This is a genomic window from Enhygromyxa salina (assembly GCF_000737335.2).
GTDB classification, from domain to species: domain Bacteria; phylum Myxococcota_A; class Polyangia; order Nannocystales; family Nannocystaceae; genus Plesiocystis; species Plesiocystis salina_C.
On the sequence record NZ_JMCC02000029.1, the window covers coordinates 115343 to 172308 of the forward strand.

The 56966-nt window shown below is 67.1% G+C and carries 52 protein-coding genes and 1 tRNA gene (2 of these 53 running past the window's edge); 31 read left to right on the plus strand and 22 right to left on the minus strand.

The window, feature by feature from the left end; genetic code table 11:
* Positions 1–397 carry the start of a proline--tRNA ligase gene (gene proS / locus DB30_RS12555; protein ID WP_146658623.1) on the minus strand. 1175 nt of this gene lie to the left of the window's left edge, so only the first 397 of its 1572 coding nucleotides appear in the window; the start codon lies at positions 395–397; its stop codon lies off the left edge, out of view.
* Between the two features lie 80 nt (positions 398–477).
* Here proS and DB30_RS12560 point away from each other — a divergent pair, with 80 nt between their 5' ends.
* A complete protein-coding gene (locus DB30_RS12560; protein WP_146658624.1) occupies positions 478–1197 on the plus strand; it encodes an endonuclease III domain-containing protein in 720 nt (239 codons plus the stop codon).
* Between the two features lie 422 nt (positions 1198–1619).
* A complete protein-coding gene (locus DB30_RS12565) occupies positions 1620–2357 on the plus strand; it encodes a site-2 protease family protein (protein WP_052548655.1) in 738 nt (245 codons plus the stop codon).
* A 48-nt stretch (positions 2358–2405) separates the two neighbouring features.
* On the opposite strand, the gene bufA2 is transcribed toward DB30_RS12565, so the two are convergent.
* A complete protein-coding gene (bufA2, locus tag DB30_RS12570; RefSeq protein WP_052548656.1) occupies positions 2406–2726 on the minus strand; it encodes a BufA2 family periplasmic bufferin-type metallophore in 321 nt (106 codons plus the stop codon).
* A gap of 221 nt (positions 2727–2947) precedes the next feature.
* On the opposite strand from bufA2, the gene bufB reads away from it, so the two are divergent.
* From bufB to DB30_RS12590, 4 genes are all read left to right on the plus strand, one after another.
* Positions 2948–4714 (plus strand): MNIO family bufferin maturase, encoded by a 1767-nt coding sequence (gene bufB, locus DB30_RS12575; protein WP_146658625.1) that lies wholly within the window; start codon positions 2948–2950, stop codon positions 4712–4714.
* Positions 4715–4767: 53 nt separating this feature from the next.
* Positions 4768–6045, plus strand: coding sequence for a DUF4215 domain-containing protein (locus DB30_RS12580; protein ID WP_146658626.1), 1278 nt, complete (start codon positions 4768–4770; stop codon positions 6043–6045).
* The gene (locus tag DB30_RS12585; protein WP_153258304.1) at positions 6042–6212 is read left to right on the plus strand and encodes a hypothetical protein; all 171 of its coding nucleotides are present in this window, start codon (positions 6042–6044) and stop codon (positions 6210–6212) included. The genes DB30_RS12580 and DB30_RS12585 overlap by 4 nt, the downstream gene beginning before the upstream one ends.
* Before the next feature lie 126 nt (positions 6213–6338).
* On the plus strand, positions 6339–8048 hold the full coding sequence (locus DB30_RS12590) for a hypothetical protein (protein ID WP_146658627.1): 1710 nt from the start codon (positions 6339–6341) through the stop codon (positions 8046–8048).
* A gap of 9 nt (positions 8049–8057) precedes the next feature.
* Here DB30_RS12590 and DB30_RS12595 read toward each other — a convergent pair whose 3' ends face one another.
* Positions 8058–8453, minus strand: a complete 396-nt coding sequence (locus DB30_RS12595; RefSeq protein WP_052548659.1) for a DoxX family protein — start codon at positions 8451–8453, stop codon at positions 8058–8060.
* 106 nt (positions 8454–8559) lie between these two features.
* Between DB30_RS12595 and DB30_RS12600 the strand changes: the two genes are divergently transcribed.
* The 4 genes from DB30_RS12600 (at position 8560) to DB30_RS12615 (ending at position 11137) form a co-directional block, all read left to right on the plus strand.
* The gene (locus tag DB30_RS12600) at positions 8560–9108 is read left to right on the plus strand and encodes a Uma2 family endonuclease (protein ID WP_052548660.1); all 549 of its coding nucleotides are present in this window, start codon (positions 8560–8562) and stop codon (positions 9106–9108) included.
* Positions 9109–9388: 280 nt separating this feature from the next.
* Complete coding sequence (locus DB30_RS12605) at positions 9389–9646, plus strand: addiction module protein (protein ID WP_052548661.1); 258 nt, start codon at positions 9389–9391, stop codon at positions 9644–9646.
* Between the two features lie 2 nt (positions 9647–9648).
* Positions 9649–9948: a type II toxin-antitoxin system RelE/ParE family toxin gene (locus DB30_RS12610; RefSeq protein WP_052548662.1), complete on the plus strand. Its 300-nt coding sequence runs from the start codon at positions 9649–9651 to the stop codon at positions 9946–9948.
* A gap of 835 nt (positions 9949–10783) precedes the next feature.
* Entirely contained in the window at positions 10784–11137 is a 354-nt protein-coding gene (locus DB30_RS12615) for a tyrosine-type recombinase/integrase (protein ID WP_146658628.1), read from the plus strand.
* 3 nt (positions 11138–11140) lie between these two features.
* Here the strand turns inward: DB30_RS12615 and DB30_RS12620 are convergent.
* Positions 11141–11213, minus strand: a tRNA-Asn gene (locus tag DB30_RS12620).
* 270 nt (positions 11214–11483) lie between these two features.
* On the opposite strand from DB30_RS12620, the gene DB30_RS12625 reads away from it, so the two are divergent.
* Complete coding sequence (locus DB30_RS12625; protein ID WP_052548665.1) at positions 11484–13046, plus strand: vWA domain-containing protein; 1563 nt, start codon at positions 11484–11486, stop codon at positions 13044–13046.
* Positions 13047–13105: 59 nt separating this feature from the next.
* Here DB30_RS12625 and DB30_RS12630 read toward each other — a convergent pair whose 3' ends face one another.
* From DB30_RS12630 to DB30_RS12650, 5 genes are all read right to left on the minus strand, one after another.
* Positions 13106–13438, minus strand: coding sequence for a hypothetical protein (locus DB30_RS12630; protein WP_052548666.1), 333 nt, complete (start codon positions 13436–13438; stop codon positions 13106–13108).
* Between the two features lie 44 nt (positions 13439–13482).
* Positions 13483–14502, minus strand: a complete 1020-nt coding sequence (locus tag DB30_RS12635; RefSeq protein ID WP_052548667.1) for a zinc-binding dehydrogenase — start codon at positions 14500–14502, stop codon at positions 13483–13485.
* A gap of 11 nt (positions 14503–14513) precedes the next feature.
* Entirely contained in the window at positions 14514–14957 is a 444-nt protein-coding gene (locus DB30_RS12640) for a hypothetical protein (RefSeq protein ID WP_052548668.1), read from the minus strand.
* A gap of 22 nt (positions 14958–14979) precedes the next feature.
* Positions 14980–15357: an RDD family protein gene (locus DB30_RS12645; RefSeq protein WP_146658629.1), complete on the minus strand. Its 378-nt coding sequence runs from the start codon at positions 15355–15357 to the stop codon at positions 14980–14982.
* 194 nt (positions 15358–15551) lie between these two features.
* Positions 15552–15983, minus strand: a complete 432-nt coding sequence (locus DB30_RS12650; protein ID WP_052548670.1) for a PDZ domain-containing protein — start codon at positions 15981–15983, stop codon at positions 15552–15554.
* A gap of 192 nt (positions 15984–16175) precedes the next feature.
* On the opposite strand from DB30_RS12650, the gene DB30_RS12655 reads away from it, so the two are divergent.
* The 5 genes from DB30_RS12655 to DB30_RS12675 all read left to right on the plus strand — a co-directional run bounded on the left by DB30_RS12655 (position 16176) and on the right by DB30_RS12675 (position 22978).
* Positions 16176–17147 (plus strand): SGNH/GDSL hydrolase family protein, encoded by a 972-nt coding sequence (locus DB30_RS12655; protein WP_052548671.1) that lies wholly within the window; start codon positions 16176–16178, stop codon positions 17145–17147.
* A gap of 3 nt (positions 17148–17150) precedes the next feature.
* Complete coding sequence (locus DB30_RS12660) at positions 17151–18644, plus strand: penicillin-insensitive murein endopeptidase (protein ID WP_052548672.1); 1494 nt, start codon at positions 17151–17153, stop codon at positions 18642–18644.
* A 458-nt stretch (positions 18645–19102) separates the two neighbouring features.
* Entirely contained in the window at positions 19103–20287 is a 1185-nt protein-coding gene (locus DB30_RS12665; RefSeq protein WP_052548673.1) for an acyl-CoA dehydrogenase family protein, read from the plus strand.
* A gap of 11 nt (positions 20288–20298) precedes the next feature.
* A complete protein-coding gene (locus DB30_RS12670; RefSeq protein ID WP_052548674.1) occupies positions 20299–21138 on the plus strand; it encodes a metallophosphoesterase in 840 nt (279 codons plus the stop codon).
* Positions 21139–21244: 106 nt separating this feature from the next.
* A complete protein-coding gene (locus DB30_RS12675; protein WP_240480221.1) occupies positions 21245–22978 on the plus strand; it encodes a DUF2330 domain-containing protein in 1734 nt (577 codons plus the stop codon).
* Here the strand turns inward: DB30_RS12675 and sppA are convergent.
* A complete protein-coding gene (gene sppA, locus DB30_RS12680; protein WP_052548676.1) occupies positions 22975–24963 on the minus strand; it encodes a signal peptide peptidase SppA in 1989 nt (662 codons plus the stop codon). The genes DB30_RS12675 and sppA overlap by 4 nt on opposite strands.
* A gap of 122 nt (positions 24964–25085) precedes the next feature.
* On the opposite strand from sppA, the gene DB30_RS12685 reads away from it, so the two are divergent.
* Positions 25086–25625 carry a hypothetical protein gene (locus tag DB30_RS12685; protein ID WP_240480222.1) on the plus strand — a complete coding sequence of 180 codons (540 nt, stop codon included), beginning with the start codon at positions 25086–25088 and terminating at the stop codon, positions 25623–25625.
* A 94-nt stretch (positions 25626–25719) separates the two neighbouring features.
* Here the strand turns inward: DB30_RS12685 and DB30_RS12690 are convergent, their stop codons facing one another.
* Positions 25720–26973, minus strand: a complete 1254-nt coding sequence (locus tag DB30_RS12690; RefSeq protein WP_146658632.1) for a LeuA family protein — start codon at positions 26971–26973, stop codon at positions 25720–25722.
* 12 nt (positions 26974–26985) lie between these two features.
* Entirely contained in the window at positions 26986–28023 is a 1038-nt protein-coding gene (locus tag DB30_RS12695; protein WP_052548678.1) for a tetratricopeptide repeat protein, read from the minus strand.
* A 199-nt stretch (positions 28024–28222) separates the two neighbouring features.
* On the opposite strand from DB30_RS12695, the gene DB30_RS12700 reads away from it, so the two are divergent.
* The 6 genes from DB30_RS12700 to DB30_RS12730 all read left to right on the plus strand — a co-directional run bounded on the left by DB30_RS12700 (position 28223) and on the right by DB30_RS12730 (position 34887).
* A complete protein-coding gene (locus DB30_RS12700) occupies positions 28223–28756 on the plus strand; it encodes a PNPOx family protein (protein WP_052548679.1) in 534 nt (177 codons plus the stop codon).
* The gene (locus DB30_RS12705; RefSeq protein WP_052548680.1) at positions 28753–30171 is read left to right on the plus strand and encodes a dicarboxylate/amino acid:cation symporter; all 1419 of its coding nucleotides are present in this window, start codon (positions 28753–28755) and stop codon (positions 30169–30171) included. Before DB30_RS12700 ends, DB30_RS12705 begins: the two co-directional genes overlap by 4 nt.
* A gap of 108 nt (positions 30172–30279) precedes the next feature.
* Positions 30280–32145, plus strand: a complete 1866-nt coding sequence (locus tag DB30_RS12710; protein ID WP_052548681.1) for a 2-oxoacid:acceptor oxidoreductase subunit alpha — start codon at positions 30280–30282, stop codon at positions 32143–32145.
* On the plus strand, positions 32142–33170 hold the full coding sequence (locus DB30_RS12715) for a 2-oxoacid:ferredoxin oxidoreductase subunit beta (protein ID WP_052548682.1): 1029 nt from the start codon (positions 32142–32144) through the stop codon (positions 33168–33170). Before DB30_RS12710 ends, DB30_RS12715 begins: the two co-directional genes overlap by 4 nt.
* A 148-nt stretch (positions 33171–33318) precedes the next feature.
* A complete protein-coding gene (locus DB30_RS41385) occupies positions 33319–34122 on the plus strand; it encodes a hypothetical protein (RefSeq protein ID WP_153258306.1) in 804 nt (267 codons plus the stop codon).
* A 150-nt stretch (positions 34123–34272) separates the two neighbouring features.
* Complete coding sequence (locus DB30_RS12730; protein ID WP_052548684.1) at positions 34273–34887, plus strand: hypothetical protein; 615 nt, start codon at positions 34273–34275, stop codon at positions 34885–34887.
* Positions 34888–34937: 50 nt separating this feature from the next.
* Here the strand turns inward: DB30_RS12730 and DB30_RS12735 are convergent, their stop codons facing one another.
* Both DB30_RS12735 and DB30_RS12740 read right to left on the minus strand, forming a co-directional pair.
* A complete protein-coding gene (locus tag DB30_RS12735; protein ID WP_052548685.1) occupies positions 34938–35243 on the minus strand; it encodes a hypothetical protein in 306 nt (101 codons plus the stop codon).
* Positions 35240–36550 (minus strand): DUF2332 family protein, encoded by a 1311-nt coding sequence (locus DB30_RS12740; RefSeq protein WP_165703735.1) that lies wholly within the window; start codon positions 36548–36550, stop codon positions 35240–35242. The genes DB30_RS12735 and DB30_RS12740 overlap by 4 nt, the downstream gene beginning before the upstream one ends.
* A gap of 132 nt (positions 36551–36682) precedes the next feature.
* Here DB30_RS12740 and DB30_RS12745 point away from each other — a divergent pair, with 132 nt between their 5' ends.
* The 3 genes from DB30_RS12745 (at position 36683) to DB30_RS12755 (ending at position 39217) form a co-directional block, all read left to right on the plus strand.
* On the plus strand, positions 36683–37855 hold the full coding sequence (locus DB30_RS12745) for an aminotransferase class I/II-fold pyridoxal phosphate-dependent enzyme (protein WP_052548687.1): 1173 nt from the start codon (positions 36683–36685) through the stop codon (positions 37853–37855).
* An 18-nt stretch (positions 37856–37873) separates the two neighbouring features.
* Positions 37874–38197 carry an MGMT family protein gene (locus DB30_RS12750; RefSeq protein WP_052548688.1) on the plus strand — a complete coding sequence of 108 codons (324 nt, stop codon included), beginning with the start codon at positions 37874–37876 and terminating at the stop codon, positions 38195–38197.
* Between the two features lie 171 nt (positions 38198–38368).
* Positions 38369–39217 (plus strand): hypothetical protein, encoded by an 849-nt coding sequence (locus DB30_RS12755; protein WP_052548689.1) that lies wholly within the window; start codon positions 38369–38371, stop codon positions 39215–39217.
* A gap of 93 nt (positions 39218–39310) precedes the next feature.
* Here the strand turns inward: DB30_RS12755 and DB30_RS12760 are convergent, their stop codons facing one another.
* Entirely contained in the window at positions 39311–40864 is a 1554-nt protein-coding gene (locus tag DB30_RS12760; RefSeq protein ID WP_052548690.1) for a YifB family Mg chelatase-like AAA ATPase, read from the minus strand.
* Between the two features lie 213 nt (positions 40865–41077).
* On the opposite strand from DB30_RS12760, the gene DB30_RS12765 reads away from it, so the two are divergent.
* Positions 41078–42628 carry a hypothetical protein gene (locus tag DB30_RS12765; protein ID WP_052548691.1) on the plus strand — a complete coding sequence of 517 codons (1551 nt, stop codon included), beginning with the start codon at positions 41078–41080 and terminating at the stop codon, positions 42626–42628.
* 33 nt (positions 42629–42661) lie between these two features.
* Here the strand turns inward: DB30_RS12765 and DB30_RS12770 are convergent, their stop codons facing one another.
* Positions 42662–43630, minus strand: a complete 969-nt coding sequence (locus DB30_RS12770; RefSeq protein WP_146658637.1) for a LysR family transcriptional regulator — start codon at positions 43628–43630, stop codon at positions 42662–42664.
* Between the two features lie 209 nt (positions 43631–43839).
* On the opposite strand from DB30_RS12770, the gene DB30_RS12775 reads away from it, so the two are divergent.
* The gene (locus DB30_RS12775; RefSeq protein WP_052548692.1) at positions 43840–44811 is read left to right on the plus strand and encodes an NAD-dependent epimerase/dehydratase family protein; all 972 of its coding nucleotides are present in this window, start codon (positions 43840–43842) and stop codon (positions 44809–44811) included.
* A 32-nt stretch (positions 44812–44843) separates the two neighbouring features.
* Here the strand turns inward: DB30_RS12775 and DB30_RS12780 are convergent, their stop codons facing one another.
* Genes DB30_RS12780 through DB30_RS12790 form a run of 3 tightly spaced genes read right to left on the minus strand, consistent with a single transcriptional unit; the run spans position 44844 to position 48661 of the window.
* Positions 44844–46595: a serine/threonine protein kinase gene (locus DB30_RS12780; RefSeq protein WP_146658638.1), complete on the minus strand. Its 1752-nt coding sequence runs from the start codon at positions 46593–46595 to the stop codon at positions 44844–44846.
* An 18-nt stretch (positions 46596–46613) separates the two neighbouring features.
* Positions 46614–47639 (minus strand): hypothetical protein, encoded by a 1026-nt coding sequence (locus DB30_RS12785; protein WP_052548694.1) that lies wholly within the window; start codon positions 47637–47639, stop codon positions 46614–46616.
* 5 nt (positions 47640–47644) lie between these two features.
* Positions 47645–48661, minus strand: coding sequence for a calcium-binding protein (locus tag DB30_RS12790; protein WP_052548695.1), 1017 nt, complete (start codon positions 48659–48661; stop codon positions 47645–47647).
* A gap of 636 nt (positions 48662–49297) precedes the next feature.
* Here DB30_RS12790 and DB30_RS12795 point away from each other — a divergent pair.
* On the plus strand, positions 49298–52750 hold the full coding sequence (locus DB30_RS12795; protein WP_052548696.1) for an AgmX/PglI C-terminal domain-containing protein: 3453 nt from the start codon (positions 49298–49300) through the stop codon (positions 52748–52750).
* Between the two features lie 24 nt (positions 52751–52774).
* On the plus strand, positions 52775–52942 hold the full coding sequence (locus DB30_RS12800; protein ID WP_153258308.1) for a hypothetical protein: 168 nt from the start codon (positions 52775–52777) through the stop codon (positions 52940–52942).
* Position 52943: 1 nt separating this feature from the next.
* On the opposite strand, the gene DB30_RS12805 is transcribed toward DB30_RS12800, so the two are convergent.
* Together DB30_RS12805 and DB30_RS12810 are read right to left on the minus strand one after the other, a co-directional pair.
* The gene (locus DB30_RS12805; protein WP_146658640.1) at positions 52944–55418 is read right to left on the minus strand and encodes a serine hydrolase domain-containing protein; all 2475 of its coding nucleotides are present in this window, start codon (positions 55416–55418) and stop codon (positions 52944–52946) included.
* A 35-nt stretch (positions 55419–55453) separates the two neighbouring features.
* Positions 55454–56077: a hypothetical protein gene (locus tag DB30_RS12810; RefSeq protein ID WP_052548698.1), complete on the minus strand. Its 624-nt coding sequence runs from the start codon at positions 56075–56077 to the stop codon at positions 55454–55456.
* A gap of 54 nt (positions 56078–56131) precedes the next feature.
* Here DB30_RS12810 and DB30_RS12815 point away from each other — a divergent pair, with 54 nt between their 5' ends.
* A complete protein-coding gene (locus DB30_RS12815) occupies positions 56132–56308 on the plus strand; it encodes a hypothetical protein (protein ID WP_153258310.1) in 177 nt (58 codons plus the stop codon).
* A gap of 46 nt (positions 56309–56354) precedes the next feature.
* On the opposite strand, the gene DB30_RS12820 is transcribed toward DB30_RS12815, so the two are convergent.
* Positions 56355–56966, minus strand: the 3' portion of a protein-coding gene (locus DB30_RS12820; RefSeq protein WP_052548699.1) for a tetratricopeptide repeat protein. 441 nt of this gene lie beyond the right edge of the window; the window shows 612 of its 1053 coding nt (coding positions 442–1053); its start codon lies off the right edge, out of view; it ends in the stop codon at positions 56355–56357.

Below are 56966 nucleotides of genomic sequence, written 5' to 3' on the forward strand. Positions count from 1 at the left end.
CGTAGGGCTCTTCGAGCTCGGCGCCGCCGGCCTGGGTCACGACCGCGAGCTCCGGGGCGAAGCCTTCGACGTGCTCGGCCTCCTTCGTGATGAAGGACATCGGGACCAGCAGCGGGAAGTAGGCGTTCTTGTGGCCGGTGTCCTTGAAGCGCCCGTCGAGATCGCGCTGGATCTTCTCCCACACCGCGTAGCCGTGGGGCTTGATGACCATGCAGCCCTTGACGACCTTGGCGGGCTCGGCCAGCTCGCCGAAGCGGATCACGTCTTGGTACCACTGCGGGTAGTCGTCGGCGCGGGTGGCGATCGCCAGCTCGTGCTGCTTGCCTTGCTTCTGGCCTTGCTTCTGGCCTTGCTTTTGGCCCCGCTTTTGGCCCTGTTTGTCGCCGGCTTGGGACATGGGCGCAGTGTCGCTGATTACCAGCGGGGCGCAAGGGCACACCCTGGGCCGGGGCGGTCGTGGTGTGTAGGCTGCAACCCGTGACCCGCGCCGAGAAGGCTCAGAAGATCCTCGCGATTTTGGACGAGCTCTACCCCGACCCGCCGATCCCCCTGCGCCACCAGGATCCCTTCACGCTGCTGATCGCCGTGCTGCTCTCGGCCCAGACCACCGACGCCCGGGTCAACGAGGTCACGCCCGCCCTGTTCAACGACGGCCCGACCCCCGCGACGATGGCCGCGCTGAGCACCGCGACGATCCTCCGCCACATCCGCACCCTGGGTCTGGCGCCGACCAAAGCCAAGCGGGTCAAGGCGCTGGCCCAGCAGCTCGTCGACGAGTTCGATGGTGAGGTCCCGCGCGACTTCGCGGGGCTCGAGTCGCTGCCGGGCGTCGGCCACAAGACCGCGGGCGTGGTCATGGCCCAGGCTTTTGGCGAGCCCGCGTTTCCGGTTGACACACACATCCACCGGCTCGCGGCGCGCTGGGGTCTGTCCACTGGCAAGACCGTCGAGCTGACCGAGCGCGACCTCAAGAAGGTGTTTCCAAAGTCACGCTGGGGCGACGCGCACCTGAAGATCATCTACTTCGCGCGCGAGCACTGTCCGGCGCAGTACCACGAGCTCGAGGGCTGTCCGATCTGCGGCTGGGCGGCGAGCAAGAAGCGGACCCTGGCCGAGCGCCGAGCCAACAATCTGGCCCGGCAAGAGGCCAGCGTGCGGCTAAAAGCGGCCCGCAAGCCAGTCATTACCCCAACTTAAACTTCGCCGACCTCGCCGACCTCGCCGACCTCGCCGACCCCGCCGACCCCGCCGGCTGCAGTCGGCGAAGCAACTGTACACGTCCGGCGAAGCAACTGTACACGTCCGCCGAAGCCACCCGAGCCCCCTTCTAGAGCGCCGATCAGTTTGGAGTCGCGTCGTCAGGTGCGTCTGGGGCCGTTCCTGCCTAGGAGGGAGGCCGAAGCTGTATCCGGCATACTGCGAGTGCCGACCGACAACGGCAGGAGCGGCCCCAGATGTGCCTGGCGTCGTGAATTCAAACTGATCGGCGCTCTAGGGGGCCACACATGCGGATGCGAACAAGCGGCCCCGAGGAGCGAAGCGACCAGACGCGTCAGCGGCTGCAGTCGGCGAAGGGCCAATATCTCTGTGGGGGTCATGACCAGTGCTAGGCTGCGTTTGTGTTCCTCACCGAGCCCCAGTCCACCAAGTTCGACGTGCACTTCTCGGTCGGCAACATCCCCGTCCGCGTGCACCCCATGTTCTGGCTGATCTCGATCGTGTTCGGCGCCTATGGCGTGCGCAACGCTGGGATCAACATCTTCGTGGGCATGGCGCTGTGGACTGCAGCGGTGTTCATCTCCATCCTCATCCACGAGCTTGGCCACGCGCTCACGGCCAAGGCCTACGGCTGGCCGCCGCGGATCGTGCTGCACAGCATGGGCGGCCTGGCGATCTTCAGCCCCGGCAGCCAGAGCCGCAAACAGCGGATCCTCATCGACTTCATGGGCCCGGGCGCCGGCTTCATCTTTGGCGGTCTGATCTTCGTGGGTGTGTTGCTCAGTGGCCACAGCGCGGACTTGCTTCCGGGCATCGGGCCCAGGATCGGCAGCGGCCCGCCGCTCTCGGGCGGCGGTCGGCTCGAGCTGTTCGTATTGTTTCTGCTCTACGTGAACATCTTCTGGGGGCTGCTCAACTTGGTGCCCGTGCAGCCGCTCGACGGCGGTCACATCGCCAAGGCGATCATCGAAAAATTTCGCCCGCGCGACTCCTGGGCGGTCGCGCTCAAGCTTGGGATCGGCACCGCGGCGGTGCTGGCCGTGACGGCGCTCCTCGTCACCGGCGAGATCTTCATTGGGATCATGTTCGGCCTGCTCGGCTACCAGAACTTTCAGATGTTGCAGCAGGTCCAGCGGTAGCGCACCGGCCCACGCAGTACGCAGCACGCAGCAGGGGGGCTCCCGAGCTCAGAGGGTCCCCAGGACCTCGCCGCTCTTTTCTTCGCAGTCGCTGCGGCTGACCTTGATCCAGCCCTTGCCTTCGCACGCGTTCTCGCCTGCGCAAGCGTGCTCGATTCCAAGGTCCGGCTTGTTGACTGCGCAGGCGCTCTCGCCCGTGCAGCTGTTGATCCCGAAGCACTTGACCTGCTCGTCGGCGGTCACGGCGGGACCTGGGGTGGCGGTTGGCTCAGAGGTGACCTCCGTCGTTGTCTTCTTGCATCCGCCCAAGAACAGGGCGGCGGCGGACAGGGCGAAGGCGGACATGAATTGCTTGCTGTTCTTGGTCATGCGTGGGTCCCGGCGTGGGTCGAGCTTGGCGGGTCAGCGCCCGCGAGGTCAAACGCCAACGACCGGGCCGTCCAAGCGTTACCAAGCGCCATCTTCGGCGCCCGTGCGGGCGGCTGGCCCGACGGACGTCGCCGCCACGACCAAGTTTGCGGGCCTTCGGGCGGCCCAGATGACTCGACACGCTCGCTCGGACACGCGTACACTCATCGTTCGTTTGCGCGATGACGAGCCCGAAGCACGGCACCGACCGGCCCTACATCGGGCATGGGGTCGGCCTGAGGACCCGGCACTACGCGCGCGCGCTCGACGGTGACCTCGACGTCGATTGGGTCGAGGTCGTCAGCGAGAACTTCTTCGGTGCCGGCGGGCGGCCAGCGCGGGTGCTCGAGCGGGTGCGCGAGGCCATGCCCGTCGTGTTGCATGGGGTATCGCTGGGCATCGGCTCGATCGACGCGCCCGATCGCGAGTACCTCGATCGTCTGCGAACCCTGATCGATCAGGTCGAGCCGGCGTGGGTCTCGGATCACTTGTGCTGGTCCACCCACGCGGGCCTGCACAGCCACGCGTTGCTGCCCTTGCCGCTCACGCAGGCCAGCCTGGCTGCGGTCGCAGATCGGGTCGCGCGGGCGCAAGATATTTTGGGTCGCCAGCTGCTGCTCGAGAACACCTCGAGCTACGTCACCCACTGCGGCGACGAGCTGCGCGAGTGGGAGTTCTTGTCGGAGCTGTGCGCCCGCACGGACTGCCTGTTGCTGCTGGATCTCAACAACGTGCTGGTCAGCTGCACCAACCATGGCTGGGATCCGCAGCAGTACCTGAGCGGGATCCCAGGCGAGCGCGTGTGGCAATTTCACCTCGCCAACCACAGCGATCGCGGCCACTACAAATTCGACTCGCACCTCGGCGCGGTGCCGGACGAAGTGTGGGCGCTCTATCGTGACGCGCTCGGCCGGTTTGGGCCCGTGTCTTCGCTGGTGGAGTGGGACGAGGACACGCCAGAGTGGTCCGCGTTGCGGACCGAGCAGCGGCGGGCCGCCGAGATCGCGCAAGCCGTGCTGGATCGCTTGCCTGAACCCGCCAAGCCCCAGCCCCGGCCCGCGCAGATCAACCTGCGCGCCCAGGCCCAAGCCAGCGACACCAAAGCCCTGGCCGCCGCCCAAGCGCTGCTGTGGAAGGTGATCTGCTTCCCGACCGGGGCCGCGGACATGCTCGAGTCCAGCCCAGCCAGCGTCCGCGAGGCCGTGGCCCAGACCTTCGCCGAGACCCCGAACTTCAGCCGGGTCGAGCGCCTGGAGGTCTACGCCAACGACTACTACTGGCGGCTCGCGGGCGTGCTCGAGCAGCACTTTCCCACGGTGGCGTGGATGCTGGGCCACGTTCAATTTCACAACCTCGTGACCGACTACGTGCTCGTCAGCCCCTCGCGCGAGCCGGATCTGCGCCGCTACTCGCGAGATTTCCCCAGCTTCATCAGCCAGCACGAGGCCGGCGTGAAGTCGCCCGAGCTGATCGAGGTCGCGTGGATCGAGCTCGATCGCGCGCAGGTCCTGTGCGTCGCGGACGAGCAGGTGCTCACGCCAGCCGACTTGGCAACGATCCCGCTAGACGCGTGGCCGCAGCTGCGCTTCGTCGCCGGCAAGACCGTGCGCCTGCGAGCGACCACCCGGCCATTCTCTCCCATGTTCACGATGTGCCGCGAGGGCCAGTCGCTCGAACTCGCGCGCAGGCACCACCCGTCCAGCCTGGGTCACACGTTGATCTGGCGGCGGGATCTGACCGTGTGCCACCGCGACCTCGAAGCCAGCGAAGCGGCGGCCTTGCAGGCGCTGCTCGAGGGCAAGTGCTTCCTCGAGATCTGCGCTGCGGCCTCGGGAGCCGAGCTTGGGGCCGATGAGGACGCAGAGGCCGGCGACGCCGCGAGCCCCGAGCAGGTCGCCCGCTGGCTGCAGCATTGGGTCGAGGTCGGGCTGATCGCGGCGGTCTCGTAGGCGAGCTTCGCGGGCCGCAGTCACTGACTTCGCCGTGGTAGCATCCTGTGCCAATGCAACCTCTTCTTCGGACTTCTGTAGTCGCTTGCGTGTTCGCTGGCCTGGGCGTGTGGGGTTGTGGCGGGGACGACGGGCGCACCCTCAACCCGTTCCTCAGCGGCGAGAGCGACGGTGATGGTGACGCCGAGACCAGCAGCGGCGACGGAGACGGCGACGGCGACGGCGACGGAGACGGCGACGGCGACGGAGACAACGCCAGCTGTGGCGACGGCGTGGTCCAGCCTGGCGAGCAGTGTGATCTGGGCCCGCAAAATTCCGAGCAGGGCCAGTGCACGCCGAACTGCTTCATCGCCTCGTGCGGTGATGGCTACGTGTACGAGGGCTTCGAAGAGTGCGACGACGGCAACCCCGACAACACCGACGACTGCGTGCAGGACTGCGTCGCCGCCAGCTGTGGCGATGGGTTCGTGCAGACCGGTGTCGAGGAGTGTGACGACGGCAACGACATCGACGACGACGGGTGCAACAGCCAGTGCTTGCCCGGCACCTGCGGCGACGGGGTGGTCCAGGACGGCGAGCAGTGCGATGACGCCAACGGCGACACAACCGACATGTGCCCGGCGTGCCAGCTCGCGTATTGCGGCGACGGCTACACGCAAGCTGGGGTCGAGGCGTGCGACGACGGCAACGAAGACGACACCGACGCGTGCCTGCCAGGCATCTGTGAGCCCAACGTGTGCGGCGACGGCTTCGTCCACGCGGGCGTCGAGGAGTGTGACGACGGCAACGACGACGACACCGACGCCTGCCCTACGAGCTGCGCCCCAGCCACCTGCGGCGACGGCTTCGTGCAGGCCAACGTAGAAGAGTGTGACGACGGCAACGACGTCGATGACGACGGCTGCGCCAATGATTGCACCGCCAACAATTGCCTGCAGGACTGGCTCGTTGGCGATCTCGCTTGCAACCCGGTCCACGGCCCCTGCCAGGACTCCGAGCCGGGCTACCACTGGAAGGGCTTGTACATGCAAAACAACGTGCAGTACGCCTGCTGGTGGCACACCAAGAACCAAGGCTGGAACACCACCACCAACACAAATTTCTGGGCGCTGGCAGACCACTTTTTGCTCGACACGGGGGTCGGGACCTCGAAGTGGTGCTACTCGTTCGCCTCGGATCCCTGCCAGTCCGGCGCCTGCGCGCAGGGGCCCAACCCCGCCAGCTACTTCTTGCAAGCCAACGTGGGCGCGTGGGGCTGGTGCGGCGGCAACCCGTTCGAGAGCGGTGGTTTCGTGTGCATTCCGGCGCCCATGGGCGTGCCCTGCGAGTGAGCGCGCTGCGGACCAAGCTCGAACGCGTCGCGCTCGTGGCCGGGATCGGCATGGGCGTCACGCTGCTTGGCGTAGGGATCTGGCTGGTCACTTGGATCTTCCCGATCGGCACGGGCGCGGCAGCGAGCCGAGCTTGCGCAGGCGGTGCTCCAACCGGGCGGGCTTGAAGTCCTGAGCTTGGCGAGTTCGGCACGTGGCGCTGGAAGCTCCAGACTGCGCGTCTGGCCAGGGTCTCGAGTCACGCCGCGAACCTGCGATCCCCCAACCGACCCAGCGTGATACCCTGACCGGACATGGCGCGGCGAACGGCACCTCAGCGACGTGTGGTCGTGGGCGGCGAAGGTGGCGCCCGGCGGATGATCATGGCTCCGTCCGTGACCCCCGTCAGCGAGCTCTCGCTCGACGACCGCCCCCTCGCGATCGAGCGCAGCGCCGACGCGCGCTACCTGATCGTCACGCTGCCCTACGAGCTGTGGATCATCGACGCGAAGACTCTCGCCGAGCAGCGCACGATCCCGCTGAGCATGGCCTGGCCTTCCGTGGTCGAAGGCTGGGAGGGCGCGCTGTGGATCGGCGGGCAGCACTTGTTTCGTGGGAGCGTTGGCTCGACCGCGGTGACCAAAGCCGGCACCAAGCTCGGCGGCTACGTCGACCACGTGACCCTGATCCGCGACGACCTGCTGTGTGGCGTCGGGAGCCAGGGTGAATTGTTGTGGGACATCGATCGCGACGCGCCCGTTCACAAGCGCAAGTCCCCGGGTCCGGCCGCGATCGCCGTGGTCGCCAGCGCGGACGGCCGCGCGGTGTTCAGCGACGGCAGCCCCACCGCGTGGGTGATCGATCCAGCCCACCCCGCTGGCTACGCGCAGCTGCGGCTCAGCGCGACCAGCCCGGTGCCCGTCGCGGCCGAGGGGATAGTGCGCCTCGCTCGCACCGACGGCACGCGTGGCGGTCGGGTGTTGCTCGCGGCCCGCGATGGCGCGGTCGCGTGGACCGGCCGAGATCTCCGCTTGGCCGGCGAGCGTCTCCCAGCCGGCAAGCGCGACATGACCCCGCTGGCGATCGCGGGTGACGAGCGGTGGGTCTACGTGCTTCGCGGTCGTGGGACCTTGCAGCGGTTCTTGATCGCCCAGCCCAATCAGGCGCGCGCGGGCGGCTCGGGCGGCTCCAAGCACAAGGGCAAGAAGCGTCGTCAGCAACACCAGCCGCTGCCCGGTCAGCAGGCCGGCGAGCTCGAGCCGCCGCCGCTGCCCGAGGCCCAAGAGGTTCGGCTCGACAAGCTCGCCGAGTGCATGACCCTGCTCGTCGACGACGACAAGCGCACGCTCGTGCTTGGCGGCCCCAAGGCCGACGCCCGGCTTGGTCGCCTGTGGACCGTTGACCCAGACGCGCTCGACTGGAAAGAGCTGCAGCTGGGCGAGCGGATCCTCGAGCCGCTGCCACCCCCCCCAGATCCGGACGCCGAGCCCCCGCCGCCGCAGCGGCCTAGCTTCATCGCAACCAAGAACAAGCTGAGCGGACCCAAGATCTCGGCTGTGTCCGTCGACGACATCGTCGGCAAGGTTGGTGACGCTGGGGTCGAGTACTGGCTGACCCACGGCAGCGGCACCGTGCTGGATCGGCCAACGCAGCGGCGCAGCGTCGCCGACACCTTGCCGGGCGACGCTGCCTTGCTGCCAGCCATGGTCCGCTTCAACGAGGGGACCGCTCGGCCTGCCTTGCTGATCTGGCCCGGCGTCGTCGAGGACTACGACGGCGCCCCGCCGGAGCCGCAGCTGCTGGTCTGGGGCGACGATCCGCGGGCCTGGATGCCCCTCGAGACCCCGCAGCTGCGCGCCCAAAAGTGGGCACGCACCGACGTGTTCCCGATCCAAGTCGCGCTCGCGGGTGTGCCCGAAGGGCTGCCCGGGAAGCGACAGACGCTCGATCCAAAGTGGAATGATCCGCAGCACTTCGAGGCCATGGCCAAGGAGTGCAAGAAGCTGCTGAAGATCTTGTGGTAGCGCGGCGGGTCAGGTCGTCGCGGGCATGTCTGGGAGCTTGCGGTTGGCTGGGCGCAGAAACCACGACGCAAAGGTCACCGCGAGAAACACCAACGGCGCCACGATCTCGCTGGCCTCGTTCGACATGATGTGCACGTAGGCCGCCCCGATGAAGTCGATCACCAAGCCGGCGTAGGCCCACTCCTTGAGCCGCGCGAATTTGGGGGCCAAGATCGCCGCCGCGGCCAGTAGCTTGGCGATGCCCAACAGCGGCGGCAAGTAGAGCGGAATACCCAGGCGCTCCATCGACTCGACCAGATCGGGTGGACCGACCAAGTCCATGATGCCGCTTCCGATCAGCGCCGCGCCAAGCAAGCCGGTTGTCGCCCAATAGCCGATCTTGCGTCCCTTGGAGTCTTCGGTCATGGGAAAGTCTCGCAGATGCGTGCAGGGGTGACCAGTCTGAGCCGATCTCGTCGCCGCGGCCTCCGCGAGCGAGCGGCGAACCGCACTGGATGTATGATCCGAGGGCATGGGCGAGCCAGCGACCTACGCTGAGTACCTCGCGCTCGAGGCTGACAGCGAGGTGCGCCTCGAGTTTGTCGACGGGTCTGTCTACGCCATGGCGGGCGGGACGCCAGAGCACGCTCGTCTGGCGATGGCGATCGGGGCAGAGCTACGCGTGGTGCTCCGCGCCAAGGGCTGCGCCGTATACAGCAGCGACCTCAAGCTACGCATCGACGCGACCAACCGCAGCACCTACGCGGACGTCGCGGTAGTCTGCGGCGACGAGCGTCACGCGGACATCGATCCCAATGCCGTGACGAACCCGACGATCATCGTCGAGGTGCTCTCGCCTTCAACGGAGGCTGCCGATCGCGGCGAAGAGTGGCGCCACTACCAGCGTCTGCCTTCGCTGCGAGAGTACGTGTTGATCTCTCAGGACGAGCCCTACGTCGAGGTCTTCCGGCGCGACGAGTGGATCTTGCGGACCAGTGTCGCCGGCGGGGTGCTCGAGCTGCCCTCGCACGGGGTCTCGATCGCCGTCGATGCGATCTACGCAGACCCACGCGCAGTCTGAGCGGTGGACAGCATCGACTCAGGCTGCTGACCGCGGGCCCCGCTCTCCCCTTGGACGGGAAGTCGCGCTCGGCGAGCTCTCCCTTTGGGTGTGGAATTGACGGATGGACTCGAACCTGACTGCGAGGTCTGCGCCAGCATCAACAAAGTCTCGTACTTGATCGCGTAGACCCTCGCAAGCGCCCGATCTCGGGCACTTGTGTTTGCCCGAGATCGGGGCCGTTCGACAGAGTTGGGGGCAGGATAGGGGCAGGGATCCGCGGTCGCGCTACACTGCCCGCGTGAGCGACGAAGCCAGCCGAATCCTCGACGCGGCCATGAAGCTGCCCGAGCCCGAGCGCGCGGTGATCGCCGCGATCCTGGCCGACAGCATCGGCGATGGGTTTTCGCCCGAGGAGATCACAGCGGCCTGGATCGCGGAGGCGAAGCGGCGTGCTGAGGCGATCGACCGGGGCGAGCTGGAGTTGGTCGACTCTGAAGACATGATGGCGCGGCTGCGTGCGCGGGCCCGTCGCGTGCACGAGCGTCGAGCTGGTTGACTATGCGTGTGCGCTACTCGCTCGCCGCGGAGGCGGAGCTCGCAGACGCCGTCGACTGGTACGCGTCGCGCGAGGACGGTGAGCGATTGGTCGATCGCTTCTTGCGCGAGGTGGCACGGGTCGAGAGCTTGGCGGGGGAAGGTCCGCGGGCGTGGCCGGAGGTCGAGCCCGGCGTGCGTCGGGTCGTGCTGGACCGGTTCCCGTTCTCGCTGATCTACCGGATCGCGGTCGACGAGCTACAGGTATTGGCCGTGGCCCATCACAGCCGTCGACCGGGGTATTGGCGCGATCGGCTGGGGTGACCCGACTCGCGAGAAACCAAACACGACAGGAGCGCACTGGACACGAATTAGTCGCACACAACCGATGTCGAGACTGGCATGGCCCACCGCCGCAAGTATCGGTGCCGAGTTGGGTAGGGGGGGTATGAACAATTCAACCAAGCCCAGCCATTGGGAGATTAGCGAGAGTAGCGAATGCCGTCCGCCAGCCGGGCAAGCGGCGAACCCTAGTCGTTGCCGAATTGGGAAGCGGTAGCGACGGTGGGGTATGGGCCAGGGATATCCCCGGGTGGAGCTACAGGCTTTCGGTCGACATTTGTGTTTGCCTGCAAATCACCGTGTCCGAGCTGAATATCGGAAGCACGCTCAAGATCTTCGGCCATGATGCGGTCGACCTGAAGCCGAACATGTGTTTGCTGTTCTACAGTGGTGCATGAATCGTGAGGCGAACGCGCGCCATGGCTGCTATCCGTTCGCCCAAGCTCCAACCCAACGAGCCCACCGAGTCGACCAGGCCGCGCCGCTGGGTTGCGGGCTTGCTTGGCGGGCATGATGTAGCCAAACGCGACGCTCGGGGACACTCGCGCGCGAGCTCGACTTTCTGGACTCCAAAGGCGGTGAAACATGACGATGACAGATCTCGCCCAATACCCAACGCGTCTGCGGGGAGCTCGAACGCTCCCGCGAGTCTGCTCGCCGGCAAGCCGCGCGAGCTAGCGATCGCGGAGATCGACCGCTGCACCTTCCCCAAGTCAGACATCGCAGAGCGAACCCAGCCGCTCGCCGGCTGCTACGATCGGCGGGTCATGCACGCGATTTCAAAGACAGGGCCACCCGACCGCTGCGGGTGCCGTGGATGTTGACGCGAGTCGTGGATGGCGAACTCACGTACCGTGGCCACAAGTCGTTGTCGTGGGAGGCTTGCACTGTCGAGAACGTCGTGGGCGTGGGCCGACCTGGGGCCTCCAGCCAACTCCACCGCCTGCGGCACAGGTACATCACCCAACTCGCGGCGGCGGGCGTCCCGGCCCGGGCGATCATGGATCTGGCGGGACACGCGTCGTTGACGACCACGCTCCGGTACATGCACCTGATCCTCGGCGCGGCGACCCTCGCCGTCGAAGCGCTCGAACACTTCGATGCAAGTAGGGCCGGGCCGAGCGACCAGATCGCAGAAAGGCCCGCAGAGGATGTCTGCGGGCCTTTCTGAGAACTCCGGCAGCAGGACTCGAACCTGCGACAAGTCGGTTAACAGCCGACTGCTCTACCAACTGAGCTATGCCGGAATGACAGCTCCGTTTGACGCGGAGCAGGGGTCTAGCCGACGTCCGCGCCACCGTCAAGCGTGATCGAGCCCCGCGCTGTTTCCCCCGCCAAGACGCTCTGGAGAGGCACGCGCGCTCCAGTGGGTGGCCTCTTGGGCGCGTCTCCCGGACCGCGCGCCAGATCCGGGCGTCCGCGACCGGCCCGCGGCCGCGCGAGCCGAAAACAGTCCAGCGTCGCTGTAAGCCAGTTTTTCAGGGCTGCGTTCGCCGCCGCACTCACGGACACCCGCCATGCGACGCCTCTCGATTCAGCTCACCTGCCTGCTCACCCTGCTCCCCGCCCTTGGTCTTGGATGTGCTGCCCAGAGCCCCGAAGACCAGGCATTTCCCAGCTCCGCCGAAGAGAAGACCGCGATGGAGCCGTCCTATGACGGTGACTACGCCGCCGCCCCGGGGAGCTACGACTACGCCGATGACATGGCCGCTGGCGAGGCCGAGAGCGCACCCGAGAGCGCGTTGGCGCCCGCCCCCTCGATGGACGCCCCAAGTGGCGGCCCCCGAGCGGCCGAGGCCGCGTCTGGTGGCGACGGCGTTGGGGGCATGGCGATGCGCGACGAAGCGCCGCCCAGCCCCAGCCCAGCGAAGTCCAAGGCGAGCCGCGGCGCCGACAAAAAGGGAGAGGGTGCCAGCATGCGCGAGCGCCCCCCGGAAGAGGCCAAGATCGCCGCCGAGCATGATCGGGACCGCCGCGATCGCAACATCCAGTCCGGCACCCTGACCGCCGGCAGCTTCGACGACAACCTCAACCCGTGGGTGTTCAACACGTTCGTCGACCAGGCCCGCAGTCAGCCGGATCTCTCGCGGCTGGCCTCGGCCTTTGGGACCCAGCGCACGGTCCTGCGCGTGCAAGATGTCCACGGTCGGCCGGTCGGCAACGCCAAGGTCGAGATCGACGGCAAGCACATGATGACCCGCAGTGATGGCCGGGTCGTCTGGGTGCAGGGCTGGGACAGCGGCAGCCAAGGCCAGGGCAAGGCCAAGATCAGCCACGGCAACGCCAACGCGACCGTCAGCATCAACAACCAGATCGAGCAGCTGGTGACCCTGAAGGACACCCAGGGCACGCTGCCCGACCAGCTCGACATCGCGTTGGTGATCGACGCGACGGGCAGCATGGGTGACGAGCTCGAGTTCCTCAAGGTCGAGATTCGTGACATCGCCGCGGCGATCGAGCACCACTTCCCCGGCGTGGATCAGCGCTTCGCCCTGATCGTCTACCGCGACACCGGCGACCAATACACGACCCGCGTGTTCGACTTTACCGGCAACCTCGGGCGCTTCCAGAAGGATCTTGGGGCGCAGTCGGCCAACGGCGGCGGCGACTACCCGGAGGCCATGGACGCCGCCTTGATCGCAGCCGAGAAGCTCTCGTGGCGCAATGGCGACACCGCCCGCGTGACCTTCTTGGTCGCCGACGCGCCGCCCCACGCCGACAAGGTCGACGACACGCTCGACGCAGTTGATGGTCTGCGCAGCATGGGCGTGGCCGTGTACCCGGTCGCCAGCTCGGGCGTCGCCGGTGAGGCCGAGTTCGTGATGCGGGCCGCCGCGTTGCTCACTGGCGCGCAGTACCTGTTCCTGACCGACGACTCCGGCGTCGGCAACCCCCACGCCGAGCCGCACATCCCCTGCTACACGGTCGAGCAGCTCGCGCCGTTGATGGTCCGGGCGGTCCGCTCGGAGCTTGCAGGGCACCGGGTCGAGGCTGAGCCGCAGTTCTCAATCCGCACTGTCGGCGAGGGGCAAAACGGCGTCTGCAGCCAGCAGCGTCGGCCCACCAAAATCGCGAAGTAGCACGGGAAACCTGTAGAGACCGAGCGGGTCGAGCGTTGGCTCGGCCCGCTTCGTCGCTTTTACAGGTCCGGAATCGCCTCGCGGGCCTTCTCGTCCGCGTAGAACTTGCCAAGCGGGTTACTGCCGGCCCAGTCGGCGATCATCTTGTCGCGCGTGGCCTTGTCGATGCCGGTGTCGTCCAGCGACATCTCGAGCGCCATGCTGCCGACCTTCGTGCAGTACTGCGTGCCCGGCTCGGCGCCAACTTCTTCGGTGAGTTTTTTACACTCGTTGAAAACGGTCTCGTACTTCACGAGCACCTTCTCGGCCTTGCTCTCGGGGGAGCAAGCCAAGACAAACATGCTCACGGCGAGCAGCGCGGACGAACGGAGGACGAGCTGGCGGATCTTCATACACCGCTACATACCGCGGTTGCCGCGCCCCCCACAAGCGCCGCTCAGGGGACCAGCAGCACCTTGCCAAAGTTGTTGCGGCCCTGAATGTAGGCGTGCGCCTCGGCGGCCTGCTCGAAGCTGAATTCACGGTCCACGACCGGCGTGAGCGTGTGGTCGCCAACCTTTTCCATGACCTGCTCGAACAGCGAGCTGAGCCGATCGATCTCGTGCCACAGGTGGCCAAGGTTGATCCCAAACACGCCGCGGTTCTTGTCCAGCAGATCAAAGGGCTTGAACTTGGGCGTGTTGAGTACGCCCTTGAGGATGGGCATCAGCCGGCGCTTGTCCGAGGGCGCGAAGCTGGACGCGCCGAACATGAACAGCCGCCCGCAGTGACGCAGGCACCGGTAGCTCTTGGAGAACGACTCACCCCCGACAGCATCGAGCGCGATGTCGACCCCGCGACCTTCGGTGATGCGCATGACCTCGGCCTCGAAGTCGAGGTTGCGGTAGTCGATGCAGTGATCGACCCCGACCTCGCGCAGGCGCTCGTGCTTGCCTGCGCTGGCCGTGCCGATCACCGCGGCGCCGCGATGCTTGCAGACCTGCAGCGCCGCTTGGCCGACACCACCGGCCGCCGCGTGGACCAGCACGGTGTGCCCGGCGTGAACGTTGCCAAGCTCGACCAACATCAACCACGCGGTCAGGTAGTTGACCGGCACCGCCGCGGCTGTGCTCATGGAGATGCCCTCGGGGATCCGAACGGCCTGGGCGCGGGGAATGCAAACCACGTCGGAGTGCCCGCCGAAGCGCGTGAGCGCGACGACCTTGGCGCCGATCTCTAGATCGTTGGCGACCCCCTCGCCGTGCGCGTCGACGACCCCCGACACTTCGTAGCCAACCACGCAGGGGATCGGCGGCATGTCGGGGTACAGCCCCATGCGCGCGCTGATGTCCGCGAAATTGAGACCGCTGGCGGCGACGCGGATTCGGATCTCGCCGGGTCCAGGTTCGGGGTCTGGCGCCTCGCGTAGCTCGAGCACCTCGGGCTTGCCGGCGCGACTGATCCAGATTTGCCTCATCGCGGCGGAGCTTAGTTCAGGAGCGGGCCGCTGTCGTCATCGTCGTCGTCGTCATCGATGCCCGACTCGTGGCTGCCGATGAGCTCCAGCGTGCCACCGCTGTAGTGTGAACCAAAGGTCTGGACCAGCGACGCGACCTGCTCCAGCGCCGAGGTGGCCAGCGTCGCTTCCAACGAGCTCAGCGGATGAATGAAGGCCGCGAACAACAACCCGTTGGAGCTGGCGTAGCGAGCATCCAGCGCGGTGTGAAAGTTGGCCTCGAGCACCGCGTCCTTGGTCTCTTCGTCGATCTTGCTCAGCTCGGTGACTGGCGCGATGAAGCGCATGCGATCGAAGTTGGGATCCGTCAGGCAGGCCATCGGGATGCCAAGATGTGCGAACTGCCAGTGCGTGGCGCTGCGCCGAAAGTCTTCGGTGGTGCGCTCGAGCAGGTCAGCAAGCTCATCGAGGGTCATGACTGTTCACGTTAGCCCGACATCAGCGCTGGACCACGACGCTGCCGGCGATTAAGTCGTGCAGCGTCTGCCGCCTGTCTGTGAACAGCGCCAGCAAGTACCCAAACCCTAGCGCCAAGCTCGAGGCCCAGCGGCCGACCCAGCGAATGCTGGCCTGGGTGAAGCTCAGCTGCCGGCCATCGACACCTTGGACCGCGAGCCCCATCGTGCGCTTGCCCAGCGTGGCCATCCACCCGCTCGACTCTTGGACCGCGAAGTACAACCAGCTGATCACCGACGCGACCACGCCGTGACTGTCGGTACCGAGCACGCCGCTAATGATCGAAGTCACGACGCCGATCAACACCAGGTCGATGAACAGCGCGACGGCTCGTGGTGCCACTCGTCCATAGCCGGTCATGACGCGACTCTACGCTGATCTCGCTCCAAGAAAAAAGCACCCAGCCGGCAATGCCAGCGTGGGTGCCCCTTTTCTAGGTGGCTAGGCGGCTAGGTGGCTTGGAGGGAGTTCGCTGCCCAGGGTGAACCAGTCTACGAGGGTGTTCGCAAGCGGGCGAGAAGCCCTCGCCCGAGCTGAAACAGCGGAGCGCCGACTCAGTAACGGAGTCGGACGACGGCCCGCTCGAGGACGACGGTGTCGTGACCCGAGCACGGGTACACGACCTCGAGCTCGACGGGGGTGCCCTGCTCGCCACGGATCAGGTTGGTCCATTGCCGCATGTGGTCGGGGCTCTCGCCGTCGACGGTCAGCAGCACGGCGCCCGGAAACAGCTTTCCGTCAGCTGGGCTGCCCGGAAACACGCGGGCGACCACGAAATCGCTGCCATCTTGGGTCAACTCCACGCCGATGCCCGAGTAGCTGTAGTAGCTCTGGACGTTGGCGCGCTGCGACATGCTGCACGGATGTTCGGCGACGCGCTGGGCGATCGCGGCGGCGGTGGTCATCGTGCCGGCGACGACAATGGCACCAAGGGTGATGCGACGAGCGATGCGCCAACGGTTGAGGGCAGACGAGTCAGTCTTCATGAGCGGTGGATCCTCCGTACCAGGGGCCCAGTGTTTCACAGACCCTGGCGCGTTGCCAGTGGCGTGTTCGGCGAACGGAATTGGGGAAACCCAAATCGCTTGGAATCCCGCCGATCGACCGTGCGTCGGTGTGCCCCCGAGCGCCGCTCCAGTTATTTCCTCGCCAGATCGAACTCAGCTAGCTTCGCCGCCATGATCCAACCTTCGACCCTTCGCGCGATGGCGCTGTTCACGCTTGGGACCGCGGCGCTGTTCGGCTGTACCGAGCCCTCTGGCACGCCTACGCCCGCGGTCGAACCCCACCCGCCCGCTGCCCAGGTTGCCGACCCAACTCCCAGCGAGGACCCGGCCGTGCTGGCGACGGGCGATCCCGCGGCGGTTGGTGAAGAAGAGGCAGCAGCCGACGCCGTCGCGGTTGGTGACGAGGTCGAAGCTGGCGAAGAAGCCCCAGAAGAACCAGTCGCGTTGCTCGAGCCGCGTCGGGTGCTGATCGTCGGTTCATCACTGGCTGCGACTGGGTTCGGCGCGGTGCTCGAGGACATGCTCGACGCCAACCCGGACATCGTCGCCTACCGCAAGGCCAAGAGCGCCTCGGGGCTGTCGCGTCCAGACTTCTTTGACTGGGATGATCAGGGCAAGCGCCAGGTCGAGTTCCGCAAGCCTGATCTGGTGATCGTGTTCATGGGCGCCAACGATGGCCAGGACATTGCGCCATGGAAGAGCGAGAGCCGCGTGGTGTGGGACACCGACGGCTGGCCGGCGGCCTACCGTGGCCGCGTCGACAATTTCTTGGCAAGCGTCACGACGCCAGTTGAAGGCGAAGACGGCGCACAGGTGCTGTGGCTCAGCCTGCCACGCGTCACCAGCCCTAGCCTGGAGCGCAAGCTGAAGGTGATCCGCGAGATCCACGAGCAGGGCGTCGGCGCGCTCGGTGACGCTGGTCTATACTTGGACACCAACCAATATTTGATCGATGACCAGGGTGCTTTGCTAAAGACCATCAAGGTCAAGGGCAAGCAGCAGGAGCTTCGCAGCGAGGATGGTGTCCACTTCACCATGTCGGGCTGCGAGTACCTGGCCGCCAAGATCTACCCAGACGTGCTCGTTGCGCTCGGGTTGCCAGCCGAGCCCTCCAGCGAACCATCATCCGAACCAAGCGAATGATCAATGCCGAGTGAGCCCGCGCGCGAGATCTCCCAACCCGAGCAGCCCTCCCTGGTCGCTGATGGTCGCCCTCGCTCGCGCTGGCTCGCGCTGACGCTGACCCTGGGTTGGGGCGTCGTCCTGCCGGGTGCAGCGATCGCTTCGCCGCCGGGCGATCGCAGCGGAGCCGCGACCGAGCTTGGGGATCTGCCCTCGCCCGAAGATCTCCCCGATGTGCTGCCGGAGGTCACCCCCGAGTCGAGCCCACCCAAGCGGTCCGCGCCCAAGCAGCCGCCCGTCAACGACCAGCCGGAGCCCGAGTCCAGCGAGGACGAGGACGAGGACGAAGGCGAAGGTGAAGGTGAAGGTGAAGGTGAGCCCGAGTCCATCGCGAGCGAGCCCGAGCCCGAGCCGGCCCAACAGCCCCAGGCCGCGGCCCCCAAGATCAAGAAGCTGAAGAAGCCCAAGTGGATCAAGCACACGATCCTTCCGGGCGAGCGCATCGATGACATCGCCACGCGCTACGACGTGCGCCGAGGCTCGCTGATCCGCTGGAACAAGCTCGACGAGAACAACCCAAAGCTGTTCGCCGGGCGCGACCTCGCGGTCTACACCAAGCACATCCCGCCGCCGCAGCAAAAGCTGATCTACACGGTCAAGCCCGGCGACACCTGGAACAAGATCGCCAGCGCGCACCACGTAGACGCAAATCTGCTGCGCTCGCGCTGGAACTCCAAGGTCCCGCGCAAGTTCAAGGCGGGTCAAGAGCTGGTGATCTGGGTTGATCCGCTGAACAGCCCCGACTTGCTGCGCGAGCCCGACGAGCCCCGAACCAAGGCCAGCGGGGGCACCAGCGCTAGGTCGGCGAGCACGGCCAGCGCCGCCAGCACGGCCTCGGTCTCGGCAGCCAAGCTGCCGCTGGTCAAGATCAAGACCGGCTCGGTCTCGGTCGGCAAGCCCAACCGCGGCAAGATCGTCAACCCGCTCGCGCTGCCCGAGAACAAGGTTCTCTACACCATACGCAAGCCCGACGAGTGCTACGGCAGCAGCCACACGCTGCACAATTTACAGCTGGCGATCGCCAACTTTCGGCGCGCGACTGGGTTCAACGGCGATCTCGTGATTGGGGCGATCAGCAAGCGGGGCGGCGGCCGCCTCAAGCCGCACTCCTCGCACCAGAGCGGCCGCGACGTCGACGTGCGGCTCCCCGTCAAGTCGGCCAGCGGCTCGTCGGACAACATCGACGACGTCGACTGGGACGCGACCTGGTCGCTGATCCAAGCGCTCGTCTCGACCGGTGAGGTCCAGTACATCTTCTTGAGCACGAGCCGGCAAAAGCGGCTCTACAAGGCCGCGAAGCGGGCGGGTGCCAGCAAGGACATGCTCGAGCGGACGATCCAGTATCCCAGCGGCTCGGGGACGAACCATGGGATCGTGCGCAACGCGAGCGGTCACACGGCGCACTTTCACGTCCGCTTCAACTGCGCCGCCAACGAAACCCGCTGCGAATCGTACTGACCTTTACCCCCACATAGGCCTTCGCACTTCGCCGACTGCAGCCGCTGGCGCGTCTGGTCGCTTCGCTCCTCGGGGCTGTTTGTTCGCGGGCGCATGTGTGGCCCCCTGGAAGGGGGCTCGGGTGGCTTCGGCGAACGGCCTTTTTTAGACCCCCACATAGGCCTTCGCACTTCGCCGACTGCAGCCGCTGGCGCGTCGCTCCTCGGGGCTGTTTGGTCGCATCCGTATGTGTGGCCCCCTGGGAGGGGGCTCGGGTGGCTTCGGCGGACGGGTACCTACAGGGCCTCGCCGACTGCAGTTGGTCGCTTCGCTCCCTCGGGGGACGTGTGTTCGCAACGGCATGTGTGGGGCGGCTGGAAGCACCTCGTGTCCGGGGTTGCGCGACGTGCGGAAAGAAATCTGGGGGGTGTTGACTCGCGGAGGCTCTGCTTGGGTTCGGCGTGGTATTCGATCGGCGCATGGACCCGCGCACCTACTTGCTGAGCATCGACCACTTGCTCGACGATGACGAGCGGCTGACCTGGAAGGCCGCTCGCGACTTTTGCCAGTCGCGGGTCATGCCCGTGATCGAGCAACACTACGAAGCTGGCACCTTCCCCAAGGAGCTGATCCCCGAGTTTGCGGAGATGGGGTTTCTGGGGTGCTCGATCGAGGGCTATGGCTGCGCTGGGCTCAACCCGGTCGCGTACGGCACGATCATGATCGAGCTCGAGCGCGTCGACTCGGGGATCCGCTCGTTTTGCTCGGTCCAGACCGCGCTGGCGATGTACCCGATCTCTGCCTACGGGACCGAAGAGCAAAAGCAGCGGTGGTTGCCACGCATGGCCGCGGGTGAGCTGATCGGCTGCTTTGGGCTGACCGAGCCCAACTCTGGCTCGGACCCGGGCTCGATGCGGACCCACGCCAAGCAAGACGGCGAGGGCGGCGACTACATCCTCAATGGTCAAAAAATGTGGATCACCAACAGCCCGATCTCGGACCTGTGTGTGGTCTGGGCCCAGACCTTGGACCACGGCTCGAGCACGCCAGTGATCCGCGGCTTCGTGGTCGAGCGGGACATGGCCGGGCTGAGCACGCCCGAGACCCACGGCAAGCTGAGCCTGCGCGCGTCGATCACCGGCGAGATCGTGCTCGACGAGGTTCGCGTGCCCAAGGACAACATGTTGCCAGGCGTGCGCGGGCTCAAGGGGCCGCTGAGCTGTCTGACCCAGGCGCGCTATGGGATCGGCTGGGGGGCCGTCGGCGCGGCCATGGATGTCTACGAGCGGGCGCGTCAGTACACCCTGGATCGCGTGCAGTTCGGCCGGCCCATCGCGGGCTTTCAGCTGACCCAACAAAAGCTCGTCGAGCTCCACAACGAGATCGGCAAGGGCTTGCTGCTCGCCCATCACTTTGGTCGGCTCAAGCAGGCGGGCCAGCTCGATCCAGCCCAGGTCAGCTACCTCAAGCGCGACAACGTGCGCATGGCTCGTGAGGCGGCCAAGACCGCGCGGACGATGCTTGGTGGCAATGGGATCATGGGCGAGTTCCACATCATGCGGCACCTGTGCAACCTCGAGACGGTGTTCACCTACGAGGGCACCCACGAGATCCACACCCTGGCCATTGGTAGGGCGCTCACGGGCTTGAGCGCGTTCTCCTGAGTCACCCAGGCATGGCAGGTCGGGTTCGGATCTTGCCCGCGCGTGGGCAGCTGCTGATCTCGACGGATCTGCACGGCAACCATGAAGACTTTCGGCGGCTGCGCGCGGTGTTCTTTGCCCTGCGCGAGGCGGCCGAGCGCCCGGATCTCGTGCACTGGGCGTCGCTCGGCGATCTCGTTCACGGGCCCAGCCCGGTCGCGCGCCGACGTGACGCGCTGCGGTTTGGCTACCCCGACCAGAGCCCCGAGCTGGTCGAGGCGATGATCGAGCTGCGCGAGCGCTTCCCCGATAATTTTCACCTGCTGCTTGGCAACCATGACCACGGTCACATCGGCGGGCCGCACACCAGCAAGTTCTACGTCGACGAGGTCGAGATGCTCGAGCGGCGGATGTCGGCCAAGGCGATCGAGCGCATGCACGCGTTGTTTCGCGGGGCGCTGCTGGCCGTCGCCGCGCCGTGTGGTCTGCTGCTGTGTCATGGCTCGCCCGACGAACAGATCCCCTCGCTAGAACAGCTCGACGCGCTCGAACCTTCAGGCGATGACGAGCTGGCCCAGCGATCGATGCTGCGCACGCTGCTGACCAGCTACGGCCAGCCGCGCGAGTCGACAAGCAAGCTGCTTGGGCAGCTCTCGCGGCCACAGTTGCAGCTGCGCGTGGTCGTGCATGGCCACGACGTCGACCTCGACGGCTGGTACACGGAGCACGGCAACCAAGCTTGTCCCGTGCTGTTTGGCGCGCCGCCGGCCAAGCGACGCTACTTGGTGGTGGATCTTGGCGCTCGCTACGACCAAGCGCAGGACCTGCGCGACGGAGCCGAGGTCCGTCATCTGTATCCCGAGTTGGTGTGACACCCGCGTCTTGGTGGCGATACGCTGGGGATAGCTGCAAAAGAACACGCCTCCAGCGAAGATCGTTGGCGTGGCCGCGCCCGGCATGCAGACTACCAAAGCTGTCATGACTTACGCCTCTTCGTCCCTGATCTCCCGTCCGTTCACTCGTCTGTTCGCGCTGGCCTTGCCGCCCATGCTCGCGCTCGCGGCCGGGTCCCCCCAGACCGCCGACGCCTGCGGTGGGACCTTCTGTGATGCCGGCCCGCAGGTGATGCCGGTCGATCAAACCGGCGAGAGCATCATTTTTTGGATCGACGAGAGCGGCAGCGAGCCCTACACGGAAGCGCACATTCAGATCCAATACGAAGGCGACGCCGAGCGCTTCGCGTGGATCATCCCGGTGATGGAAGTGCCCGAGGTGTTGGTTGGCTCGCAGGCGCTGTTCGACAACATGCTGCAGGCGACGGTCCCGACCTTCACGATCAACACCACCTCGATCGGGGACTGCGGGGGGTCGTTTGGGATCGGCTGCGCGTCCGCTGACTTGGCCGGTGGTGACCGCAACGAGGGCTTCAGCTCCGGCGACGGTGGCGACGGCGCCGACACCAACGACGGACCCGAGATCCTCGATCGCGGGTTCGCGGGCGCGTTCGAGTACGTGACGCTGAGCGGTGACACCATCGAGGAGGTCACCGATTGGCTCGACCAGGCCGGCTACGCGCAAGACCCCGACGCGCCGCCGATCCTCGAAGAGTACTTGGAAGAGGGCTTTGTGTTCGTCGCGGTCAAGCTGGCGAGCGGGGCGGGGGTCGATGAGATCCACCCGCTGGCGGTCCGCTATCCCGGCGTCGAGCCCTGCATTCCGATCCGGCTGACGCGGATCGCGGCGGTCGACGACATGGCGATCCGGGCGTTCTTCTTGGGTGACACGCGGGTCGCCCCGCAGAACTGGCCGCACGTGGAGATCAACCACTCGCGCTTTGACTGGGTCAACGGGCCCAGCACCAACTACAACGAGATCGTCAGCCTCGCGATCGACGAGGCCGGCGGCCGCGGGTTCGTCACCGAGTACTCGGGGACCGACGCGATCATCTCGACCTCGGGCGTGTTCGAGGCCAGCTGGAGCGTGACGGCGCTGCAAGACATCGCGGCGGTCGACGTCGTCGATGAGCTGACCTCGCAGAACCTGATGACCTGCGACGGGCTCGAGTGCACCTTCCGGCACCCGCAGGTCGAGGCGCTGCTGAACATCTACCTGCCCGCGCCCGACGGCATCGCGGCCCACACGTACTGGAGCTGCGTGTCGTGCTACGAGGGGTTGATCGATCAGACCGCGTGGGGCACCCAGCCCGGCTTCTCGGCTGATTTCGAGGCGCGGATCTACGGCCCGGCCCAGCACGCGATCGACATGCTCGATAACGCGACCGTGTTGACCCGCCTGTTCACGCTGCTCTCGCCCCACGAGATGATCGAGGATCCGCTGTTTCACGAGGCCAGCGGGCTGCCAACGGTCGACAACAACATCGGCGCGACGCGGGTCAACGACTGCGACGGCGGGCCGTCCTATATCGAGCTGCCCGACGGTCGCACGATCGCGCTCGACGACGGCGGGTCGATGCCTGATCTAGACGGCAACCCGGCGGCGCTGCGGATCGAGCAGGTCCCGATGATGGGCCCGCCGCAGGTCGAGCTCGACAACGCCGGCGACATCGACGGGGCGCTCGCCAACTGGAACGACTCGCAGCTGCGCGGCCCCAGCTCCGGCTGCACGATCCAGCGGCTGGGCTTGCAGGGGATGTTTGGGATGCTGGGGATCTTCGGGATCGCCTGGTTCAACCGCCGAAAGCGGCTTAGCTAGCGGACCGCTTGGGTCCACTCGACCGCCCACACCGTGCTGCCCTGCAGCGCGACGGTGGTCCGCAGCGACGCGCGGACGGCCTCGATCCACGGCCGCCCCTCGGGCCCAACGCTGGCGGCGAGCTCGTCGATGACCATCCCGAGCCCGATCGGGAGCGAGTCGGCCCGCGCCCCCGCTTGCACGGCCACGAGCTGCTCGAAGCTGCCCAGGATGTCCTTGATCGTGGGCTCGCCCGGGTACACCTCGAGGCCGACGTCAGGCTCGACCTTGCCAAGCTTGGTCGCGGCCGCCAGCGCTTGCTCGAGCCCGCCAAGCTCGTCGACGAGGCCCCGCTCCTTGGCAGCGACGCCGGTCCACACGCGACCTTGGGCGATCTCGTGGACGGCGTCGCGATCCATGTTGCGACCGGCAGCGACGCGCTCGACGAACACGTCGTAGGTCTGCTCCATCATCGCGTAGACGATCGTGCGCTCTTCGGGGGTCCACGCCTGCATCGGTGACCACAGCAGCGCGTGCTCGCCCTTGGTCACCGCGAAGCTCTTGATCCCAAAGCTCTCGAGCGCCTTGCCGAGCACCAGCTTGCCCCCCACGACGCCGATCGATCCGGTCACGGTGTCGGTGTCGGCGTAGATCTGGTTGGCCCCCGCGGCGATGTAGTAGCCGCCCGAAGCCGCGACGCCGGCCATGGACACGACGACGGGCTTGCTCGCTTTGAGCCGCTCGACCGCGTGCCAGATCTGCTCGGAGGCCTGCGCGGAGCCGCCGCCAGAGTCGATGCGCAAGACCACGGCGGCGACCTTGTCGTCGGCGGCGAGCCGGTCGAGCACGGGCACGAGCTGACCCGAGGCGATCTCGCTGGTGGCCCCGAGCGCGCCGCCGCCCTTGCCGTCAATGATGTTGCCGACCGCGTAGACCAGCGCGACGTGCGGCTTGCTCGGGCGCTTGGGCCCCGACATCCCCAAGAAGCGCTGCAGCGCGAGCGGGTCCGACCAGGGCTTGTCCTGCAGCGTGACGTTCTTCCACCCGCGCTCGCCGCTGACCCGAGCCAAGAACGGCTCCCACGCCTCGACCTTGTCGATCAGGCCGCCCTCGGCTGCGCTCTCGGAGGTGAACAGAGCTTGGTCGATCCACCCGCGGACCTCCTCTTCGCTGGCGCCCCGACCCTGCGCGATGCCGCTGACCATGGTCACGTAGGCCTGATCCACCAGGGCGCCAAGGGTCTCGAGCATCTCGGGCGAGGGCGCGTCGCGGGTCAACGGCTCGGCCGCCCCCTTGAACGCGCCGACATGCAGGAAGTCCGCTTGGACCTCGAGCTTGTCGAGCAGGCCCTTGAGGTGCACGGGCGTGGCGGCGGGGCCGGGCACCATCAAGGTGCCGACCGGGACCATCGCCAGCTCGTCACAGACCGAGAGCAGGTAGTAGCTGGTGTTGCTGAGCGACTCGGCGTGGCAGTGGAGCTTGCGGGCGCCGTCAGCCTTGAAGTCGACCAAGGCCGCGCGCAGCTCGACGCCGCGGGCCATGTCCATGCTCAGATCCCCAACCCGCAGCACCAGGCCCTCGAGCTTTGGCTCGGCCGCGAGCTCGTCGAGCTTGTCGAGCAGCGCCCTGGTTCGCACGCTGCCACCGCCGCCACCCGCGAACGCCAGCGGATCAAACACCTCCACCTCGCCGACGCTGCCCGAGAGCTTCAGCACCCGCAGGTGCGGTTGATCGGCCGCGTAGTTGGGCGACTGCTTGGGCGGATCGTAGGGCCCTGGCTCGTCGAGCTTCTTGGTGAACATCGCCGCCAAGGGGTTGTTGGCGAGGCCCGAGAGCGGGTTGCTGTCGTCGTCGTCGTCTTTGTCCTGGTCGTCCTTGTCGTCTTTGCCTTTGTCTTTGTCCTCGTCGTTCGAGGAGGACCCGGCGGGCGCGTCTTTCGACGACCCGTCACAGGCGGGCAGGCAAAGCAGACAGGAGGCGGCGAGGACGAGGCTGATCTTGCGCATGGGTGACTCGTGGGCTGCGGGCCGTGCGAGCTTCGCACAAGATTGCGCCACCCAGCGGCGCGCCAGACAAGCGCGAGCGCGACCGATTCCCGCTCGCTGCGTCAGCGCGTATGGTCCGGCGCATGAGCTCCCGCCCGACAACGCGCAGCGGCCTGGCGATCGCCTGGTGGGCCGTGCTGGGGATCAGCGCGCTATTGTTGCAGGCGATCGTGCGCCTGCTGCCGCGCGCGCTCGAGCCGGTGCTCGACGGATCCCTCGATGCCATCAGCGCGCTCGCGTATGTCGCCTCGATCGTCGGCTTTGCGTACACCGAGGGCTACCGCGGGTTCCAGCGCAGCTTCTCGCCCCGCGTGGTCGTGCGATCGTTCGCGCTGGCGCAGCGGCGGGGGTGGCTGGTCGTGATCGCGCCGCTAGTGGCGATGGGTCTGGTCCATGCTTCGCGCCGACGGCTGATCGGGTCGTGGGTGCTGCTGCTGGCGATCGTCGGGCTGATCTCGCTGGTCAGCATGCTCGCGCAGCCGTGGCGTGGGGCCGTTGACGCTGGCGTGGTCGTGGGGCTGAGCTGGGGGCTCGTCGCAACCTTGATCCTGATGATCCGGGGGCTGCGCGGAGACGTCCCCGACGTCGATCCGGCGCTCCCCGATCGAGCGCGCAGCGCTTGATCGGGACCGTCTGCAGCCCGTGCACGGTGCCGCATCGGCACGCAACCCCCCGCAACCAACCAAATCCGTGACTGAGGCCCCCTGTGGGGGGGCATCACGAACCCGCTGCGATCACTTCGCGGATCTGCTCGTCGCTGAGCGTCTGGCCCTGCGACTTCGCAAAGTCGAACACGCGATCGACAAGCTCGTCGTTGGTGTCGAACCCGTGCTCCCGCAGCCAGTAGATCACGTTGGATCGCCCGCTGTAGTGGCCAATCTCGATCTGCTGGCGACGCCCAAACACGCGGGCCGGGACCGACGAGTACACCCGGTCGGCGAGGTCCAGCTCACCCTTGGCTTCGGCCTTGATGATCGCGGCCGCGTGGACGCCGGTCGCCGTGCGAAACGCGTCGCGTCCAACCAGTGGATAGCTGGGGTGGATCGGCACCCCCGTGAAGCTGCTGACCTTCTCCACGTACTCGACCAGGCACGACAGATCGTGGGTCTTGGCGTCGATCAGCCCGAGCAAATAGAGGTTGAGCAGCAGGTGATCCATCGACGTGTTGCCGACCCGCTCGCCGATCCCCAGCGCGCAGCCGTGAACCCGATCCACGCCCCACTCGAGCGCAGACACGGCCAAGGTCAGCGCCAACCCGCGATCGTTGTGCCCGTGCCAGTCGAGCATCACGCGATCTTCCACGTCCATGCCCCGCAGCAAGCTCTTGGTGAACGACAACAGGTTGCGCAGCCCGTCGGGGGTTGCGTGGCCGCAGGTGTCACACAGCACCAGGCGGGTCGCGCCAGCTTCGATCGCGGTTCGGAACAAGCGCTCGAGCGTGTTGGGGTGGGCGCGCGTCGTGTCTTCGGTGACGAACGAGGCGGGCAAGCCGTTGCGGACGATCAGCTCGATCGACTCGCGGGTGTGGCGGACCAGGCGATCGAGATCCCAGCTCTCGGCGAACGCACGGATCGGGCTCGAGCCAATGAAGGCCGTGACCTCGATCGGCACGCCGACCCGCTGCGAGATGTCGATGATCGGCCGAATGTCGGCCTCGACCGTTCGCGCCGCGCAGTTGGGCAAGATGCTCAGCTTCTCGCTGACGATCGTCCGCAGCAGCGACTCCACGTCCTGCTGGGCCCGGCGACCGGCGCCGGGCAGGCCAAGGTTGACCACGTGGAGGCCAAGCCGATCCATCAGGCGGACCAGCTCGGCCTTTTGATCGATGTTGGGATCGCGGACCGAAGGCGACTGCAGACCGTCGCGGATCGTCTCATCGACGAAGCGCGGCGCCCGACGCAGGACCGGCCCGCGGCGATCGAGTTCGTTCCAGTCGTAGACCAGCTTGGTCAGATCCGTCGGGTCGAGCATCTGCGTCACGCCTCACATGCCAGGGATTAATTCGAGGTCGAAGAAGCGATCGAACTCTTCGACCAGGCTCATGGCGATCACATCGATGATCGCGTCGTCGTCTTCGATCAACGCGATGATCGCGTCGCGGAACAGGACCAGCGCGTCGACTTGACCCTCGTCGTCGTCGGTGGCGGGCCGACCCTCGAACGCGAGCGCGGTGCGGGGATCACAGCCGTCGCGGACCCCAGCCTCGCCGACCCAACGCTCGACGCGGATCGCGGCCGCGGCGACCCGGTTGATGACGGGATCGGGCAGGGTGTCGAGCACGTCCTCGAGGTAACGACGCAGATCCTCGGCCTCGTCGGCGGGCACGGGCTCGTCGACCTCGACCTCGTGGGTGGCGAGGTCACGCTCGCGGACCCGCAGCAGGTGCTCGAGGGCGCGGTCGACCTCGCCGGCCTCGCGCAGGATCGAGCCCAGCTGGTAGCGCAGCTCGGTGTCGTCTTCACGGGCGAGCGCTTGCTCGAGCAGCTCGACGCCCTCGGGCCTGCGCTCGAGATCGATGAGCACGGCCGCGCGCAGGCTGACGTAGCCGGGGTCTTCGTGCAGTGAGGCGTGGACACCGTCGAGCACGCTCAGCGCCTCTTCGGCGTCTTCTTGGTGATCCAGCAGGACCTGCGCCCGCAGCAGCCGGGCCTCGCTGTCGGCTTCCGAGGCCAGATCCCCGCGCTCGCTCAGGACCCGCAGCGCATGCTCGGCGTCGTCGATGTCGCCGATCGAGATCAGGATGTCGGAGATGTCGAGGGTGATGCGTGCGGCCTCGCTTGGATCTTCGAGGGCGACGGCGGCCTCGAGCAGACCTTCGGTGTTGCCGAACAGTTCTTCGAGCTCGGTCTCGCTGGCCTCCTCGTCGAGCCAGCCCGTCATGAATTCCAGGTAGCGAAGGCGGGCGTCCTCTTCGGTCGCGCCCGCGTCCACTGCCGCTGCCATCGCCGCTTGCACACCGTCGATGTCCTCGGCTTCGAGGGCGTCGTATGCTCGCGCGAAGATGCTGGCTAGCTTCGTCATCGCCGGAGACTAGCAATTATTGACCCCCACAGAGACCTTGGCACTTCGCCGACTGCAGCCGCTGGCGCGTCTGGTCGCTTCGCTCCTCGGGGCTGGCTGTTCGCACCCGCATGTGTGGCCCCCTAGGAGGGGGCTTTTTGGCAGGCGGCTCTCTCTCTGAAGCTCGCGGGTGTGAGCGCGAACGTGATAAGCAGCCGCGGTGACAAAACCCCCCGAGGTCGATCCCGTGAGCGCGCTCATGCGGGTGCTGGGCGAGCGCTGGGTGCTGACGCTGGCGCTCGCAGATCCAGCGGCTGCGGGCGCGTCGCCCTACGCGGCCCCGCTGTTTTATGCGCTGGCCCAGCCAGACACGATCGGTCGCCATGCGGCGCCGCTGCTCATTTTTGCCAGCGACGCAACCAGCCACCACGGCCAGCTCGCCGGGCGCGGTCCAACAGCCGCAGCTGCCGCCGTGTACCTCGAGACGGACACACCCGGGCAAGTGCGTGGCGCCCAGCTGCGCGGCAGCCTCGTTCGCGAGGATCTGTGGACCCCGACGGGCGCGGCCGGGCTGCGCCAACTCTACGTGGACCGCCACCCGATCGCCGCGCCGATGCTCGCCGCTGGCCGCCATCATCTGTACGCGCTGGTCGTGTCCTGGGCCAAGCTCACCGACAACCGGCTGGGCTTTGGTGTCCACCCGATCGCGCGCTTTGACGTCACCTGCGCCGAAGTGGAACAGTCGCGACCGTGAGCGAGCCGAACCCCAGCCCCCCCGCAGACGCGGACGCGCAACAACCCGGCTGGCAGCTGCACACCAAGATCCTGATCGGCATGGTCATCGGCAGCTTGGCCGCGCTCGTCGCCAAGCAGTGGATGGTCGGGCCGGACGCGGTGATCTCGCTGTTCGTGGATCAGGCGGCGCTGCTCGAGTTTGGCGCGCGGTGGATCGAGCCGGTCGGGCAGCTGTTCATCCGCGCGATCATCTTGACGGTCGTGCCCTTGGTGTTCACCTCGATCGCCACGGGCATGCACTCGCTCGGCAACCCCCGCGACCTCGGCCGGCTGGGGGGCCGCACGATCGCGATCTTCATGGGCACCGCGTTTGTCGGGGCCTGTCTGGCGACGGGGCTGTACTACTTGTTCGAGCCTGGCGCCGCGATCTCGCCCGAGACACGTGATCTGCTCGCCGCGCAATTCTCGGACGAGGCCGCCAGCAAGGTCGCCAGCGCAGACGAGGCGCGCGCGTATTTTTCGGGCTCGGCGCTGCAGATCATGGTGGGCTTGGTGCCCGAGAACATCGTGCTCTCGATGACCAGCAACCGGGATCTACTCAAGGTGATCCTGTTCGCGCTGGCGTTTGGTGTGTCGCTGACGCTGATCCCCCAAGACCGCAGCGCCCCGGTCGCGGCGGTGCTCGAGGGCGTCAACGAGGCGATGATCAAGCTGATCGGCGTGCTGATGAAGCTCGCGCCCGCGGGTGTCGCGGCGCTGGTGTTCATGGTCGTTGCCAAGTTTGGCGTCGACGTGCTCGTCGCGCTCGCGCTCTACACCGGGGTCGTGTTGCTGGCGCTCCTCGCTCACCTGTTGCTGGTGCTCTGGCCGTTGCTGCGCTTCGTCGCCGACTGGAAGCCAATCGCGTTCATGAAGGCGATGCGCGAGGTCTGGGTCACCGCGTTCTCGACCTCGTCCTCGGCGGCGACCTTGCCAACGACGATCCGCGTGGCCGAGGAAGAGCTGAACGTTCCCCGGCCGATCGCCGGGTTTGTGCTGCCGCTTGGCGCGACCATCAACATGGACGGCACGACCATCTACCAGGTCATCGCCGTGCACTTCGTTGCCCAAGTCTGGGGCATCCCGCTCGACGCTTCGGCCTGTCTGACGCTGATCTTGATCGCGATGCTGATGGCGATCGGCGCCGCGGGTGTGCCCGGCGGTGTGATTCCGCTGCTGTATGTGGTGATGGTCACCGTTGGGATCCCAGAGGCTGTGGTAGCAGCAGGGATCGCGTTGATCCTGGGCATGGATCGGATCCTGGACATGTGCCGCAGCGCGATCAACGTGGTCGGCGACTCGACGACGGCGGTGATCGTGGCACATCTCGAACGCAAGCGGCCTGTTGCGGCAGGCGCTGCGACCAGCGCTGCTCCTGAATCTCGTTCACCGTGAGACAACATACTACTGCGACCGTGACATCGATCCGCCGCGCGCCCATACTGACGCAGCTTTTCGCTTGATCTAGCTCGAGTCGGCGCTGGACGAGCCTGCCAAGACCACATGGACACTTTCACCAAGTCCGAAAAACGCGAGACCCTCGAGTCCGTTGTCATCCGCTTTGCCGGCGACTCCGGCGATGGGATGCAGCTGACCGGGAGCCAGTTCACGCACACGACTGCGTTGATGGGCAACGATCTCGCCACGTTCCCCGACTTCCCCGCCGAGATCCGGGCGCCCGCTGGCACCACCTATGGTGTGTCGGGGTTCCAGATCCACTTCGGCTCGCAGGACGTCCGAACCCCGGGCGACGCCCCCGACGTGCTCGTGGCCATGAACCCGGCCGCGCTGATGACCAACCTCGCCGATCTCAAGCCCGGCGGCATGCTGATCGTCAACACCGGCGCGTACACCAAGGGCAACCTCAAGAAGGCCGGCTACGACAACAACCCGCTCGAAGACGGCAGCCTGTCGGCCTACCGGCTGATCGATCTGGACATCCAGGCGATGACGATCGCCGCCGTCGAGCCGTTTGGGCTGGGCACCAAGGACGCGCTGCGCAGCAAGAACCTGTGGACGCTGGGCTTGGTGCTGTGGCTGTTTGGCCGCGAGTACGAGCCAACCGTCGCCTACCTCAATCAAAAGTTCGGCAAGAAGCCCGCGATCGCCCAGGCCAACATCGCCGCGCTCAAGGCGGGTCACGCCTACGGTGAGACCGCCGAGCTGCCCAGCGGGATCGGCCCCTACGAGGTCCCCAAGGCCAAGCTGTCGCCGGGTCTGTACCGCAACATCACGGGCAACGACGCGCTGGCCTGGGGCCTGGTCGCGGCCTCGCAGCTGTCGGATCTCAAGCTGGTGCTGGGCTCGTACCCGATCACGCCAGCGTCGACCGTGCTGCACTCGCTGGCCAACCTCAAGAGCTTCGGGGTCACGACCTTCCAAGCCGAAGACGAGATCGCGGCGGTGTGCGCCGCGGTCGGAGCGAGCTGGGGCGGCGCGCTGGGAGTCACGACCACCTCTGGACCTGGCGTCGCGCTCAAGGCCGAGGCGATCGGGCTCGCGGTCATGCTCGAGCTGCCGCTGATCGTCGTGGACGTGCAGCGCGGCGGGCCGTCGACCGGCCTGCCAACCAAGACCGAGCAGTCGGATCTGCTGCAGGCCGCGTACGGGCGCAACGGCGACTCGCCGCTGTGCGTGATCGCAGCCGCGACCCCGGGCGACTGCTTCTACATGGCGATCGAGGCCGCCCGGATCGCGGTGCAATACATGACCCCGGTCATGCTGCTCACCGACGGCTACCTGGCCAATGGCGCCGAGCCCTGGAAGATCCCCGCGATGGCGGATCTGCCCGAGTTCAAGGCCAAGTTCCCGACCGAGCGCACCGAGGACTTCCATCCCTACATGCGCGAGGCAGACACGCTGGCGCGACCGTGGGCGATCCCCGGCACGCCTGGCTTCGAGCACCGGATCGGCGGGCTCGAGAAGAACTACGACTCGGGCAACATCTCGTACGACCCCGACAACCACCACAAGATGACCAAGACCCGCGCGGCCAAGGTCGCGGGCATCGCCAACTCGGTCCCCGAGCAAGAGGTCGAGGTCGGCGAGGCCACGGGTGATCTGCTGGTCGTGGGCTGGGGCTCGACCTACGGCGCGATCACCATGGCCGTTCGCAAGGCTCGCGCCGAGGGCAAGAGCGTCTCGCAGGTCCACCTGCGCCACATCGTGCCCTTCGCCCGCGGGCTAGAGACGCTGCTGCGCGGGTTCAAGCGGGTCATCGTGCCGGAGATGAACAACGGCATGCTGGTCAAGATGCTGCGCTCCGAGTTCCTCGTCGACGCCATCGGCGTCAACAAGATCGCCGGTCAGCCCTTCAAGGTCGGCGAGATCGAAGACGCGATCGATTCCGCGCTGGAGAACCTGACATGAGCCCGTCCGAACCCGTCAAGAAGCTCACTCGCAAGGACTTCACCTCCGACCAGGACATCCGCTGGTGTCCGGGCTGTGGGGACTACGCGATCCTCGCGACGATGCAGCGCACGCTGCCAACCGTCGGCGCCGACCCAGCCAAGACCGTGTTCTTGTCGGGCATCGGCTGCTCGAGCCGGTTCCCGTACTACATGAACACCTACGGGTTCCACAGCATCCACGGCCGCGCGCCGGCGTTTGCGACCGGGCTCAAGCTGACCAACCCCGAGCTCGACATCTGGGTGATCACCGGCGACGGCGACGGCCTGAGCATCGGCGGCAACCACCTCATGCACATGCTGCGTCGCAACGTCGACGTGCAGATGATCCTGTTCAACAACCGGATCTACGGGCTGACCAAGGGCCAGTACTCACCCACGTCGCTGGTTGGGCTGCGCTCGCCGTCAACGCCCTTGGGCTCAATCGACATGCCCGTGACGCCTGCTCTGCTGGCGCTTGGGGCGGGGGCGCGCTTCGTCGCGCGCTCGGTCGACACGATGGCCAAGCACCTTGGGCCAACCTTCGTGGAGGCCCGCGAATTTCGCGGAACCAGCTTCATCGAGGTCCTGCAGAACTGCCCCGTGTTCCACGATGGTGCCTGGGATCACGTCACGGACAAGGCCCGCGCGGGTTCGACCATGCTCGTGCTCGAGCACGGCAAGCCCATGCTCTTCGGTGACAAGGGCGGCCCGCAGCAAGGTCTGCGGCTCAAGCCCAAGACCCTCGAGCTCGAGGTCGTGACCCTTGGAGAAGACGGGATCACGGAAGACGACGTGCTGATCCACGACGAGACCAACCGCCCGATGGCGTTCCTGCTTGGCGGTCTCGAGCCGCCGAACTTCCCGATCGCGCTTGGCGTGCTGCTGCGTGAGCAGGCGCCTGCCTATGACGCGAGTGTCGTGGCGCAGGTCGAATCTGCCAAGAACAAGGGCATGACGGACGTCGACGCGCTGCTTCGCGCGGGCCACACCTGGACCGTCGAATAGGCTGGCGAGCGCCTTGGCGGCTGGGTTGGCGCCGGGGCCCCGCTGAGACAGAATGAACTCGAACGGCGTCCGTCGAAGCGCCCACGCCGTCCGCGCTATCGTGGACGCCCCCCGCAGCGACTACGCGCACACCCAGGAGACTTTGAACATGAGCCTGACTCGATCCCTGCAATCCCTGAAGCTCGCTGCCCTGTTCGGCGGCATCATCGGCCTCGGCTTCGGCTGCGTCATCAACCTCGAGCCCCTCGAACCATGCGAGAGCGGCTCCAACAACAAGTTAGATAGCAACGGTGAGTGTGAGTGTCGCATCGGCTACGAGTGGTGCGACCCGGCTGACCAGACCAACCTCAACTGCTGCGACGACGACATCGCCGGCACCTCCGGCCCCGGCGACGGCGACGGTGACGATGATCCCACTGGTGATGGCGATCCCGACACCACCGGCGACGGTGACGGCGATCCCGGCGACGGCGACGGCGATGGCGACGGCGACTGTGCCCCCGGCGAGCTCCCGCCCGAGAGCTGCACCGTCGAAGAAGAAGGCTTCTACTGGTGCACCAACAACGAGGCGATGGGCCCCGGCTGCAGCGAGTTCTACATCTGCGAGAACGGCGTGTGGACCGAGAACGCCGCGTTCATGGATGAGAGCTGCGGCTTCGATGGCTTCGACTTCGCGTACGGCTGCGTCGATGATGGCGTCTCGGTGATCTTCGAGTGCGGTGACGGCTCGGGCGCGGCCTGCGACGACGCCGACCCGGCCTACTGCGTCAACGACGACGAGATCGGCTACTGCCTGTGGAACAAAGAGACCTGGGACAGCTGCCAGCTGTTCTGTGAAGAGGTCGGGATCCGCGGCCAGACCTACGAGTACGGTGAGTGCGACGCCTCGATCCCCGATGACGTGGCGTGCTTCTGCTGCGACACCGGCGACGAAGGCTGCCCGCTGCCGTAGGCAAGGCGATTTGAGCACGAGCAAGCGGGGCTCCCTCGCTTCGACAGACGCGGCCGATTCGGTCGCGTCTGTTTTCAATTGGGTGGGAGTGGCAAACTTGGGCCCGTGCTGGGTCTCTCACGTGCGCGGCGACTGGTGAGGTGTTCGCTGGTGGTCGCGTTGATCGGGTGCGGGGGCGAGGGCGAGGCCGCCGAGAGTTCGCGCGAGGGCTGCGGGGATCCAGGCTCGCACAGTGAGCCGATCGGGAAGTACTCGTGCGCCTGCGAGCCGGGCTACGAGTGGTGCGACGAGGCGCGCGACTCGTTCGAGTGCTGCGTGGACGACAGCGCGACGACCGACGAAGGCGGCGCGCCCGAGCCGGACGCGGCGTGCGACGAGGCGCTCGCCGAGTCGCTGTTGTGTGTGCCCGATCCCTCGGGTGACCCTGGCGCGTCGTTGATGTGGGCCTGCAACGGCGAGCGGTGGGTGGAGATCGCCGGGTATGCACGCTTCGCGTGCATGGCCGAGGGGCTCGAGTTTGCCTACGGGTGCACACCGGGGCCGGCGTTCTTGTGCGGCTACGGGCCCGGGAGCCCGTGCGAGAGCGAGGGCTACGCGGGGATCTGCGTGGACGAGGAGATCATCGACACCTGCGTGTGGGGCCGGCGGACGGTCGATCGCTGCGCGCGGCTGTGCGGGGAGCTGCAGGCGTTTGGACCTGGCTTCACCGGTGGCGCGTGCGAAGACCCAGTCGAGGGCGAGCCCGCCCTGTGCGTCTGCTCCTAGCCCAGGCTGTTTTCAGCTCGGGCGAGGGCTTCTCCTGGGCAGCGAGCTGTCTACCCGCGCCAGCGGACCATGTGTTGCTTGGGGTCGCGATGCAGCACCCGCGCGAGCTTGAGCGCTTCTGCGAGCGCCCATGGCCACGGCTCGCTGTCAGGTGCGGCGACGCCTGGGGCTGTTGGTGCCAGGCTCGCGCGGCCGTCCACCCAGGTGAGCTGCCCGGACCACCGCTGCGTGCCCGGCAGGTAGATCGTCACGAGGTAGCGCGGCGCCTGCTCGGGCTCCGACTCGGGCTCGCGGTCGAACACGAAGCGCGCACCCGTGGTGGGGTGCAGATCCTGGCTGGACGAGGGCGCGTTCATCGGCGGTCGCGCAGGTCTCGGAGTTCGCTCAACCCGGGCCCAAACTCGGCGCGGATCAAATGTGGATGGGCCCAGCCAAGCTCGATGCTCTTGTGCTTGGACCCGCTGAACAGCTCGACGACCCACAGACACCAGCCGGGGTGCGGCGCGTCCTTGCCCGCGCGGGCGGGCTCGAACCGGACCCACATCCACGGCAGCTTGTGGCGAAGGCTCCAGCTGCGGGCGAAGCTCCGCATGTCGCGGGCGTAGGCGCGCTGGTCGACGTCGCTGAAGTACGCCGTCACGCAGGTGTTGTAGGCGATCACCGGGACCTCGGGGTGGGTCGGGACCGCCTTGGCCAGGAACTCCGAGACGTCACTCGGGAGCTCGACGGGCAGGATCTTGGCGGGCAGCAGGGTCTTGGCCCCCGTGCTCGCGCCCAGGCTCTGCGCGACCGCCTGCTCGATCGCCCGGCGGTGGATCGCCATGCCTTGGCGCAGAAGATCCAGCCGACGCCGTTGGTTGCCCCAAATGCAGGCTTCGAGGCGACCGTCGAACTCGGCGCCGTCGAGCTCGCCGCGCCGGGTGTCGCCGCCCACGCGGCTGAGCACCTCGGGCCCGCGCAGCTCGGCCGCCGTGAACTCTTCGAGCACGGGCTGCTCGCCGCCGCACACCGTCAAGAACTCATCGTCCTCGGACCGACCGAGGCGCAGCCGCTTGCTCGCGGTCCAGGCCAGGTCGTAGCGGCGCTGCTCGGCATAGAGGTTGAGGCCAGCCGAGCAGCCGAGCTCGACGAGGTGCACGGCCTCGGCGGACAGCAGCACGGCGGGCAGCAGCCACGCGATCCCGCGCGAGGTCTCGTTGGCGACGACCTGCCAGGTGCGCGTGCGCTCGAACAGCTCGGCACCGAGGGCGCTGACCGCGTTCAACAGGCGCTGGGGAAACTCGTCATCGGTTGGCTTGCGTGCGTCTGGGCCTTGGCCCTCGGCGACGGTCGCAAAGTAGGGGCGCAGCTCGGCGACGCGGGGATCATCGCGCAGCACGTACCAGTGCAGCGCCGCGTTGAGCCGCAGGGCCGGCTGCAGGTCGTCGATCCAGCCGGTGTCGACGCCCTCGATGTCGTCCTCTGTCAGCAGGGCGACGAGGCGCTCGCAGATCTCACGCACGGCGTTGGGATCACCGAGTTCACGCCCGCGACCTTCGGGATCGGCGAGCCAGGTGACCGCCTGCTCGAGCAGGGCTGCGGTCACTGGCGAATAACTGCGGACGAAGCCCGCCTGCGCCGCCAAGCTCGACCGATGGCGCTCCCACGCCGGATCCTTGAGCATCCCTCCATCTACCATAGACTTCCCTAGACCCCCACCTACACCTTCGCGCGGTCACCGTTCGGACTCACGCCGCTGTGCGGGCCCTTTCGGGGCGCTTGCGAGGGGGGGCGAGTTCTGAAACCATCGCGCCACGTGAAGGGCCGCTTGCGACCGCTCGACTATCTCGTTTGGGCGCAGAGCGTGCCTGGCGAGGCGCGCTGGGATCTGACCGCCAGCGGGGTCCCCGACGCCTGCGGGCCAGCCTCGCTGCATGGGCGCGAGGGCGCGGCCCCGGGACCCGGCTGGGCGCTGGGGGCCGAGCTGTCCCTGCCCGAGCTCACCCGGCGGGACCGGCGGCCCGACCTGGTCGCGGCCTTCCTCGAGGTCATCGGCGAGCGCTACGGGGTCGACCCGCAGTGCGTGGTTCCAACCCTGGGGGCCAGCCAGGCGATCACCCAGGTGTTGTTCACCCTGGCCCGCCCCGGCGACCACGTGATCGTCGAGCGGCCCACCTTCGAGCCACTGCATGGGGTCCCCGAGACGCTCGGCCTCAACGTGTCCAGGCTCGAGCGCAAGGGCGAGGAGCGGTGGGAGCCGCTCGCGGATCGGCTGGCCCGGCTGCTCACGCCCAAGACCCGCGCCGTGATCCTCTCGAGCCTGCACAACCCGTCGGGGGTCGCGCTCGAGACTTCCACGCTCGTGGCGATCGGCGAGATGGCGGCGCGAGTCGGCGCGCTGGTGCTCGTCGATGAGGTCTATCTGGACTTCGCGTTTGACGCGAGCGGCGAGACCTACCCGTGGCAGCCGGCCTGCGTGGCGATCGAGAACGCTGTGAGCTGGTCATCCGTGACCAAGGCGTTTGGGTTCGCGGCGCTGCGTGCGGGTTGGGTGGTGGCGCGGGATCGGGAGACCGCCCAGGCGTTCCGCAGCGCGAGCCAGTACTTTCACGTGGATCCGCCCTTGGCCTCGCTGGCGCTGGCGACCGAGGTCATGCGCCACGCCGACGAGCTCGCGGCCGTCGCAGCATCGGCGATCGCTCCGGCCCGCGCCGTCATGGATCGCTGGATCGCCAGCGAAGCGCGGGTTGGCTGGGTGCCACCTTCGGCGGGTCAGACCGGCTTGGTCCGGCTCCCGGATCTCACCGCCGACTTGGACTTTGCGCGGCATCTGCGGGATCGCTACGGCACCCAAGTCGTGCCGGGGACCATGTTCGAGGCGCCGGGATCCGTTCGCGTGAGCTTCAACCTCCCGCCCGAGCAGCTCGAGCAGGCGTTGGCGACCGTCTCGGCCGCGCTCGACGACTTTGACGTGCGCGCGGTGTCGTAGGGAGGTCGAAAGTCCAAGGTGCAGCGAACGCCGCCCAGCGACGCGAACTGGCGAGCGATCTGTGCCGCGGTCGCGGCGATCCCAGCGGGCAAGGTCGCCAGCTACGGCCAAGTCGCGTTGCTCGCGGGCTTGCCGGGGCGGGCGCGGCTGGTTGGGCGTGTCCTCTCACACTTGCCGCCAGGCAGCGAAGTACCGTGGCAGCGCGTCGTCAACGCTCGCGGCGAGATCAGCTTGGGCGATCGAGCTGCCGCGCGACAGCGGCGATTGCTCGAAGCCGAAGGCGTTCGCTTCGATGTGCGCGGACGCATCGACCTGCGTCAATTCGGCGTGATCGGTCGATGAGCCCAACACGCGGAATGGGCACCAAGAGCCAAGAACAGGCGCAAAGCGGCGTGAGTCTAGTTCGGACGGGTGATGAGTACCAAACTTTGCAAATCTCTCGACTAGGGCCCCCATCTCGACGTATTCACGGATCACGTCTCTAGCCTTCCGTAACCTTCAGGAGATCTCGCCGTGAAAAACAAGCTGCTTTCCCCCCAAATCTTCACTCTCATCGCCTGCCTTGGGCTCGCGCTCGCACCGATCGGTTGTGCCAAAGACGAGCCAGCCGACGACATGGACGGCGACACCACCGGTGATGGCGATGGCGATCCCGGCGACGGCGACGGCGACGGTGACACGACCACCGGCGACGGCGACGGCGACCCGACCACTGGCGACGGCGACGGCGACGGTGACACGGCCACCGGCGACGGCGACGGCGACCCGATGGGCGACCTGCCCAACGGTGCGCCCTGCACCTCCGGTGCCGAGTGCCTCACGGGCCAGTGCTACATCGTGCCGCTCCTGGGTGGCCAGTGTGGCGAGTGTGACCACGACGACGACTGCCCCGATGGTGGGTGTACGGCCCCCAACCCGTTCGAGAACAACGGCCCGACCTGCAACATGGGCGAGGCCGGCGGTGGCTGTGAGTCCGACGAGGTCTGCGAAGACGGCCTGAGCTGCGGCAACGTGCTCTCGCTGCTCCAAGGACTGATCGAGATCAACACCTGTGGCGTGTGCGCCACGGATGATGACTGCAACGGTCAGATCTGCGCGCCGATCGTGGTCGTCGAGAACTTCGACGGTCAGAACATGTGCATCGACGAGAACTCGCTTCCGCAGGACAGCTTCTGCAACCTCGAGGGCAACGGCGACATGGCCTGCGAGAACGTCTGCTCGGTCATCGACATCATGGGCCTGGCCGAGGTTGGTGCTTGCGGCGAGTGCAACAGCGACGAGGAGTGCAACGGCGGCACCTGCCAATTCGGCGACTTCGACCTCGAGACCGGCACGCTGTCGGGCTCGGTCTGCGTCAACTGAGCGGGCTTCGCTTGGGCGAGTTGTCTCGTCCAGCCGCGAACTAAGGAGGAGGCCGGCAGCTTGCCGGCCTCTTTTTTTGCGCGGCTCAGCGGCTCAATCGTTGTTGAGGGCGTCCGGCAACCGTCGCAGGCGGGCGGCGAGGGCGACCGCCTCCACGTTGATCGGGTCGTCTGGATCTGCCGCCGGATCCAGATCCGCGATCGTACGCGCGACCCGACGCAGCCGGTGGACGGCCCGCATGCTCAGGTTGCGCCGACGCGCGAGCCCCAGCAGCAAGTTGTTCGCGTGGTTTGTCATGGGCAGCAGCCGCTCGATCGCCTTGCCGCTGGCGGGGATCTCGGCGTTGCGGGCCCACGGCTCGGCGGCCAAGCGAGCGCGCTGACGCTCACGGGCGAAGATGATCCGCTCGCGGACGCACGCGCTCGACTCACCAAAGCTGGCGCTTGCGAGCTCGTCGGTGGTCAGCGGCGTCACGGGCACGACGAGATCCATGCGATCGATGAACGGCCCCGACACCCGACCTTGGTAGCGCTGGACGGCGGCCGGGCTGTCGGTGCACACGCGCTCGGGGTGGCCCAGGAACCCGCAGGGGCACGGGTTCATCGCGGCCATCAGCTGAAAGCCAGCGGGGTAGTGCAGCGCGTAGCGAGCCCGGACGATCGTCACCGCCCGATCCTCCAGAGGTTCACGCAGGCCCTCGATGCAGGCGCGGGGAAACTCTGGGAGCTCGTCGAGGAACAGCACGCCGCGGTGGGCCAGGCTGACCTCGCCCGGTCGCGGGGGGCTGCCGCCGCCAAGCAGCCCCGCCGGGCTGACGGTGTGGTGCGGCATGCGAACGGGCGGCTTGGTGATCAGTCCGGTTGGGATCTTGCGACGCGCGACGCCGTGGATCTTCGTGACCTCGAGCGCGTCCTCGTGATCGAGCGGCGGCAGCAAGCTGGAGATCCGTCGCGCGAGCATGGTCTTGCCGACCCCGGGCGGGCCGTGAAGCAGCAAGTTGTGGCCGCCCGCGAGCATGATCTCGAGCGCGCGCCGGGGCAGGGCGAGGCCGCGGATGTCCGCGAGATCCGGGGCGCCCTCGAACGCGCGCGCTGGCTCGATCGGGGCCCGCTCGCCGTTCCAGTGGGCCAGATCCTGCTCGCCGCGCAGCTGGGCGACGAGGCTGGGCAGATCCCGGACCGGGATGATCTCGAGCCCGGGGATCATCGCTGCTTCGCGGGCGCTGCCCTCTGCGACGACCAGGCGACGAAAGCCCTGCTGCCGGGCCGTGTCGGCGACGACCAGGGTCCCCGCCGCTGGGCGCAGGGTCCCGTCGAGCGCCAGCTCGCCCCAGAACATCGCGTTGGCGAGGCTGGCTTGCTCGATCACGCCGTGGCTTGCCAGCAGCGCGCACGCGATCGCTAGATCGCAACCGGGGCTGTCCTTGCGCTGCTCGGCCGGGGCGAGGTTGACGATCTGCTTGCGCGGCGGGACGGGCTGGCCGCAGTGGCTGAGCGCCGCACGAACCCGCTCGCGCGCCTCATTGAGCGCGCCGCTGACCTGGCCGACGATCGTCAGGCATGGCAGGCCAACGTCTACGTCGGCCTCGACCGTGATCACATAACCCTCGACGCCAAGGATCCCTGCGGAGTAGCTGTGAGCGAGCATCGGCTTGGGTGATTGCGATCACCGTGCCGGGGACCTGATCGTCGTGATCACGGGCGCTTGCGTTGATCCCGAATTTCAAACTGGCCCGGGAGCGGGCCAGGTGGCCCGGGAGCGGGCCGGGGTCGTGTCCCGCGTGCGGGCCAGCCAAATCGGGTCGAGGTTGCGTACACTCGCGCCATGGTTGCTTCGCGCTGGCCTTCGATCACCCTTGCCATGACCGCCATCTCCGCCGCGCTCGCGCTCGCTTGCGCGGACAGCTCGGGCGCCGACGGAGCGGGCGAATCGAGCGAGAGCGAAGCCAGCTCGGGGGACGGGGATGGCGACGGAGATGGAGACGGCGACGGCGACGGCGACGGAGACCCCGGCGATGGAGATGGCGACGGAGACACGTGGGGCTACTGGATCCCCGGCAAGATGCTGCCGACCGCGCGCGATCCCAACGCCCGCGGCCTGCTCGATCGTCGCGGGTTGATCCACGCCCACTCGGTCCACTCACACGACGCGTGCGACGACGAACCCAAGGACGACCAGGGCAATTACGACGCCCCGTGTGATCGAGACTTCCGCGAGGGCCTGTGTCGCTCGCGCCACGACTTCGTGTTCCTGACCGATCACACAAGCAGCTTCACCAGCGTCGAGTACCCCGAGACCTTGCTGTACCGGGTTGGGTTTGGCGACGTGCTCGTTGAAGAAGGCGGCGACCCGATCGCCAACTGGGCCGGCTGCGACACGTTTGACTTTGGCAACAGCGGCGACGCGCCGTTTGTGTCGGCGTTGCTGCAAGCGGGCAGCGAGGCGGCGACCATGCCGATCGGTCTGCCCGCCCACGTGGCCGCGACCGAGGCCGAGCGCGGCGCGATGCTTGGTGACAGCTCGCCCGCGGGGATCATGGCGCTGGCCGACGCGGGCGCGGTCACGCTCGTCGCCCACACCGAAGAGTGGAGCGTGCAAGAGCTGACCGAGCTGCCGCTCGACGGGTTCGAGATGTACAACATCCACGCGAACCTGTTCTTGAACATCGTCGCGGTTGGCACCTTGCTCAGCAAGATCGGCCAGCCCGAGGCGATCCCCCATCCCGAGCTGGTGTTGTTGGCGCTGCTCAGCGAAGACCCGGCGTACATCGACACCTGGGCCAGCGTGTTGGCTTCGGGCGAGCGCAAGCTGACCACGATGGGCTCCGACTGCCACCGCAACACGTTTCCGCAGGAGCTCGCGGATGGCCAGCGGATCGACAGCTACGAGCGGATCATGAAGTGGTTCTCGAATCACCTGCTGGTCGAGCCCGATCTCAACGCGAACACGCCCAACGCGTTCGGCCCGGCGCAGCTGCACGAGGCCCTGGACGCGGGTCGGCTGTTTGGTGTGTTCGAGCTGCTGGGTATGCCCGAGGGCTTCGACTATCGCGGCGAACAAAACGGCGACGTGTTCGAGATCGGCGGTGAGCCGTCGCTGGCCGACGGCGCGCTGACACTGCGGGTCGAGGCCCCGACCGTGATCGCCCGCGACCCCGCGACCGAGGTCCCGGAGATCCACCTGCGCCTGCTCAAAGCCGAAGTTGACGGCTGGCAGGAGGTTGGCTTCGTCGCGGGTCCCGAGGGAGCCGTGCCGGCGCTCGAGCTCGACGTGGCCGAGCCCGGGGCGTATCGGGCGGAGGTCCGAATCCTGCCCAAGCACCTGCTCGGGTGGTTGGGGGAAGACTACGAGCAGCTCGCCGAGCAGTCGTTCGTGTGGATCTACGCCAACCCGATCTACGTGCGCGAGTAGTCTGGGCAGTCGTCATGCTCGGGTCGCCGATCGTCAGCGCGGTGGTTTGAAGCCGGCGGCTTCCTCGACCAAGAAGTCCCACACGGCCCGGATCCGCGGCACGCCCCGCAGCGCCTTGTGGCCAACCAACCACAGCGAGCCCGTTGGTAGGGCGGACACCCGCTTGGTCAGCTTTGGACCGAGCGGGAGCTCGTCGAGCTCGATCCAGTCGAGGAACGGTCGGCCGACGATGATCGCCCCGAGCCCGGCCCGCGCGGCTTGGATCTGCGCGTCCATCGAGCTCGTGCGCAGCACGACACGGGTCGGGTCGACGTTGTCCGCGATCCAGCGCGCGTCGGGCAGGCTGGCAAGATCTGGGCCCCAGTTGATCCAATCGATCGCGCTGGTGTCCTCGAGCTTTTGGATCTTGCGGATGAGCTCGGGCGCGGCGGCGATCGTCGACTCCGCTTCGATCAGCCGCAGCGCGATCAGATCCCCCGCGCGAGGTCGGACGCTGCGCAGGGCGATGTCGGCCTCGCGGCGGGTCAGATCCGCGTAGCCAACCGCGGCGTCGAGCTCGACGATGAGCTTGGGATGCCGCGCGCGCAGCCGCGCGATCGCGGGCGCGATGAACCAGTTGGCGATCCCAGGCGGCGCGCTGACCCGCACGAGCCCCTCGGCCTCGGTCTCCCTGCCTTCGACCAGACGCAGCGCGTCGGCGACCGAGCGCTCCATCGCCTCGGCGATCGGGACCAGGCCCCGGGCCAGCTCCGTCGCCGCGACGCCCGAGGGTGAGCGATCGAACAAGTGGACGCCCAGCGCGGCCTCGAGCCCGTCGAGCCGGCGCCCCACCGTGGTCGTGTTGACGCCCAAGCGCTGGCCTGCGCCGGTCAACGTGCCCGCCCGCGCGAGCGCCAACAACACCTCGAGGTCGTCCCAGTTCAGGCGTCGCGTGAGCGCGGCGCTGGGCTCACGCGACCCTGCGCTTGCGTGCTTGCGATCCCGATCGGTCTTTGCTGCCATGCTGCTGCGAGCCTGCAAAGTTGGATCAATGCCACGAGCGTGGCGCTCAACCTTCCGCGGCGAGCGGCACCAGCGGGCGAGGCGTCTTTGGCACCACACCGTAGGTTCCCCTGGCTGGCAAACCGGCTGAGACCCATATTGCATTTTTGCAATTCTGGGTGGCTTTAGTCGACATGGTGTTGCGATCTCGCAAGCATCATCATCTGGGCATGAACCCGCTCGCGCAAGCCCAAGCTGCTCCGCTCCACACGATCTTCGGCGCTGGCCAGGTCGGTCACAAGCTCGCTCTCGTGCTCCTCGACCGGGGTTATCGCGTGCGGCTGGTCCGGCGTGGGCCGGCAGGTGCCCCGCGTCAGGGGTTGGTCTGGATGTCGGGCGACGTCACGGACCCAAGCTTCGCCGATGAGGCCGCGCGGGGGGCTGCGGTCGTCTACAACTGCGTCAACCCGCCCGACTACGCCCGCTGGCATGGCGTCCTCGAGCCGCTCGCGCGCGGGGTTCGTGGGGCGGCGACCCGCGCGGGGGCCCGGCTGGTGGTGCTGGATTGCCTGTACATGTACGGCGTCCCCGGAGCCACGCCATTTGACGAAGACACGCCCATGCGCCCGTGCAGCAGCAAGGGTGAGCTGCGGGCCCAGCTGGTCGAGGAGTTGTTCGAGGCCCATCGCCGCGGCGAGGTCGAGGTGACCACCGGCCGCGCGTCGGACTACTTTGGACCGGACACGCCGCTGTCCGTGCTGCTGAATCCGCGCGCGCTCGCGCGGGTGCGGGCTGGCAAGCGCGTCGAGGCCTTCGGCGATCCCGATCTGCCGCACGGCTACAGCTACACGCCCGACGTGGCCCGCGGCCTGGCCGAGCTCGGGACCCGGCCCGAGGCGGTCGGGCGCGCGTTTCATCTGCCGCTGTCGTGGGCGGGCAGCTCGCGTGGGTTGGTCGAGCGGTTCGGGCAGGCGCTCGGGCAAGCGGGGGCGATCCGAGCCGTGCCGAGCTGGGCGCTGACCGCCGTGGGCGTGGTCTCGCCGACCGTGCGAGCGATCCGCGAGATGATCTACCAGTGGGAGGTCCCCTACGTCATCGATGATCGCCGGTTCTGCGCGACCTTCGGGGTTGAAGCCACGCCGATCGACGAGGCGATCCGAGCGACGCTGGGCGTGGCAAACGGTAACCGCCGGGCGGCGTGAATTTTGGTGTTCCACCGGTTGGAGGGGGACCATCAGTAGACGAGGCCCGCCTCTCCCAGCTGGATGTCGACGTCGTCGCCAGAGATCTTGATCTGCCCGCTCAGCGTCCAATCTGCTCCGACCTCGGTTCGGTACTTGGCGCGATGGGAACCGACAGCGAGCGACTTCGTCACTGACTTCCCTGCGCCAAACCTGTCGAGCTTGAAGGTCTGCGAGCCGATCTCGACCTCCGCCCAGTTGATACCGGCGCCCAGCCTAATCGTGACCTCTGCCACGAGGGGCGGGCCTGGTTCCGGCTGAACGTTGCGGGGCGGGCTGGGCTGACGTTTACTTGATTTTGGCTTTGTTGGCTGTCGTTGGTCGCTTGCGCTGGCGGCCTGGTCTGGCCCGGGATCGTGACGGGCTGCGGGTTGGCCTACGTGCGCCGGAGCGCTGGCGACCGCCAGCATGGTCGCGGGTTCATCTGAAGCCGTAGCGCCTGGCTCCTGGTGTGCGTCGGTATCGACATCTCGTACCTCAGGTTGGACTGCTGGGTGCTCGCTCACCGCTGCCTCCTGCTGTGGGTACTCGGCATTCACGACCCGCAGCGCTGCCCATGCCCCTGGCCCAAACCAAAGCCCCACGCCCAACAGACCGAAGCCAACCAGGATCAAGCCAGCGAGCAACGCAGGCACGAGACGATGTTGCCTCTGGGCCTCGCTCGTGCGCTCGGGCACGGTCTTCGCGGATGGATCCGCGCTCTCGCCCCTGCTGGCCGGGCCGGCGTGGCTCTCAACCGCGGGAGGCCCACCCCCCCTGTCCGTCGGTGCGTCATCGGAGTGCTCGGGCGGGGGGTTCGCGTCATTCACCACATAGGTAGCCGATGTGTCGGACCCCCTCGTCGTCCGCGAAGCGTGCCGTCGGACCGCATCCTCAATCTCAAATGTCGCGTTGCGATAACCCGGCCACTGGATCAGTTCGTGAAACACCTCGCGGGCGCTCTGCGGGCGCGAGTGAGATTCATACGAGAGTAGGCGGTCGCGTAGGTTCGCCAGTTCGCTTGGCGCGACCGCGTCCTCAGAGAGCGGTGGAACCATCCCGGCTAGGGCGTAACCGTAGAGCTGAACGTGGTCGATGGCGTCAACCCGAAACTTCCGACGATCGAGAAGCTCATGCAGTATGGCGCCAACGGGAAACAGATCGACGGTGGGATGTCGTGTCTTGCCGCGAAGCTGTTCTGGAGGCATGTATCGGATCTTGCCCTTCGCGCATAGCGGGCTGGTCGTCTCTTCTGACGATATCCTTGCGACGCCAAAATCCAATAGCTTAATTTCGCCACGGGTCGAAATGATGATGTTATGAGGCGAAACGTCGCGGTGGATGACGGAGAACTTTGTCCCGTCCTCGTTGAGCTCGTGAGCGTGCATCAAGCCCTTGAGCACTTCGGCGACGATGAACGCGATCGCGGCGTCCGAGAAGGTCTCGCCCTTCTCCCACATCTTCTTGCAAAGCTGCGCGAGGTTGAGTCCGTCAACCCACTCCATGACGATGTAGAACACGCCACTGCGACTCTCGGCGACGTCAAACACGGAGACAATGTTGGAGCTGCGCAGCAGCATACACATCCGCGCCTCCTCCAAGAAGCTCTGCCGGGTGTGCGGCTCGTCAGCCTGCTCCGGGTGAATGAGCTTGACGGCAACGTCACCTGAGACCCCAGCGATGGACCTTTGGCGGGCCTTCCACACCGATCCCATGCCACCTCGACCGAGGCGCGTTGTGAGCGTGTACTGTCCGAGCTTTCGCATCAGTTGTAGGATCCTTTGTCAGAATCGGAGAGTGACGCGCGCGGTGACACCAAACTGGCCGCCGCGGCCCGGCCGGAACTCATCAATACCAACGAGCACGGTCGACGAGAGGACCGCCACCCCGCCCGCAGCTGTCAAGACTGCCCCGGCCACTTGGCTCGTACCAAAGACGCTTTCGCACTCCTGCGGATTCGTGTAGGCCGTGACCTTCTTCAGGTTGCTGGCGCACCTGCCGTCGACGGCCAACATTGAGACTCCAGCCGCGAGGGTGCCAAGTCCAACTCCGAGCGCGACGAGTTCGGCCACGCGGGGCGCAAGCCGCTTCGGAGGCGGGGCGGGGTGTCGGAGAGGTAGCGCTCGTTCCCCCGACTCGAGGAGCGTTGGAGAGGGCGGAGCCGGACCAGCGTGGGCCGAGGGCTTCGGAGGCGATCCTGGCGAGTCAGAGTCTCGCTCGATCACCTCGGGGAACACGAGTGTATGGGTTTGGTCGGCCTTTAGCACGAGATCCTCGCGCACCCAGGCTGTCGCGTCCTGGGAATCCCTGGCCTCGGCGATCCAGACGACATGGTCCCCGGGCCTCGTAGTTGTCGAGGAAGTGAGCAGCCGCCGACCATCAACCACCACGGCGCAGGCAACCGAACATTCAATCCGCAATGTCGAGCTTGGGGGTGCTAGCGCCTGACGTCGTGCATCGTGGAGTCGAACCACGGACGGGCCGTAAGCCCGGATCGGGGCCCGCTGCTCCTCGTCGATCCGGATGAGCTCGTCTGCGGTTGCCTCGGCCGCAGCGAGATCCGCATTGGCGATCTGGAGCCTGATGAGGAGCACGTAGGCGTCGAGCAGCGCCTCTGACACCGACCCATCTGTTGGGCTCTCTTCTGGGTGCTGCCGGACCCTGTCGATCGCGCGCTCGATGTTCTCAATCGCGGTTGGAAGGTCCACATCCTCCACGCTCGAGACTGCTCGAGCGAGTTCGCTCTGCGCGGGCGATGGTGGGGCGGCGACCACCGACAGAGTCGTGAGGGCGAACGTTAGCAGTAACATTTGGCTCACTTCTCTGTCTCAATGTTGTTGAGTCCAGAACCAGGGCCAACGAAGTGGTCCACGACCCGGATCGTCGAATCAGAGACCAAGATTATCAAGTCTTGGCACGAACGAATGAGCTGGACATCTTCACTGGACGCCCCCGCGATCCAGAGCCGATCATAGCCGCTTTCATCTACAATGGTGTCGTCCCCGTCACCGGGGCGCCAAATGTAGATGTCGTCGCCTTCGCCCCCGTGGAGCCGGTCATCGCCGCTCCCTCCCTCGATGATGTCGTCTCCCGCTCCACCGAACAGATCGTCGTTTCCGCCGTCGCCTACGATGATGTCATCCCCCGCATCTCCGTCCACGAAGTCGTCTCCGGCGCCGCCAGAGATCCAGTCGTGCCCGGGCTGTCCGTGAAGGGCGTCGTCATCGTCGCCGCCGAACAAGAGGTCATCTCCCGTTCCTCCGATCAGTAGATCGCTGCCGCGTGAACCCGTGAGCAGGTCGTCGCCAGCGTCTCCGAATAGCTTGTCGTCGCCTTCATGGCCCTGCAAGTTGTCGTCGTCATCGCCGCCATAAATCACATCATTGCCGGTTCGCCCAAGGACGATGTCAGTGCCGTCGAAAGCGAAGACCGTGTCATCGCCTGCGAGGCAATCGATGTGGTCGGACGTGGCGTGTTCCCCGAAGACATCAGCGCCGTCGGTCAGGATCGAAGTGTTCGGCGTAGTCAGGTTGTCCCAGTAGAACGTGTCAGGTGTCGTCGTCGGGTTGGGGTCGAGTTGCTGCTCTTTGATATGCCAGGTGTCAGTGACGTATTCGTCGGGTTCGTCGCATGTTGGCTCAGGTAGGTCGAGCAAGTGACTTGCTATGTCGTCGCCGCCAACGTCGTGGTCGATATCGCACTCTATTAGATTGGGGTACGCATCGCAGAGGTCGGTTCGCGTGCAGCCTACGAATGACCACGCGAGCGCGAACCACAGATACACCTGACCACGAATTACCATACGCACTCTGTTCGCTGCTTCCTTGTCCATCGCGGAGCGGACCAACCGCCAGTTTCAACGGTACCTCGCCATGGCCCCTCTGAACGTCAACGAGCGGATCGATCCTTCACTATTTTTCGCTCTCGTTCGGAACTAACTTCCACAGTTTACTTTCGAGATGGCTGTCTGGATCTCGCGCAAGAACAGAGAGAGGGCACTGTACGGATGCCCGCTGTGCACATGCACATGGACTGGGCGGGGGCTCGGGCCGCCGATAGCGGAGAGCCAAGGCCGCCCGTCGTACACGACCTACCGCGCGGACGTTCGCCCGGTCATTGTCGCGGCCGTGTCGTGTGTCGAGTTCATGGGGGAACCGTGATGTTGGTGAACGCGCTGGTGGAACGGATCGCCTACGTCACCACCAGTGCCACGGTGTAGCGAGTGCTCTGGTCCACGTTGTCAAGGTGTTTTCGGGCCACCCGTGAGTCTGGGAAGATGGCCGAACTCGTTGCTTCGGCCACTGTCTCTCCAGCTAGCGACCGCGCGGCCTGACGCTCTTGGCGTGTCAGCAACAAAAATCGAGACACCGTGGAACCGCCGCGAGATCCCGTAGTCCGGGGCCCGGGATTTCTCGATATGCCTCGACTGCTCCGTTCCGTCCTTGCCTGGCTGGCCCTCTGCGCGTTCATGATCTCGTGTGGCGCCACCGAGCCAACCCTGGCCGCGACCGCGCAGGACCGGCCCCCGCCCCCCAACCTCGAGATAAACGTCGTCCAGCACAGGCCCGCCTCGCTCGTCCCTCGGGTCGACTGGCGGGCCTCGGCGATCGAGCGCGCGCCCATGGCGTTGACGGCCGGCGATGGGACCGGGCTGCGCTTGGTGTCGGTCACTGGCACCGTGGTGATCGCGGATCCGCTGGCGTTCACGGAGCTGCACCTGACCTTCGAGAACCCCGAGTCGCGCCGTCGTGAGGGCCGCTTCGAGTTCGATCTTCCGCCCGGCGCCGCGCTGTCACGCTTGGCGATGCAGATCGGCAAGCGCTGGATGGAGGGCGAGGTCGTCGAGCGCAGCGCAGGTCGCCGGACCTTCGAGACCTACGTGCACGATCGCCCGCGCGTGGATCCGGCGCTGCTCGAGCAGTCAGGGGCCAATCGCGTGTCGGCCCGCGTGTTTCCGATCCAACCACGCGAGCGCAAGCAGATCATCATCTCGTACAGCCAGCCGCTGATCGGCGGGGATGAGAGCTACCGGTTGCCGCTGCAGGGGCTGCCCGAGCTCGACGCTCTCGATGTTCGGGTCATCGTGAAGACGATCGCGGAGCACGGTGCCTCGCAGCGCGTGGTCGAGGTGAACGAGCGCAGCTTCGCGCCCAAGCGCGACCTCATCGTGGCGCTCGATGGCGGCCAAGATGCGGGCGCGCTGCGGGCCGACGAGCTGGTCGCCGTGCGGGTACGTCCGCGGCTGGCCGACGCGGACAGCGTGGACCCGGTCGATGGGCTGACGGTGCTGTTCGACACCAGCGCGTCCTCGGCTCAGGGCTACGATCGCGAGGTCGATCGGCTGGGCGCGATGCTTCAGGCCCTGGGCGACGTGCCGGTTCGTGTGGTGGCGTTTGATCAGACCGTGTCGCTGATCCACGACGGGCCGGCCGCGGGCGCGCTTGGTGATCCGCTCGCGAGCTTGCGCGCGCGGCGGGGCTTTGGGGCTTCGGATCTGCATGCAGCGCTGTCCCACGCGGTCGTGCGAACCGCCTCGAGCCGCCGCTTGCTGATCTGGTCCGATGGGATCGCCACCGCGGGTGAGGTCGAGGGCGCGGCCCTGGTCGCGGTCGCGCAGACGCTGCACTTCACGCGGATCGACGCCTACGCGAGCTCGACCTCGGCCGATCGCGCGCTGTTGGGGACGCTTGCGTCCGCCGCGACCCGAGCGGGCTTCGTGGTCGGGCCGGACCTGGCCGGCGCCGAGCTCGTCGAGTCTCTCGCGCGGCCGGGCTTCGACGCGGTCGAGGTCAGGGTCGCGGGCGCGGACTGGTCCTACCCGCGCTCGCTCGAAGGCTTCGCGCCGGGTGATGACGTTGTCGTGGTCGCGAGCTTCCCCCACGCGGCGCCCGAGGAGGTCTACGTTGGATTCTCGGATCCGCGGCTGCCCGACCACGTGGTCCCGACCTCCGATGCCGCGGTGCCGCTGGTGTTGCGTGCGGTCGCGCGTGCCCGGGTCGACGAGCTGCAGCAGCAGCTCGAGCACAGCAAGAGTCCCGCCGAGGCCGCGCAGCTGCGAGAGCACCTCGTCGAGCTCGCCGTCGACAACCGCTTGTTGACCCCCCACACCGCGCTGCTCGTGCTCGAGAGCGAGGCGGAGTATCGGCGCTACGGGATTCAACGGGCCGGGCGCAGCGACATCCTGACGGTGGGGCCCAAGGGGGTCGAGCTGGTGCGGCGAGGCGGACGTGCGTCGGCCAGCGCGGACGACGACCGGCTCGCGGACGCGCGCGAGCCCGAGGACGCGATCGACGAAGTCAGCCGCGACGCAGGCGTGCTCGGTGTGCTTGGCCAAGCCGGAAACGGCGACGCGGAGGTGTGGGGCGGGCTCACTGGCGAGGTCGGCGAGGCGTTGGGCGCAGGCGGGCTCGGCCTAGTTGGGACCGGTCGCGGAGGCGGAGGCGGTGGCGAGGGCACGATCGGACTCGGCAACACCGAGTTGATCGGCAAGGGCGCCAGCGAGGGCACGATCGGGATCGGCAACTCTGGGCTGATCGGCAATGGGGGCGGCGGCGGGACTGGGGCCGGCTATGGTCGCGGATCCGGTGCCGGCTTTGGCGGCCGCGGCGTGCGTGTGCCCGCGGTGCGCCAGGCCGCGGCGACCGTCAGCGGATCCCTGGACAAGGACATCATTCGCCGGGTCGTTCGCTCGCGCATCAATGAGGTGCGCCACTGCTACAACGCGGGGCTGATGCGCAACCCGAACCTCGCGGGGCGGGTGGAGGTGCAGTTCGTGATCGACGAGCGCGGCAGCGTGGACGCTGCGTCGGTCGCAAGCAGCTCACTGGAAGATCAGCAGGTCGCCACGTGCATCGCCAACGCGACGCGGAGGTGGCGGTTTCCCAAGCCGCCGGGGGGTGGCTCGGTGATCGTCAAGTATCCATTCATGCTCGACCCGGGCGGCGCGACCATGGCGTCTTCGTGGCGGCCTGCTGCAAGTCGGGCGCCGCGGCGGCGGCCCGGCGACCCGAGCGACGCCAACGGAGCGAAGTGGGCGGGCTCGGCTCAATCGGGCCGCTACGGATCCCTGCGCGACTTGGTTGCGAATGGGCAGTTCGAGCAGGCGCAGACCAAGGCTTGGGACTGGGCGACCACCGAGCCCGACAACGCCCTGGCCCTCGTCGCGCTTGGCGAGCTGCTAGAGCTCGACGGTCAGCGCGAGCTGGCGGCGCGGGTGTATGGCTCGCTGATTGATCTACACCCCGAGCGGGCGGACATGCGGCGCGCAGCATCGGCGCGGCTCGAGGCGCTGGACGAGTCGGCGCGCGCGCTGGCGATCGACAGCTTCCGCAAGGCGGTCGAGCAGCGGCCGGATCAGATCAACGGCCACCGCCAGCTCGCGTGGGCGTTGGCCAAGGACCGCCGCTACGAGCAGGCGTTCGAGGTCTTGGGCGACGCGATTGACACGCCGATCCCTGCCGGTCGCTTCAACGGCGTCAAGGCGCTGCTGCGCGAGGATCGCGAGCTGATCGCCGCCGCCTGGCTGGCGTCTGAGGTGACGGGGCAGCTCGCGCTCGAGGCGAGGCTGCGCGCGGCGGGTGTGCGACCGGCCACCGCCGCGTCGTTGCGACTCGTTGCCAACTGGGAGACCGACGCGACCGACGTCGACATCCTGGTCGTGCCCGAGGGCCGCGGCGACGGGCGGCGCCACGCCGACGTGCGCACGGGCTTCGGTCCCGAGGCGTGGATCTCGAGCGCGGGCCGCTGTCCCGAGGCCGTCAACGCCCGGGTCCGCTACTTCAACCGCGGCGCGATGGGCTACGCGCTGGGAACCGTGTCGTCGGTCGCCCACGACGGCGCGGGCAACCTGAGCTTTCACGAGCGACCCTTCGTGTTGATGAACGGTGAGGGCTCCGTCGAGCTTGGCCGGTTCGGGGCTTGATCCGGGCGGCTTGATTCGGGTGACTTGATTCGCGCCGACGAGATCCTCGCGGCGGCCGGCGACGCCGAGCGCGGGGATCTGGTCGCCACGCAGATGGGGGTGATCAACATCAACCCCGCGAACTCGACCGCGACCTCGTGGGATGGTCAGAACGACATGACGATCGTGCACGTCGTCTATGAGGTCGAGTAGGTCAGGGCATGGGCGCGAAGCGGTCCGCCTGCTCGGCTTGCTTGGTGTGGACCGCGTCGATCGTCACCACGCTCGTCCCCGTGTGTGCATTGCTCGACTCCATGCGAAACGGCAGCCGCAGGCCCTTGACAGTGCGGTAATCCGAGAGCTTGACGGTCGTCGGGATCCGCAAGCCCCCAGCCGCCAGCTCCTGGGCGTGAACCTCGAGCACGTCGCCGGTCTTGGCGTCCACGTGGATCCGCGTGCTGGGCAGCTCGCCGGATCGCAGCTCGATGACATGCACGTCGCCCGCTTCGCCCGGCTCGGTCCGCAGGATCGTCTCGGACTCGTAGTAGTCGCGCCAATCCCCAAACATCACCCGCGGGTGGTCGAGCACGGTCTGGGCGAGGATCAGGCCCTGAAGCTGGTGGCGCGGCTCGAAGCTCGACTCGGCCCAGCCTTCGCTCGCGGCGGCGTCGCCCCCACTTGGGTACAGGACCAGCATCGAGCCACCCACCGGGCCAAGGTTCGTCTCTTGGCGCAGCCGCCCCGCGAGGTCAAACCATACCTGGGCGGTCCCGCCCACGCCCGCGTTGATCAGGTCCACGTGTTGCTCGAAGTGAACCAGCCCGGCCTTGATGAGCGCCTGCTTGCGCTTGTCGGTCTTGCGCTGCTTGTGCAGCTGCTCGAGGGTGATCACGGCCTTCTTGCCCGCTTCGCGCACGAAGCTGGTTGGCTTGCCGTCTTGAAACAAGTTCATGCCCACGACCTCGTTGGCCCGCTTGCCCTCACCCATCTTGAAGCTCACGAACAGGTCAAACTTGACGCGAAAGTGATAGTCGCCCTGCGCGTCTGGGGGCTCGAGGTCGAACACCATCTGCCCGGGGATATCCACGGCGAGCCGGCCGTTGTGGATCAGGACCTCCACGGTCATGCCCTCTTCGGCCCGGTAGTGGCCAAGGTAGGGCCGGACCTGCGCGGCGTCGACCTCGGGCGCCAGCGTCACGCCCTCGCGCAGCAGCTCGAAGTCCATCCCAGCTTGGTGCAGGCGCAGCGCGATCACCTGCCCGTCGGCGTCTTCGTCAAACGAGATCGCAACCTCGTCGGTCGCCTCGAACACGCGCCAGTCTTCGTCATCGGGGGGATTGAGCGTGTACACGGTCTGGCCGGGCACATCGACGGCCAGCTTGCCGTCCTTGACCACGACCGTGAACGGCTTGCCGTCAAACCCAGGCATGCCCGAGTCGATCCCGTAGTTGCCCAAGAAGCGCGAGAAGTCCTCGCCGCTGCCGGGGTGGACCGGCAGGTAGGCATCTGTCAACAGCGCCTCCCAGACGATCCCGTGGCCGGTCTCTTGCAGCGGCGTCATGCCAACGTTGGTCAGCAGCACGACGCCCAGCCCGTCATCGGGCAACATGGCGACTGACGCGGAGAAACCATCGATGTTGCCGCCGTGCTCGACCAGCCTGTGCCCTTGCCACTCGCGCAGCATCCAGCCCATGCCGTAGTCCATGCCGGGCGTGATCTGGATCTGGCCGGTCTGGGTCTGCGCGAGGGCGGCCTCGCTGACGAGGCGCTGACCTTCGAACTCGCCGTTGCCAAGCTGAAGCCGCAGCCAGCTGGCCATGTCGAGGACCGTGGAATTGATCGCACCAGCCGGCGCGATCGCGGTCAGGTTGCGCATCGGGGCGGGCTCGAAGCTGTCGAGATCCTCGCGCCAGGTGTAGCCAAGCGAGAGCGCCGGATCGGCCTGGGTGGCGGCGAACTCAACGGTGGTGTGGGTCATGCCAAGCGGATCGAGCAGCCGGGTCTGCAGCAGCTGCTCCCAGGGCATCCCAGCGACCTTGGCGCTGGCTTCACCGGCCGCCATGTACGTGACGTTGTTGTAGTGAAATTCCTTGCGAAACGGCGCGACGGGCAGGGCCTTGGTCGCGTAGCCAAGCACTTGCTCGCGCGTGACCGCGTTGGCGGCCCACAGCACGCCCATGCGTGCGAAGCCCGAGCGGTGCGCGAGCAGGTCGCGGATCGTCACGTCGTCGTCGTCGTTGACCGCGTTGATCTGCAGCGTGAAGTCCGGGAGGTGACGCGTGACCGGATCGTTCCAGCTCATCTTGCCCTCGTCGACCAACATCCCGACCAGCGTGGCGGTGAACGCCTTGGTCGACGAGCCAATCGCGAACACGGTCTCGGGCGTGACGGGGGTGTTGGTGTCCATGTTGGACACGCCAAACCCATGCGCGTAGATCAGCTCGTCATCTTTGACGATAGCGATAGCCATCCCGGGCACATGGCTCTCGATCCGCGCGGCTTCCAGCCGTGTCTGTAGGTAGGCCAAGCGCGCTTCGAGCTCGACCTGGGCCGGATCTTTGGCGACAGCGGGCGCGGTGTCTGGGGTCTCGAGCGGTGGCTGTGGTTTACACGCAATAACCAGGACCACCGTGGCGAACAGGCCAACGAGTTGAACACGGGGCCGCGCGAGGAGCTGTGAAGCACGCATGGCGCGGAGTATAGGCCACTCCGGTGGGCCGTGATTCACCGATACATGCCAGCCGGCGGCGTGCCGAGCAGGCGCTCGACGTGCCCGAGGTGGGTGGCGGCCTCGTGGCGCTGTTCGTCCGACAAGGCCTCTTCGGACTCGACCCCCGCCAGCATTGCCGTGATTGGCCCAAGCCCGATGCCAAGCTCGGCGAGCTGATCACGGTCGTTCGGGGCCAAGCCTTCGAAGCCGCGCCGCCAGTCCCACAGCATCCGCACGCCCTCGCCGGGCTCGACCGCGTCGCTGAGCCCAACGCGAGCCAGGCGGGTCTCGGCGTAGAAGTTTGCAAGCGCGCCGTGGAGGTGGTCGGGCGAGGCCCGCTCGTCCTCGGCCTCGGCGAGCGCGAGCCGGGCGGCCTTGAAGTTGGTGTTGATCCGCCGCAGCGCGAGCAGGGTGATCGGCGACAGCAGCAGCGCGATCATCATGATCGCCAGCCACCCCGCGTGGACCAGCGAGCCGGCGCCCTGCAGCACGCCAAGCGCGACCGACAGCGCGACCCAGGCCGTCACGACCATCACGTTGAGGGCGCTCGCCCGGCGCCGGAGCTGCCGCTGGGAGGCGTCGCGGGCACGGGCAAGCAACCTGGGATGCTTGGTCGGGCGGTCGAGCGCGGTGGACATTGCAGCTATCCGCTGGCGCGAGGGGTCTCGCTCGCGGACAGTATTTGTACACTGGTGTTCACCACCTACGATCCCAAGCTCGATCGCAAGGTCGCGGCCAAGCTGGTGCGCCGCCTGTCGGCTCGTACTAGCCCCAAATCATTCACCTTTTCCAATTCAGCGCTTGATTTGGGACTAGACGGGCATCCAACCACATGTGAAAACTCGCAAAATATTGATAAAAATCAATGACTTGCGGAAATTTGACCACAGTCGAATCGAGGGCTGTGGATAGCCCTCAGGGATAGCGCTGAGGTCGGGGGAGCGCGCCCGCGAGGATTTGGTCGATCATGCGCTCGAGCCCTGCAGTCACTTCGTCGTCGGGCTCCATGTTCCGCGCGCGGGTGACCTCGGCTTTGGCCGCCTCCATGTCGCCAGCGATCACCAGCGCGAGCGCGAGGTTCGAGCGAATGCCAGCGTCCTCGGGATGGAGCTCGCAGTTGCGGCGATTGAGCTTGACGGCTTCGCTGCCGCGACCAAGGGTCAGGCACTGGCCCGCGTACTCTCGGGCGACATCCACGTGGTCGGGGTTGTCATGGTAGGCGGCGCGGAAGGCCGCGTAGGCCCCTTCGGCGTCGGGCAACGAGCGCCGCGCGAGGCCGACGTGGAACCACACCCGCCACGGCTCATCGCAGATCTGCGCGAGCTCCTCGAGCGTTGCAAGGCCCTTTCGCAGGCGCCGCCGCTGCAGCCAGCTCAGCGGCTTGGGATGGACGTCAAAGCTCAGGAGCTCGCGCATCGCCGACGCCGTGGCTCGAAAGCGCTGCTCGTGCTCGGCGGTTGCCGGCGGCTTGCGAGTGGTGCGCCCGCGGAAGAGCTCGCGCTGCAGCTGCTTGTCCCAAAAAACATC

What these genes read in the sequence shown, in the direction of transcription:
- bufA2 (WP_052548656.1), bottom strand. Translation starts at nt 2,726, where the DNA reads ATGACCAAGAACAGCAAGCAATTCATGTCCGCCTTCGCCCTGTCCGCC.
- bufB (WP_146658625.1), top strand. Translation starts at nt 2,948, where the DNA reads ATGACGAGCCCGAAGCACGGCACCGACCGGCCCTACATCGGGCATGGG.
- DB30_RS12580 (WP_146658626.1), top strand. Translation starts at nt 4,768, where the DNA reads ATGCAACCTCTTCTTCGGACTTCTGTAGTCGCTTGCGTGTTCGCTGGC.
- DB30_RS12590 (WP_146658627.1), top strand. Translation starts at nt 6,339, where the DNA reads ATGGCGCGGCGAACGGCACCTCAGCGACGTGTGGTCGTGGGCGGCGAA.
- DB30_RS12595 (WP_052548659.1), bottom strand. Translation starts at nt 8,453, where the DNA reads ATGACCGAAGACTCCAAGGGACGCAAGATCGGCTATTGGGCGACAACC.
- DB30_RS12600 (WP_052548660.1), top strand. Translation starts at nt 8,560, where the DNA reads ATGGGCGAGCCAGCGACCTACGCTGAGTACCTCGCGCTCGAGGCTGAC.
- DB30_RS12610 (WP_052548662.1), top strand. Translation starts at nt 9,649, where the DNA reads ATGCGTGTGCGCTACTCGCTCGCCGCGGAGGCGGAGCTCGCAGACGCC.
- DB30_RS12615 (WP_146658628.1), top strand. Translation starts at nt 10,784, where the DNA reads ATGTTGACGCGAGTCGTGGATGGCGAACTCACGTACCGTGGCCACAAG.
- DB30_RS12625 (WP_052548665.1), top strand. Translation starts at nt 11,484, where the DNA reads ATGCGACGCCTCTCGATTCAGCTCACCTGCCTGCTCACCCTGCTCCCC.
- DB30_RS12630 (WP_052548666.1), bottom strand. Translation starts at nt 13,438, where the DNA reads ATGAAGATCCGCCAGCTCGTCCTCCGTTCGTCCGCGCTGCTCGCCGTG.
- DB30_RS12635 (WP_052548667.1), bottom strand. Translation starts at nt 14,502, where the DNA reads ATGAGGCAAATCTGGATCAGTCGCGCCGGCAAGCCCGAGGTGCTCGAG.
- DB30_RS12640 (WP_052548668.1), bottom strand. Translation starts at nt 14,957, where the DNA reads ATGACCCTCGATGAGCTTGCTGACCTGCTCGAGCGCACCACCGAAGAC.
- DB30_RS12645 (WP_146658629.1), bottom strand. Translation starts at nt 15,357, where the DNA reads ATGACCGGCTATGGACGAGTGGCACCACGAGCCGTCGCGCTGTTCATC.
- DB30_RS12650 (WP_052548670.1), bottom strand. Translation starts at nt 15,983, where the DNA reads ATGAAGACTGACTCGTCTGCCCTCAACCGTTGGCGCATCGCTCGTCGC.
- DB30_RS12655 (WP_052548671.1), top strand. Translation starts at nt 16,176, where the DNA reads ATGATCCAACCTTCGACCCTTCGCGCGATGGCGCTGTTCACGCTTGGG.
- DB30_RS12660 (WP_052548672.1), top strand. Translation starts at nt 17,151, where the DNA reads ATGCCGAGTGAGCCCGCGCGCGAGATCTCCCAACCCGAGCAGCCCTCC.
- DB30_RS12665 (WP_052548673.1), top strand. Translation starts at nt 19,103, where the DNA reads ATGGACCCGCGCACCTACTTGCTGAGCATCGACCACTTGCTCGACGAT.
- DB30_RS12670 (WP_052548674.1), top strand. Translation starts at nt 20,299, where the DNA reads ATGGCAGGTCGGGTTCGGATCTTGCCCGCGCGTGGGCAGCTGCTGATC.
- DB30_RS12675 (WP_240480221.1), top strand. Translation starts at nt 21,245, where the DNA reads ATGACTTACGCCTCTTCGTCCCTGATCTCCCGTCCGTTCACTCGTCTG.
- sppA (WP_052548676.1), bottom strand. Translation starts at nt 24,963, where the DNA reads ATGCGCAAGATCAGCCTCGTCCTCGCCGCCTCCTGTCTGCTTTGCCTG.
- DB30_RS12685 (WP_240480222.1), top strand. Translation starts at nt 25,086, where the DNA reads ATGAGCTCCCGCCCGACAACGCGCAGCGGCCTGGCGATCGCCTGGTGG.
- DB30_RS12690 (WP_146658632.1), bottom strand. Translation starts at nt 26,973, where the DNA reads ATGCTCGACCCGACGGATCTGACCAAGCTGGTCTACGACTGGAACGAA.
- DB30_RS12695 (WP_052548678.1), bottom strand. Translation starts at nt 28,023, where the DNA reads ATGACGAAGCTAGCCAGCATCTTCGCGCGAGCATACGACGCCCTCGAA.
- DB30_RS12710 (WP_052548681.1), top strand. Translation starts at nt 30,280, where the DNA reads ATGGACACTTTCACCAAGTCCGAAAAACGCGAGACCCTCGAGTCCGTT.
- DB30_RS12715 (WP_052548682.1), top strand. Translation starts at nt 32,142, where the DNA reads ATGAGCCCGTCCGAACCCGTCAAGAAGCTCACTCGCAAGGACTTCACC.
- DB30_RS41385 (WP_153258306.1), top strand. Translation starts at nt 33,319, where the DNA reads ATGAGCCTGACTCGATCCCTGCAATCCCTGAAGCTCGCTGCCCTGTTC.
- DB30_RS12735 (WP_052548685.1), bottom strand. Translation starts at nt 35,243, where the DNA reads ATGAACGCGCCCTCGTCCAGCCAGGATCTGCACCCCACCACGGGTGCG.
- DB30_RS12740 (WP_165703735.1), bottom strand. Translation starts at nt 36,550, where the DNA reads ATGCTCAAGGATCCGGCGTGGGAGCGCCATCGGTCGAGCTTGGCGGCG.
- DB30_RS12760 (WP_052548690.1), bottom strand. Translation starts at nt 40,864, where the DNA reads ATGCTCGCTCACAGCTACTCCGCAGGGATCCTTGGCGTCGAGGGTTAT.
- DB30_RS12765 (WP_052548691.1), top strand. Translation starts at nt 41,078, where the DNA reads ATGACCGCCATCTCCGCCGCGCTCGCGCTCGCTTGCGCGGACAGCTCG.
- DB30_RS12770 (WP_146658637.1), bottom strand. Translation starts at nt 43,630, where the DNA reads ATGGCAGCAAAGACCGATCGGGATCGCAAGCACGCAAGCGCAGGGTCG.
- DB30_RS12775 (WP_052548692.1), top strand. Translation starts at nt 43,840, where the DNA reads ATGAACCCGCTCGCGCAAGCCCAAGCTGCTCCGCTCCACACGATCTTC.
- DB30_RS12780 (WP_146658638.1), bottom strand. Translation starts at nt 46,595, where the DNA reads ATGCGAAAGCTCGGACAGTACACGCTCACAACGCGCCTCGGTCGAGGT.
- DB30_RS12785 (WP_052548694.1), bottom strand. Translation starts at nt 47,639, where the DNA reads ATGTTACTGCTAACGTTCGCCCTCACGACTCTGTCGGTGGTCGCCGCC.
- DB30_RS12790 (WP_052548695.1), bottom strand. Translation starts at nt 48,661, where the DNA reads ATGGACAAGGAAGCAGCGAACAGAGTGCGTATGGTAATTCGTGGTCAG.
- DB30_RS12795 (WP_052548696.1), top strand. Translation starts at nt 49,298, where the DNA reads ATGATCTCGTGTGGCGCCACCGAGCCAACCCTGGCCGCGACCGCGCAG.
- DB30_RS12805 (WP_146658640.1), bottom strand. Translation starts at nt 55,418, where the DNA reads ATGCGTGCTTCACAGCTCCTCGCGCGGCCCCGTGTTCAACTCGTTGGC.
- DB30_RS12810 (WP_052548698.1), bottom strand. Translation starts at nt 56,077, where the DNA reads ATGTCCACCGCGCTCGACCGCCCGACCAAGCATCCCAGGTTGCTTGCC.